Raw genomic sequence first — 57,671 nt, forward strand, 5'->3', positions numbered from 1 at the left:
GGAAGTGCGCACCACCGGGGACGAACTGCACAGCCAGGTCGGGTGCGTCCTCGGGTGGGACGTCGAGAGCGTCGCGCGGTAGGAGTCCGTCCTCGGCGCCGACCAGCACGTGCGTGCCTGCCTGGACTGACAGGTTCCACCGGAATGCGTTCTCCGGTCCGGACCCGGCGCTGCCGGTCAGGCCGGCCCGTCGTCGGCGACGAGGGGCGATGGCACCGATCCGGGAGTGGCGAATGCGGTGAGGAGCCGGAACCCCGACCTGTCGACGGATCCGTGACGCGCCGCGAGCACGACGACGCCGGTACCGGCGTCCCGGTCGAGTCCGATCCAGCTGCTGAACCCGCCGGTGCTGCCGTTGTGCCAGGTGATCCTGCGGCCGCGGTGCTCGAGCGTGATCCACCCGGCCCCGATACCTACCCTGGGCGCGAATTCTGCAACCGGCTCGAGGGCCATCAGACCCCTGGCGGTCCCGTCGAGCACCGAACGGAGGAAGCCCCGCATCGTACTGATGGTCGCCCGGACGCCTCCGGCGGGCGCGATGGCCTCGCCGACCCATGGGGCCATCGGGCGGCCCAGCCGGTTGGACCCTCGCAGGTCCGAGGGCCCGAGGTCCTCGGCGCGGGTGGGAGTCGGGAACCCCGGGCCCAGGAGGTCCTGCAGGAGGGACCCGTAGCTACTGCCGGCTGCTTCCGCCACGGCGTGCCCGAGCAACTGGAACCCCAGGTTCGAGTACCTGGACCGAAGAGGGCCGAGGCGCAGGTTGCGCGTCTGGTCCAGCAGGTCGGTCAGTGAATCACCGTAGGGGTTGCGACCGCCGATCCAGTATCCGAGGGTCCGGCGAAGCGGCTGCATCCCCGGCGGCAACCCCGGAAGACCGGACCGGTGGATGGCCAAGGAGGACAGGCTCACGGTGCCGACCTCGCCGTGGCCCTCGAGTGGGAGCAGCTCCCGCAGAACTGTCGACTGCGGAATGAGGCCGCGTTCTGTCACGTCCCGGTACAGCATGCCGGTGAGCACCTTCGAGATCGACCCGATCTCGAAGGTGGAGTGCTGGTCCGTACGGATCGTCGCGGTCATCTCACGCTGAGGGGTGACCACCGCCACTGCGCTCGCTCCTCCTGGTGACCCGAGAGTGCGGCCCAGAACGCGGACGAGATCGGAGTCACCGATCCATGCACTCTCCATGACGGACTTCCCTTCCTCGGGCACCGGGGACGACGACGGACAGGAAGCCCTCGGGCCTGTATCCCGCCCCTTGCCCGGCGTCATCGAGCCTCTCACACGTCATCGATCCGGCAGGTACGGGGGAAGGCCTTGCACGGAGCGGAGTCCATGGCCTTCCCCCATACCCTGGCCTGGTCTAGCGCTTCGAGTGATTGCCCTTGAACGCGAAGTCACCCGTGGATTTCCCGCCACTGCCTTTCGCCGTTCCCTTGACAGCGGACGTCGTCATGGCGAAGGTGAGGGTCGAATGAGCTATCGCGTCAGCCATCTGCTCGAGGACCACCGGGTCGATGTTCGTGATGGTGTCGCATGCCGCGTGATAGCAGGGATCGTAGGGACGACCGGCGGTTCCGCCGAAGACGTCCGCTTCTTCCTGCGACTTGATCCCTTCCGCGCCCGTGAACAGGCCGCCGGCAGGGATCCCGTTCTCGATGAACCCGAAATAGTCGCTGCGCCCATCGAACTCGGTGGGTGCCGTCGCCAGGCCCTGTGATGCGAAGTATGCGAGGAATACGTCCTCGACGGTGTCGGACCCGTTGGGGCCTTCAGCCCCGAACGCTCCGCCGTCGCCGTCATAGACGAACCGGACAGGGTTCGGTGAGGCGACCATGTCGAAGTTCAGGTTCACCGCATGATCCTTGATGTCCCTGGCCGACAGTTGGGAGACGTAGTAGTCGGACCCGATCAGCCCGTCCTCCTCACCGCTCCAGAAGGCGAAACGCGTGCGGTTGGTCGGCTCGATGCCCAGTTCCGCGATCTGGATGGCCGTCTCGAGGATGGCCGCGCTGCCACTGCCGTTGTCGTTGATGCCAGGGCCCTCGGCCACGCTGTCCAGGTGGGCGCCCACGACGACCGTCCGGTCGGCACGGCCGGCCGTGTCGGCTATGACGTTGAAGGTCTCGACCGTCTCCTCGTGGGTCTCCAGGGCCACCCGCATCTCGAGCCCCTCGGTAGCAGCCAGTTGCTCGCCGATCGCGAAGGAGGTGCCCACGACGGGTATCGTCGAGCCTGCTTCGCCCAACGTGCCGTTCACGACACCGAAGCGGTCATCGGCAGGATTCACATCTCCCTGGTTGAAGATGATGACCGCCGAGGCCCCTTCAGCTGCCGCGTTGGCCGCCTTCAGTGCGAAGTCACACGTTCCACGCTGGATCAGGGCGATATTCCCGTCAGGAAAACCTGTGAAGTCACTGGCCTCGCAGCCACTGGTCGAGGCGCGGTCGCCGCTGAGATTCACATCGACCGCGGTCACCGGAGCTGTGACATCGCCTTCAGCGCTGGAGGCCATGTCGACATACTCATCGGCGTAGGTGTAGGTCGTCGGCGTGGGAGCGGTCTGCGCCAGTACTGCAAGATCCACGACGAACTTCGGGTACGTGAAGTACTGTCGGTCCGTCTCGTATCCGGCGGCTTGCAGCTGTCCTTCGATGTACTCAGCCGAAGCAACGTGCCCGGAGGTGCCCGCGGCGCGGTTGCCGTCATTGGCGTCCGCTATCGCCTGCAGCTCCTGGAGATGACTGATGATGTTCTCGGCCGACACGGCGTCCCGAAGTAGCGCGGTGTCGGTGTCATTGGCGGCATGGACGGGCGGGGCCGATCCTATGATCAGCAAAACGGCTACCGACAGTGCGGATGACGAGGCGGTACGGGTTCTGCGCTTGGTTATCACGAGTTTCCCTTTCCTGAGAAGGGCCGGCGCCGTCGTCGGCCCGAGCATCACCGTACGCCCGTTCCGGAGGGCTCGATAGGGTCGGAGGCAGGCTTGTTGTCCCTGGTCCACGGGCGCCCTGTACGCCATGCCGAGCATTGACCGCCCGGACACCGTGTGCAAAACTCCCGGTCGTGACGGAGAAGGCAGCGATTGCGCACCCGAGGCTCGTACGTGGCGCCGCCGTCGCGATCGGCGCACTGACCACCATCGTGCTGGTCTTCACGGCGATCCGGGTGATGATCGACGGGCCCGACATCCTCGCGGGCACCGTACCCGGCGACGACTTCGCCGAACGATACGTCGCCCACCCGTGGTTGGCCTACCTCCATATAGCGCCGGGCGTCGTGTACCTCGTAGGAGCGCCACTGCAACTCTCGCGTCGGTTCCGCACCCGGCACTACGACGCGCACCGGCGCCTCGGGCGCGTCCTGCTCACCTGCGCGCTCGTCGCCGGGCTGTTCGCGCTGCTCTTCGGCGTGCCCCACGCCTGGGGAGGGGCACCCGAGGCCGCCGCGACGGTCGTGTTCGGCTGCTGGTTCCTGGCCTGCCTCGTGCTCGCGTTCCGGGCGATCCGGCGGGATGACGTACGGCACCACCGGCGCTGGATGATCCGCGCATTCGCCGTCGGCATCGGCGTCGGAACCATCAGGATCTGGGTGGGGGTCTTCGAGGCTGTGGAGCAGGTGATGTCCGGCGGGACGACGCCGGCCACCCCGGACACGACGCTGTTCGGTGTCGCGTTCTGGCTCGCATTCACGATGCACGTAGCCGTCGGCGAATGGTGGTTACGGCGCACGCCCGCCCTGACAGGGTGAGACGACCAACGAGCCGCCGTCACGGCGCCCTTGGACCGCAGCCGCGAGGCTGATCGAGGGCTGCTTTTCCGATGCTGGTCTTGATGTCACGGGCGGTGGCGAGCATCTCGCTGGTGGTGATGCCGTGATCCGCACCCCAAGAGGCCCGAAGGCCCTTGTCGAGCTCCAGCGCTATGGCCTTGGCGTCCAATGCGCCGGCAGCGGGCAGGACGTCGCGGACGGCGTACACCAGCGCTCCGGCCATGGTATGTCGTCGCTCGGCCCCGACTGTGCCGGCCCTACGGGACCGTCCTGCTCGAAGGACGGTGGTGCACGGCTGATCCGGTTCAGGGGCACGAGGATTCACGATGAACTCCACGATCGCCGCTTCATGGCCTTCTGCTGAGCCGCGGTCCAAGGAGCCTAGTTCGAACCACCACAGAATAAAACAAGCACGGTTGGTATCACCGGCGCGTGGTCACGGGGTCGAGGGTGACGACACGAGGATCGCATCCCAGCAGAGAGTCCGCCCGAAGCGACCTCACCTTCGGCGTACCCCCGGGGATGCCCGGAACGACTCGTGGAGACGTACAGGTGGCGGCACCCCCGCGGGTACCCCTGAGTTGCCCTCTGTTAAACAACCTAAGTAAATCCTACGCCCGATCGTCCCCTCGTGCGTGGCGTGCCGTCCACGGTCCTTGGCGGCCCTACTCGCCGGTAGAGGATCACATGTCCTCGGGATGCGGTGGGGCCTCCCGAGGGAGTCGGCGCACGGCATTGACAACCGCTACGCCCGGGAGCAGGCTGTTAGCCTCGCTCGCACGTGTTCGACCCAGCCCCGGCCCGGCCCCGCCGAACCCTCATACCGGAGCGCCTGGTCTCTCCTCCGGACACATGGTCAGAACCCACCCATCGAGGAGGACACGATGTCCGCAATCACTGTCAACGCCCTTGCATCCAGATCGTTCGACGATCCCGATGAGAAGCGCCGTCCACCCAGGACCAAGGTCGACGTGGTCAGCCTCGGCAACACCACGATCGGCCGGTTCACCTTCGAGCCCGGCTGGCGATGGTCCGAAACCGTCAAGACCGTGGTGCATACCGAGAGTTGCCAGAACGACCACGTGGGGATCTGTACCGCCGGCACGCTCGAGGTGGAGATGGAGGACGGCACCCGCGCCACCATCCACGCCGGCGACGCCTATTCGATCCCCGCCGGTCACGATGCCTGGGTCGGGAACGACGAGACGTTCGTGGGTTACGAGGTCATGAGCGCAGCCGTGTATGCCAAATCTGCCTGATCCAGCGGTGGACGCCTCCTGACGAACGGGATCCGATCAGGGCGACGCCGGGCTACCGCCCCGCGCCGAGAATCCTCGCTTCCACGAGGAACTGCTCGGCCACGTCCAGCCGTGAGAGCGCCTCGATGACGCCGCCCTCGCTCACCGCCTGGCGTCGCGCTCCTGCGATGAGGGTCAGGCTCACCGCCGCGGCGCGGCTCCGGAGGGCGGCGGGGTTCACATGCTGGTCGAACGCCTGCAGGAATCGCAGCAGGGCCTGGGGGACGTGCTCGTAGCCGGCATGCAGCCCGGGCAGGACCGCGATGTGGCCGAGGAAGCATGCGAGGTCGTCCACGAGGTGTCCGGGGCCGAGCGCATCCACGTCGAGGAGTCCCGATACGGCTCCGTCCGTCATCAGCAGATTGCCCTCGTAGAAGTCACCGTGCGTGGGCACCAGCGGTCCGGCGTCGGTCGAACGCACCGCATGGTCGATGCCTTTGGCGATGCGACGAATGCGATCCGCCTCCGAGGGCAATGCCGCGACCGCTCCCTCGGCGTAGTCCCGGACCCGCGCCGCCCATGGGGGTCGCTCCGGCAAGGAGAGGACGGCCGCGGGCAGAGCTGTGAGCACCCGCACCAGCGCGTGGGGATCGACGTCCGCCGCTCCGGTCCGCATGAGGAGCTCCGCGAGTGGTGTACCCGGCGCCGGGTGCATCGCGACGACATCCTGCAGGGGATCCCCTGCGAGGACCGGCGCGGGCACCCCTGCGGCCCGCAGCATGCGGTGCCGTTCGGCGAGCGGCCCTGCCGTCCGGGCGCGGAGCACCTTCAGGTAGCGGCGGTCGCTCCCATTGACCGCGAGGACCACGGCGCGCCGGAGCGGACGGTAGCTCCTGAGGTCGAGCACCGTCGCGTCGGCGGCGTGCCCGCGGCCGAAGGCGAACGGGGTGACGCGCACCGGGTCGAGGGCCAGAGGCAGTCCGGGCAGCTGCGGATCAGCTGGGTGCACCCAGACGGACAGTGCGCCGGCTCCCCTGCGGGAGAACGAGGAGACGCGGTTCCCGGGCTGCGGGATGGCTGACGAGGTGATGCAGGCGTGGGTCGGGACGGGTGTCCCCCGCCCGCGACCGGACGGGCCGGACATACGGACCTCGATGGAGAAGACGCCCGTCACCCCCGCTCCGGGGCGGTGGTGGACCGGGCCCGGTCGCCAGGAGAGGAGGTCCCACCCCGCGGCGGCGAGCGTGGTCTGCAGGAGCTCTCCGGGCGCATCGGATGCAAGGAGAGCGATGGTCTCCTGCTCGCTGATGATGCGTACGTCCCTCGCCCTCATCCGGGACCTAAATGCGTGCGACCGTCATCGAGCGCGGCCCGGCTGCCCCCATGACGGAGGCGTCAGGCGCGGCGACGCTGGAGGACGTCGTCGAGATTGATGCGTCCCGTCATGGGAGCCGAGACGGCCGCTGCCTCGGCGTCCTCCGCTGCTTCGGCAACCCGAGCCGCGGCTTCGGAGGCCTTGATGGGGGTCTTCGTGGAGGGCTTCGGGGCCTCCGGCAGATCCAGGGGGGCGGGAGCCTGGCGTTCCGCCTTCGCAGCGTCCACGTAGGTGGGACGAGGCACCTCGACAGGCGCCCACGCCGTCGTACCGGCCGGCGGGAGAGCAGCGTCCACGGTGGTGGACGACGCCGCTGCGCGGACATCCACGACGGACGAACCGTGCGCCACGGCGAGTGCCGCGGTCCGCAGCTCCATGGCGGACAAGGGTCGCGCGGCAGTCTCCTGGGCGTCGAACAGCGTGGTGGGGCGTCTGGGCGCGGCAGGTGCGGGCAGCACCACCGCGGAGCGTTCCGGGGCCATCTCGCGGACCGGCGCCATGGCGTGGGCGAACGCACGGTTGACGCGAGCCTGCCGGCCACGGACGGCGAGGAGACGCAGTGCGGCCACGGCGAGGGCCACCACTGCGATGCACGCGAGGGGAAGGAGCAGCGAGACGGCTCCGAACAGGGCGAGTGCGAAGGTGACCAGGGTGGCTACGAGTGCGACGAGGCCCACGGCCGCCACGGCCATGCGACCCCGGTACGGCGTCACCGTCATCGTGCGGGGGGCCACCGAGCGGGCGGGCGCACCATCGGCATCCGGCGTGGTCCGTGCCGGCGGCAGGGCGTCGTCCCCTGTGGCGGCTGCATCGTCGTGCGGCGCGTTACTTGTCATCATGTTCTCCACGGGGACGTCGGTCCTGGCTCTCGGCATTCGGGGTGTACTGCCGGCGGTGGCCGGCCTGGTCCTTCGCAGCACGATCGGCGCCACCCAGAGCAGCCACACGCCGACGACTGCGGCGAGCACCAACGAGCTGTCCAGGGAGAAGACCACACTTAGAACCGTAGAAGCAGTCGTACCACGACTCCGGCATTGCCGCCGGTGTGTCGGAGCCTAATATGCTCCTTCCGGAATTGGATCCGTCAGCCCGGACGGGGAGTCCCACCCTCGAGCCACGGTGACAGCAGCCCGCGCGGGACCTCCTCCGCCGTCAGGGCGAAGCTCCTGTGGTCCGCCCACTGCCCCGCGATGTGGAGGTAGCGCGGGCGGAGGCCCTCATCCCGGAAGTGCAGCTTCTCGACCACCCGCAGGCTGGCCCGGTTCTCCGGGCGGATGTTGATCTCCATCCGGTGCAGACCGAGATCACCGAAGCAGTAGTCGGTCGCGAGGGCCACGGCCGTCGGCGCGATCCCCCGTCCGGCCCGCTCGGAATCGACCCAGTACCCGAGCGTGGCCGACATCGCCGAGCCCCAGGTGATCCCCGAGACCGTCAGTTGCCCCACGAGCCGGGCGTCGCGTGAACCGGGGCCCTGCTCGGTGATCAGGAACGGCAGCGCCGAGCCGGCCCTGGCCTGGGACGTCAGCGACCGCACCATCTGGTGATAGGTGGGGAGGAAACCGTTCGGATCAGGATTCGAGGCCTCCCAGGGCGCCAGCCACGGGGCGTTGCGGCGGCGCAGGGCCGTCCACGCCGCCTTGTCGCGGTGGCGGATGGGCCTCAGGACCAGGGATCCGGTCCTGAGGGTCACGGGCCAGCTGGCTGCCGACCACACGGCGTGCTAGTCCGAGAGCTCTTTGCTGAAGTCCTTGATCCAGGCACGGAGGTCCGGACCGAGGTCTTCGCGCTCCGACGCCAGGGTCACGACGGCCTTCAGGTAGCTCAGCTTGTCGCCGGTGTCGTACCGGCGGCCGCGGAAGACGACGCCGTACACGCCGGAGCCTTCCCCGTCGGCTGCTGCGAGGGTCTGCAGTGCGTCGGTCAGCTGGATCTCGTCGCCCCGACCGGGCTTCGTGGTCTCCAGGACCTCGAAGACCCGCGGGTGGAGGACGTAGCGTCCGATCACGGCCAGGTTCGACGGCGCATCCTCGACGGACGGCTTCTCGACGAGCTGGTTCACGCGCACGTGGCTCTCGCCGTCGATCGCCGTGATGTCGGCGCAGCCGTAGGCGCTGATCTGCTCGGGGTCCACCTCGATGAGGGCGATCACGGAGCCGCCGGTCCGGGCCTGGACCTCGATCATGGTCTCGAGCAGGGAATCGCGTTCGTCGATCAGGTCGTCACCGAGCAGGACGGCGAACGGCTCGTTGTTGACGTGCAGCTTGGCGCGGAGGACGGCGTGCCCGAGGCCCTTCGGGTCGCCCTGGCGGAGGTAGTGGATGTCACCGAGCTCGGAGGGGCGGCGCACCGCTGCCAGCTTGTCGTGATCGCCCTTGGCCTCGAGCGTCTGCTCGATGAACGGCACGCGGTCGAAGTGGTCCTCGAGGGCCCTTTTGTTACGCCCGGTGATCATCAGGACGTCGGACAGTCCGGCGTCGACGGCCTCCTGGACGACGTACTGGATGGCCGGCTTGTCGACGACAGGAAGCATTTCCTTCGGCATGGCCTTGGTGGCTGGAAGGAAGCGGGTCCCCAGACCGGCCGCAGGAATAACGGCCTTCGTCACACGTGATTGCAGAGTCATGAGCACCACATTACATAAAAGGCACTGGATTCCTCGGGCGCTGCGCACAATGGTGGAATGACCGCTTCAGCTCGTGATACGGACAAGGCCGGCCTGCGCGCATCCCTCCGCGCCTCCCGGGCGACCCTGCAGGCCTCGGACCGGGAGGACCAGTCGGACGGCCTGCGCCGGGTCGTGGTGCAGTACCTCTCCGACCGATACCGGCCCGCCGGGCGCCTCGACTCTCCCCTGCCGACGGTCGCCGCGTACCTCGGCGTCGACCCGGAACCGGCCACGGAACGGCTCGTCGGAGAACTGCACCGCCTCGGTTTCGGCGTCGTCGTGCCCGTCTGCGAGCCCGCCTACCGCCTGTCCTGGGTCCGCTGGGTCCCCGGCGTCGCGCTGCAGCGGTCCGTCCGCGCTCCCGTCCAGGAGCCCGTCGGTCCGAGGCTCGCATTCGACGACCTGCCGGACGTGGGCCTCATCCTGGTACCCGCCCTCGGCGTGGACCGGACGGGCAACCGGATCGGTCAGGGCGGGGGCTACTACGACCGGTTCCTGGCCGACCGTCCCCTGGACGGACCGGGGGCGGTCCCGCGGCTGGGCATGGTGTACCGGACCGAGGTCCTTCCCGCCGGCGCCGTCCCCTCCGAGCCCTACGACCAGCCTCTGGGTGGCGCCTTCACGCCCGACGGGCTGCTGCGCTTCGGGACCCGAGACCGCGCAGTGTAGACTGGCACTCGACCCCGGAGAGTGCCAAAGCAGTGTCGGTGAGCCATCCGGGGACCACGTTGTTCGTCCAGGAGGATTTCCATGCCCATGTACGCCTATGCCTGCAAGGACTGCGGCCACGCCTTCGACATCCAGCAGTCGTTCTCCGACGACTCGCTCACGGTGTGCCCCGAGTGCGGCGGATCGCTGCGCAAGAAGTTCAACAGCGTGGGCGTCGTCTTCAAGGGCTCGGGCTTCTACCGCAACGACTCCCGGGACACGAAGACCAGCACGGACGCCGGCTCGAGCTCCGCGAGCTCCGCGAGCTCCGCTGCGAAGCCGACCTCCGACGCGTCGAGCTCGACGGCATCCAGCTCGTCCTCCACCGCGTCTCCGAGCACCGCGGGAGCAACCAGCAGCGGGGCTGCGGCAGCCGCGTCCTGAGCTGCCGCCCGCGGCGCTTCCCCGGCACCGAGCTGCCGCTCGGCACACCGCGGCCACCGATGATGTCCACATAGCGTCCGGCCGGGCCCGGTGACACGGCTTCCCGCCTAGGGTCCGTGCATGACGTCGACCCGCCCTGCAGGCGTTCCGCTCCGCTCCCGCCTCCGCAGGCTGGTGCACCGCCGTAAGCGGCTGCTCTGCTGCCTGCTCCTCAGTGCGGCAGCCGGCGTCGCGGTGGAGGCGGCCGTCGGCGACGACTATCGGACAAGGACTGTCGTCAGTGCCTCACGTGACCTGTCCATCGGGACGGTCCTGACCGAGGCGGACGTGGCCCTGACCACCCTCCCCGAGCAGGCGGTTCCGGGCGACACCTTCGATCGGCCCCTGCAGGTGATCGGCCAGCAGCTGGCCGCGCCCCTGTCCCAGGGCGCGCCGGTGCCCGCGACCGCCCTCGTGGGCGATGGGCTGCTGACCGGCACGACGGCCGGCACGGTCGCCGTCCCCCTCCGGCCCTCGGACCCCGCGACGGTCCAGCTGCTGGCTCCCGGGCAGCTCGTCGACGTCATCCTCAGTACCGGCAACGGCTATGACGTCGCAGCCGACTCGACGGTCCTGGCGCGCTCCGTCGCGGTCCTGTGGACCGCGCCGATAGGCGGCGGCAGCACGTGGCCCGGCGCCGACGACGACGGCGGCCTCGTGGTCGTGGCCGCGCAGGCGGACGACGCCGCGGCCCTCGCCGGGTCCTCCAGCTCGGGCGATGTCCACCTCGTACTGACCTCGGCTCCGTGACCGGTCACGATGGCCGGGCTGTCGTCCCCTCTCCTGCACCCGGCCTGCGCACGTGCAGGGAGCGCCGATACGACCCGTCAGCCCCAGTGCGGCGGACGCTGCTCCTTCAGCCATTCGTCGTGGTTGTCCTCGGTGTCGCCCCACGAACGCGGGTCGTCCTCGGCGGCTGTCGTCGGGACTGCCGGGGCCGCGTCGTCCCCCTCGCCGGGTTCCCGGCCCACGTTCGCCCCGCGGCCCGGGTGCTGCTCGTCCTTCCGCATCCTGGCGGCGTCCTTTCGCGTCCTCGGCTGGTCGGAGGTGTTCCGCGGGGGAAGCCCGATCAGGGCCGCGGCCCGTTCGGCGCATCCGTCCGGGTCGGTGAAGACCTCGATGGTCCACAACGGCATGTACCGCCACCCCATCCGCTCGAGGACCTGGGGGCGCAGCCTGCTCCGCTCCCGCACGGTCATCGCGCCGTACCGGCCGGTGCCGTCGGACTCGATGGCCAGCGGGGCGGGGCGCTCGTCCTGCACCGCGGCGGCGCTTCCGTCCGGGCGGAGATCCGCGGGCCGCACCGCGACGATGTCGAGGACACCGGCGTAGTGGTCCCGCACCTCGGCGCCCCGGTACCGCAACCGGTCCACGAGGTCCGCCACCAGGGGGTCCTCGTTGCCGCCCGAGGCAGCAGGGGCGTGCCCCGGACCACCACCGAGTTCACGCTGGAGCAGTTCGAAGAAATCCAGCGCTCCCGTGGTGAGCCGGTCCGGGTCCAGATCGGACGGTTCGAAGCAGGTCAGCACGTGCTGCAGGTGCCGCGCCCGGGTCATCGCCATGACGAAGTTCCGGCGACCGTCGGGCCCGGACAGCGGGCCGAACGAATGCAGGGTACGTCCGTGGGGGGTGCGGCCGTAGCCGAGGGAGAAGATGATGTCATCGCGCACGAGCCCACCGGCACGCTCGACGGGGACCACGCGGAAGGACTCCCGTCCGGGGACGAAGAAGTCCGCGGCCCACGGGAACTCCGCCATCTGCAGGCGGATCGCCTCCCCCACCCGGGCAGCGTGCCGAGCGCTGGCCGTCACGACGGCCAGCGAGAAGCTCGGGCGGCGGCGGATGTGCTCGAAGACGAGTTCCACGACCCGATTCACCTCGACGGCGACGCTCTCCACGCCGTCGTGCTCCGAACTCGGCATGCCCGTGCCGTTGGGCAGGTACTCGACCACGAGCCCGCGGCCCTCCCCCGTCACCTCCGAGGCCTGGGGCAGCCGCGACAGCTTGCCGCCGTAGAAGGATTCGCTGAGGTACGTATCGAGGCCGCGATCCACCCCGCGGTAGATCTCGGTGAGCCCGCGCACGGGCAGCACCTCGCGGAGCGAGTCGAACGCGCTCGGGAGCGGCTCGAGGGTGGACGCGCGATCGGCGGACTGCACCTCGATGCTGAAGCGTGTGGGCCCCGCGAGGCGGTCGTCGCCGAAGACCACGACCTGCGCCGACCGTGCGATGCAGGGCACCGCGCTCTGCAGGGACATCGACTCGCCATCGAGGATGACGGCGGCATCGAAGGAGTAGCCGTCGGGCACCGCACCCCTGATCGTCAGCGGGCTGACCGCCCAGACGGGCAGGAGCGCCGCGACCAGGTCCTGGTGGAGGCCCGCGAAGACCTCGAGGGTCAGGGTGCCGTCCTTGAGCTCCTGCCGCAGGCGTCCGGCATCCTCCGGGTGAGCCTCCACGGCGGTGCGCCAGCGTTCGGCGAGGGTCCAGCGGATCCGGGCGGGCCCGGAGGCGATGTGGGCGTTGTCCGCGAGACGGTACTCGGCCTCCAGCCTGCGCAGGCTGTCGCCGTCGGACATCGCGAGGTAGTCGTCCCCGCTGATCATCGCTTCCAGGGCGGACTGCCACCAGGCGAGTTCCAGTTCCGAACCCACGCGTTCGGCGGGGATCTCCCGTGCGGCGAGGTCAGCGAGGAGATCGGCCAGTCCCTGCTCGCGCATCTCGTCGAGCAGCAGGGTGCGCTCCGGCAGGGTCTCCAGGGTGTCACTGTCACCGGCGAGGTCGCGGAGGAGCGCTTCGAGGCTGTCGAGGTCGAGCGCCGCGAGGTCGGGGCGACCCGAGGTCGTCCGCAGGATCGCGGTCAGCTCCGCCAGCCGCTCGTCGACCGCCCGGTAGGAGGAATGGATCTCCGCGAGTCCCGTCGGGACCTGCGGATGCCGTTCGGTCAGCGCGTATCGGGTCCAGAGCGTGCGCTGCTGCTGCACCTCGAGAAGGGAGGTGTGGAGGTCCGAGATGTGGACGCCGGGCCGGATGTACTCCTTGGCCACGCGCCGTAGGCGGGACCGCGTCATCGAGCTCATCTCGATGTCGCGCTCCTTGCGCCACGACGACGGCGCCGTCGCGGAGATGAGGTCGGTCACCGGACGGTCGAAGATATCGGGTGTGAACTTGTCGAGGCTCCCCCGGACGGCGACGAGGAGTTCGAGCTGCTCGCCCCATTCCCTGAAGGTTGCACCGAGCGTGATGTGCGAGTGTTCGGCGACGCGCTGCACCTTGCCGCGGAGGTCGGGGATCCCCGTGGCGAGCTGCTCGGCCAGGGCGTGGGCGTGCTCGGTCTCCTTGCGGTTCAGCAGCTGCGCCCCGTACCAGGGGCTCTCGGTCGACGCCTTGCTGAAACTGCCCAGCTCGGCGGCCCGCTGGAGGCGCTCCGTCAATTCCTTGCGGTCGGCGATCGAGTCCAGCACACTCCGCTTGAGCCGCACGGTGGTCGACGGCGCGGGATCGAGCGCCGTGAGTCCCGCCAGGGACTGCATGGCCTGGTAGGGCGAGCACCCCCACCGGCTGCGGATGTTGTGGAGACTCCGGACATGTTCCATCAGCTGGTGACGGTGCCCGGTCAGGGTGGCGTGGAGGGTCCCGAGCTCCGGCTCGACGGCTTTCTCGTTGCGGACCAGCGCGCGGACGACGGCTTCGCGCAGCTGTGCAGGTCCGGTCTGGCTGCCCACCTGGAGCACGAGGGACCCGAGATCGAGGCCGTCGAGGTCCTGCACGAACTCGTTGAGGGTGCCTCGGCGTTCCGCTGCGACGATCACCCGCCTGCCGGCGGCCGCCGACCGCGCCGCGACGTTCAGCGCGGTCTGGGTCTGGCCTGTTCCGGGAGGAGTGGCGACGGCGATGCTGACACCCGCCGTGACGAGGTCGAGCACATCCTGCTGGGCGCGGTCGGCGTCGAGGACCAGGAGTTCGTCGGCCGGCTCCCGCTCGTCGGCAGGAGGGAAGGAGAGTCCGTCCGCCGCGGCGGCGAGCGTCGGAGCAGTCTCCCCCTCGCCGGTGGCGGCGGCCAGCAGCGCGGCGAGGATCGGGTGGTCGCTGCGGAGGGCCGGGTCACCGGTGACACCGGCGAGGTCGGCGAACGTCGCGACCAGGATCCGGTGCTCGACGGACATCCCGCGGACGCCCTCGCTCAGCGCTCGCATGCGCTCGAGGACGGGGTGGGGGTCGAAGCGGGCCGTGCCGTAGGCCAGCCGGGCGATACCGGCCGGATCCACCTGCAGGCCCTGGTGATGGCGCAGGTGGCGCACGAGCGCCGGGTTCATCCGGGCCTGCTCCGTGATCTGCAGCTCGTAGTCGTCCTGCGAGGGGTGGACCGTGAGGGACACCGCTGTGAGGAGCACGGGCGCGTTCAGGGTCTCGGAGCGACCCGAGTCGTCCACCGCACGCCACGATGCGGTTCCCGCGGCGAGGTAGCCCACATCGATCCCCCGCTCGGTCCCGAGCTCGAAGATCTTCGCACGCAGGGCGCGGGCGGCGGCCTTGGCCGCGCTGTACTGCACGGGGTCGCGCAGCAGGGTCGACAGCCGCGTGCGCCGCCCGGCGAGGAGCTGGGCCAGTCCGGACGGGTGGGCGTGCGTCAGATCGATGCTCGTGCCGGCCGAGGGCCGGAAGTGGAGCAGGGTGTCTCCGCTGGCCTGCGGGCCGAGCCCCTCGAGCCAGGGCACGAGGGACTCTTCGGCGGACCTGTCGGCGGACGGCGTGCCGGCTGACGGCTCGTCGGCGGACGGCGTCTCGGCGGACGGGGTGCCAGCGGACGGCGTGTCAGCGGACGGCTCGTCAGCGGACGGGGTGCCAGCGGACGGCGCCGGCTGCTGATCCGACTGGACCTCCGGCTGGACCTCCTGCCGACGGTCCTGCGGATCCTCCTGCGGCCTGCCGACCGACATCTCCGGCGCATCCTGCTGGTCCTGCTCCGGCACGACAGCCTTCTTCCCTGCATTATCACGTGCTGATCTCGACCAGATGGGCATGTCTTCCAAACTATCCGAAAAGCGCACGGACCCCGCGGATAGCAACGCGGCCCGGGCGGACCGGAGGTGGGTTGCCCCGCCTCCGGGATCCGCCTACTCCCATTCGATGGTTCCCGGCGGCTTGCTGGTCACATCGAGCACCACGCGGTTGACACCGTCCACCTCGTTGGTGATCCGGTTCGAGATCCGAGCCAGCAGATCGTACGGCAGCCGCGACCAGTCCGCCGTCATGGCGTCCTCGCTGGAGACCGGACGCAGGACGATCGGATGCCCGTACGTGCGCCCGTCGCCCTGGACGCCCACGCTGCGCACGTCCGCGAGCAGGACCACGGGCATCTGCCACACCTCGTTGTCGAGCCCGGCCGCCGTGAGCTCGGCGCGGGCGATCGCATCGGCCTTGCGCAGGAGCTCGAGGCGCTCCTCCGTGACCTCTCCGACGATCCGGATACCGAGCCCGGGGCCGGGGAACGGCTGGCGTCCGACGATCTCCGCGGGCAGCCCGAGCTGGGCGCCCACCGCGCGCACCTCGTCCTTGAAGAGCGTCCGGAGCGGTTCGACGAGCTCGAACTGAAGGTCCTCGGGCAGGCCCCCGACGTTGTGGTGACTCTTGATGTTGGCGGCACCCTCGCCTCCGCCGGATTCGACGACGTCGGGATAGAGCGTCCCCTGGACGAGGAACCGGATGGGCTCGCCCTCGGCCTCGGCCTCGCGCATGATGGCACGCTCGGCCTCCTCGAACGCCCGGATGAACTCGCGGCCGATGATCTTGCGCTTGGTCTCGGGGTCGGAGACGCCGGCCAGCGCGTCGAGGAATCGCTTCTGCTCGTTCGCGACGTACAGCTTGACGCCGGTCGCGGCCACGAAGTCGCGCTCGACCTGCTCGGCCTCACCCTCGCGGAGAAGGCCGTGATCCACGAAGACGCAGGTGAGCTGATCGCCCACGGCCCGCTGAACGAGCGCAGCGGCGACTGCCGAGTCGACACCGCCGGAGAGCCCGCAGATGACGCGTGCGTCGCCGATCTGTTCGCGGATGCGCTCCACCTGCTCCTCGAGGATGTTGCGGGTGGTCCAGTTCGGGTCGAGCCGCGCGCCCCGGAAGAGGAAGTTCTCGATCACGGCCTGGCCGTGCTGCGAATGCTTCACCTCGGGGTGCCACTGCACGCCGTAGAGGCCCTTCTCCTCGTTCGCGAAGGCGGCGACCGGGGCACCGGCCGTGCTGGCGAGGACGTCGAACCCCTCGGGGGCGGCCTGGACGCTGTCGCCGTGGCTCATCCAGGCGTTCTGCTGATCCGGTGTCCCGCTGAGGATGGAGCGCGACTCGCCGTCCGACCGCACATCCGTGGCCCCGTACTCCCGCAGGCCGGTCTTCGCGACGGTACCACCGAGCGCGGAGGCCATGGCCTGGAAGCCGTAGCAGATCCCCAGGACGGGCACGCCGGCCTCGAACAGGTCGCGCTCGACACGCGGGGCGCCCTCCGCGTAGACGCTGGAGGGGCCGCCCGAGAGGATGATCGCCACGGGGTTCTTCGCGAGGATCTGCTCGGTGCTGAGCGTGTGCGGGACGATCTCGGAGTAGACATCGGCCTCGCGGACGCGGCGTGCGATCAGCTGGGCGTACTGTGCGCCGTAGTCCACGACGAGGACAGGGCGGTGTTCAGAGCCGTTCTCGGGGGTAGTCACCCATCAACAATAGTCCGCGGGCACGGGCCTCGCACATCTTCGGGACGACGTCGGGAAGGAACCGATGGCGACCGTCGGACGGGCGACGGCAGTGCGGACGGAACGGCTCAGTAGCGGGAGGCGGCCTCGGGGTGCTCCCTGAGGTCCTGCTCCGCCTGGCGGTGGATCCGCTTCTCCACGAAGAACGAGAGCAGGGGCACCACGCCGCCGAGCGCGATCAGGACGAAACGGCTGAATGGCCACCGCAGGAACTGCCACAGCCGGAAGTCCGCGATGAGGTAGACCACGTAGAGCCAGCCGTGCACGATCAGCACCGCGGTGGACAGGTTGAATCCGCCGGCGGTCTCGGCGACGGTCTCGGGCAGGAACTGGATTGCGGCGCCACCGCCGGCCACGATCTCGGACCCGTATCCGTACTTCGCGACCATCTCGACGACGACGAGCAGCAGCATGACGCCCGTGGCGTAGGCCAGCACCCTGTAGAACGCCAACGCCGAGCGGATCTGCGCGTGGGTTCCACCGAACCGCCTCTTCGGCGTGCCCTTGGAGCGTGGGCCTCCGGATCCGGCAGTCGGGTCGAGGGCAGGTTCAGTCACGGTGTGCACCGCTTTCGGGATCGGTTACGGGACGGGTGGAGGGGACGACGACGGGGCCGTCAGCATGGACGGCGTGCGCTTCGGCTGCCGCCTCCGCTGCGTCGGCTTCGTCCTCGAGGGTGCGGCGGTGATCGTCGGCCACGAGCCGCCACCAGAGGAAGAACGCGAATCCGGCGAAGACGACCCATTCGATGGCATAGAAGATGTTGAGCCAGTTGATGGGTGTCTCCTGCGGCTGCGGACCGACCAGGACGCGCTCCATGTCGGCCGCGAAGGGGATCCCGGCGCCGCCGACGGTGATGTCCGAGGCCACGACGAAGGCTGCGTAGGAGGACCGGTCCCAGAGGTTGGAGAGCTCCGCCGTGGCCAGCGAGGGGACCTGCCCCTCCACCGGCCGCTGCACCTCGGGCGCCTCGGGCGGCAGCAGGCGACCGACCACCCGGGCCGCGCCCTGCTGCTCCGCCACGGCCGCTCCGTCGTCCGCCGTGGGTACCCAGCCGAGGACGACGGGGATGACGGGGATCTCGCCGGGAGCCTGGTCCTCCGCCCCGTCGACGGCGAAGCCCTGGACGACCCACAGCCCTTCCTCGCCCTCGAGCAACCGGTCCTGGACGAGGATTCTGGTGCCGGGCAGGAACTCGCCGTCGAGCGAGACCATCTGGTCGGCGACGGTCGCGTAGAGGGGGCTCATGGGCTCAAGGACGTCGGTCAGGGGACGGATGTTCTCGGTGGTACTCGGCGCGGGCGGGGCGGTCTCTCGCGACGAGTTGAACTGCCACTGGCTGAGGAGCACGAAGACCGCGGCGATCGCCATCGCAAGGATCAGCATGAGGATCCAACGAGGCTTCAGGGCGGTCTTCAACACTCCTTAAAGGTACTTCGTGACTCTGTAGAACAACGAATGCCGCCGGTGCCGGATGCGCCCGTGGCACGGCCCGGGAAAGTGATTGGTGAATCCCTATCGCTTCGGTCCGATGCGGTCTAGGCTTGGTCCTCGTGCGTGCCTTTCCCTATCCCCTGACCGGCTCTCCGGACCTGCGCTCGCCCACGCGCTACCTGCTCTGGCTGGGCGGCTTCCAGAAGGCGACGCTCGCCGCAGGGATCCTGCTCGGTGCGGTCTGGATGGCGTCGCAGGCGGTCATGCCCTTCGTCCTCGGCCGGGCCATCGACGACGGCGTGATCGGCGGTGACTCCCGGGCGCTCCTCGGCTGGGCCGGGGCCCTGCTGGGCCTCACGGTCGTCCAGGCCGTCTCCGACACGGCGACGCACCGGGCCGGGGTCAGCAATTGGATGCAGGCCGCCTTCCGCTCCGTACGCCTCGTGGGGCACAAGATCAGCCGCACGGGCGATGCCCTGCCGACGGCCCTCTCGACGGGCGAGGTCGTGTCGACGGCGGCGTCGGACGCCTTCCGGCTCGGTGAGGTGTACGAGGTGCTGACGCGCCTCGCCGGTGCTGCGGCGGCATGGCTCGTGGTGACGGTGCTCATCTGGCAGACCTCCCCCCTGCTCGGCCTCGTGGTGCTCCTCGGCGTGCCCGTGTGCTGCGGGCTGCTCCTCTTCGTCGTGCGTCCCATGCAGGCGCGGCAGCGCGAGCAGCGCGAGGCCTCGGGCAGGATGACAGCGGTGGGCGCCGACACGGTGGCAGGCCTGCGCGTCCTGCGCGGCATCGGCGGGGAACACATCTTCGTGGACCGGTACCGCGTGAAGTCAGCGGCCACCCGTGACTCCGGTATCCGCGTGGCCCGCTCCCTCGCCGATCTGGAAGCTTCTCAGGTGTTCATCGCGGGGACCTTCAGTGTCGTGTTCACCTGGGTCGGCGCCTCACTCGTCCTCGCGGGCGAGATCACGCCCGGCGAGCTCGTGGCGCTGTACGGCTTCTCCATCTTCCTCATGACGCCCATCCGCGCCGCCGCAGACTCGGTGGCCCGCTTCATCCGCGCGCACGTCGGTGCCCGGAAGATCATCGCCGTACTGTCCGTGGACGCGGATGTCGCCGAGAGCAGCACGCCGGTCCCGGCACCGCCGTCGGGCTCGGCCCTGGTGGACGAGCGGTCGGGAGTCGTCGTCGAACCCGGGCTCCTCACCGCCGTCGTGTCCCGGGAACCGGCGGAGTCGACCGCGGCCGTCACACGCCTCGGCCGGTTCGAGGACGCCGTGCTCGCCGAAGCGACCGTCCGGTGGGGTGCCGCCGACCTCCGGCACGTGCCGCTCGCCGACATCCGTGCCCGCATCGTGGTGAGCGAGGCGAGCCCCCAACTGTTCAGCGGGTCCCTGCGCCGGCAACTGGACCCGCACGGCAGGCACGACGACGGCGCGATCCTCGCGGCCCTCGAGGCCGCGAGCGCGCTGGACATCCTGGACGGGATCGACGGCGGCCTGGGGCACGAGGTCACCGAACGTGGGAGGGGCTTCTCCGGGGGCCAGCGGCAGCGCCTCGTCCTGGCGCGCGCCTACCTCACCGGAGCGGAGAACCTCGTGCTCGTGGAGCCGACGAGCGCCGTCGACGCCCATACCGAACAGCGCATCGCCGCGCGCCTGCCGGGAGCGCGGCGCCACGCCGGCCTGACCACCGTCATCGTCACCGCGAGCCCTCTCATGCTCCGGGCCGTGGACCGGGTGCTGTTCCTCGAGGACGGCCGGGTCGCGGCCCGCGGCAGCCACCGCGACCTCATGGCCACCAGTCCCGCCTATCGAAATGTGGTGATCCGCAGTGAGTAGTACCGCGAAGCTTCCCGTCGCGGAGCCCAGGACCGTCCGGGACGAGGCCTCCCGGCTCATCCGGCACCACCGGCGGGGGCTCGGCGCGGTGATCGCCCTGTACGTCGGATCGGCCGTCGCCGGACTCGCCGGGCCGCTGCTGCTCGGCATCCTCATCGACGCCGTGTCGGCGGGCACGACGGCGGGCTTCGTCGCGTCGGTCTCGCTGGGGATGCTCGGTTTCCTCGCCGTGCAGTCGGTGCTGCGACGGTACGCCGTCCGGTCCGGCATGGTGTTCGGGGAGCGCGTCTTCGCGGAGCTGCGCGAGGACTTCCTGGAGGACGTCACCGCGCTTCCGCTCTCCACCGTGGAGAAGGCGGGCACCGGGGACCTCGTGGCCCGCACGACCAACGACATCGAGGCCGTGTCCCACACCGTCCGCTTCGGCGTGCCGCAGGTCGTGGTGTCGGTGGTGACGATCATCCTGACCCTCGGCGCCGCCGTCGTCACCTCGCCCGTCCTGTCCGTCGCCCTGCTGGTCGGCCTGCCGCTGCTGTGGCCCGTGACGCGCTGGTACCTCAGGCGCAGCGCCGCAGGCTACATGCGCGAACGCGAGACGTACGCCGTCGTCAACGGGACGATCACCGAGACCATCGAGGGCGCGCGCACCGTCGATGCCCTGAGCCTCGGCGGGCTGCGACGGGAGGACCTCGACGGCGCCCTGGGCACGAGCTACCGGGCGGAGCGCTACACGCTGTGGCTCCGCTCGGTCCTGTTCCCGGCGGCCGATATCGCCTTCTGGCTGCCCGCTGCCGCCGTCCTTCTCTGGGGAGGGTGGCTGGCGGGCCAGGGCGTCGTCACGCCGGGCGCCGTCGCGGCCGTGGCACTCTTCGCGGTGCGCCTGATCGACCCGGTGGACCTGCTCATCATGTGGACCGACGAGATCCAGGTCGGTGCGGCCTCCCTCGCGCGGATCGTCGGCATCAAGGACGTGGAACCGGACCGCCGGGCGACGACGGCGGAGCCGGCGAACGAGGACATCGTGCTGTCCGCGGCGAGCTACGCGTATCGGCCGGGGCACGATGTGCTGCACGGCGTGGACCTCACCCTGGTGCGCGGCGAGCGCCTGGCCGTCGTCGGCCCGTCCGGAGCGGGGAAGTCGACGCTCGGGCGCCTGATCGCCGGCATCCATCCGCCGTCGTCGGGATCGGTCACGGTGGGCGGTGTGCCCCTCGTCGACCGCCCGCTCGACGATCTCCGCCGCGAGGTGGCTCTGGTGACGCAGGAGCACCACGTCTTCGTGGGGTCGGTCTCCGACAACGTCCGCCTGGGCCGCGCGGATGCCGGCGACGGGGAGATCGAGGATGCGCTGCGCAGCGTGGGTGCGCTCGACTGGGTGCGGCAGTTGCCGGAGGGCATGCACACGGAGGTCGGTTCGGGCGCCCACGAGCTGACGCCCGCCCAGGCGCAGGAGCTGGCCCTGGCGCGGCTGATCCTCGCGGACCCGCACACCCTGGTCCTGGACGAGGCCACGTCGCTGATCGACCCGCAGGCGGCTCGCGACCTGGAGCGGTCCCTCAACGCGGTGCTCGAGGGGCGCACCGTCATCGCGATCGCGCACCGGCTCCACACGGCGCACGACGCCGACCGCGTCGCCGTCGTGGAGGAGGGCCGCATCGCCGAACTGGGCTCGCACGACGAGCTGCTGGCGCTCGACGGCGCCTACGCCTCGCTCTGGAACTCCTGGCGGAGCGAGTAGGGGCGCGCAGGTCCTAGTGGTCGAAGAAGACCAGGGACGAGTTGATCAGCTCGGCGATGACCTCGGCGTCGTGCGCGCGGCGCAGCGACTCCCGGAAGTTCTCCTTGAACAGGCTGCGCGCGATCGTGGCGAGGACTTCGAGGTGCTCCGAGAACGACTGTGCGGGCGTCGCCATGAGGAGCACGAGAGTGGCAGGGCCGTCCACGGCACCGAAGTCGAGGCTGTACCCGAAGCGCGTGACCCCGACGGCGATCGACGTCTGGTTCACGTACTCGCTGCGGGCGTGCGGGAGGCCCACGCCACCGGGGAGACCGGTGGCCATCTGGTGCTCGCGGGAGTTGACCTGGTCGAGGAACGCCCGGAGGTCGGAGATCCGGCCGGCCGCATGCAGGCGTGCGGCCAGCTGTGCCGTTGCATCCTCCTTGGATGCAGCCTCCATCTCCAGGATCACGAGATCCGGGGTGGTGAGCTCGGCGTCGTGCAGCTCGAGGGAGTTCTGGCTCACGGTGTGCCTTTCGAGGTTCAGTCGGTGGAGACATACGGGGAAAGCACGACTTCCACCCGCTGGAACTCCTTGAGGTCCGAGTAACCGGTGGTGGCCATGGCCCGGCGCAGCGCACCGATCAGGTTCGAGGTGCCGTCCGTGTGGTGCGACGGCCCCCACAGCACCTCCTTGAGCGGTCCGACGGTGCCGATGTTGACCCGGTCGCCGCGCGGAAGCTCATGGTGGTGCGCTTCCTGGCCCCAGTGCCAGCCCTGGCCCGGAGCCTCCTCGGCGCGGGCGAGCGCGGAACCGAGCATGACGGCGTCGGCGCCCATGGCGATGGCCTTCACGATGTCGCCGCTCGCACCCATACCGCCGTCGGCGATCACGTGGACGTACCGGCCGCCGGACTCGTCCATGTAGTCGCGGCGGGCGCCGGCGACGTCGGCGATCGCCGAGGCGAGCGGCGAGTGGATGCCGAGTGCGCGGCGGGTCGTCGTCGTCGCTCCCCCGCCGAAGCCGACGAGGACGCCTGCCGCACCGGTCCGCATGAGGTGGAGCGCGGGGGTGTAACCCGCGGCGCCGCCGACGATCACGGGCACGTCGAGTTCGTAGATGAACTTCTTGAGGTCGAGCGGCTGCTCGTTCTTGGACACGTGCTCGGCGGACACCGTGGTGCCGCGGATGACGAAGATGTCGACGCCGGCAGCGAGGACGGTCTTGTAGAACTGCTGGGTGCGTTGTGGGGTCAGTGCGCCCGCGACCGTCACGCCCGCTTCGCGGATCTCGGCCAGCCGGCTGGTGATCAGGTCGGCCTGGATCGGCGCGTCGTAGAGCTCCTGCATGCGTCGGGTCGCCGCGGGGCTGAAGTTCCCCGCGCCCAGACCGGCGATCTCCTCGAGCACCGGCAGCGGGTCCTCGTAGCGGGTCCAGAGCCCTTCGAGGTTGAGGACACCGAGGCCGCCGAGCCGCCCCATCGCGATGGCCGTGGCGGGCGACATGGCGGAGTCCATGGGCGCTGCGACGACGGGCATCTCGAACTGGTACGCGTCGATCTGCCAGTTCACCGAGACGTCGAGGGGATCCCGGGTGCGCCGGGAGGGCACCACCGCCACGTCGTCCAGCGAATATGCCCTGCGTCCGCGCTTGCCTCGGCCAATCTCGATCTCGTAAGTCACTGCTCTAGGTTAGCCCAGCGCGGCCGCCGTCCCCGGTGGACGTCCTGCTCCGCGGAGGGGGACATGCCCGCCCGCGGGTGTGCAGGCGGGCATGCCGTTCATCGAGGTGCGGGCTAGCGCTGCCGCACCCGGCTGAGGAACCGTTCGGACCGCTCCCGGAGCTCGTCGACCTGGCGACGCACGACGACGGCGGGGTCGGGATGGATCTCGCCGGCAGGAGGCTCCCTGCGGACGTTCGAGGAGCAGATGAAGTCCGCGCAGATGAGGGTGCCGACGGTGTTGCCGTCGCGACCGGACCGGCCGGAACGTCGGGCGACCCAGAGGAGGACGTCCTCCTTCGAGAACACGTCCCGGCAGAGCTCGCAGAGCACGGACCGGTTCTTCCGGGCGCCGCTGTCGGGTGCCCGGAGGAGCATGCCGGACAGGCCCTGGGCGGTGGGGACCACGAGGTACCCGCGGAGCGGCATCTTCTCGTCCCGCCAGCCGAGGAAGTCGAGGTGGTCCCAGTCCAGGGTCTCGAGATTCCTGGGCGGTGTGAGCTTCGCGGTCTCGGATCGCGTGGCATTGATGAAGGAGGAGCGGATGTCCTTGATGGAAAGGGGTTGCATGGGAGAGTGCCTTAGCAGTCGGAGGATCGGAGTGATCGAGCTCTGCCGGCTGGAGGCATGCGAAGGAACCGTGCCGTGGGTGGGACGGCACCGTCGACCCGCTCTGGGCGGTGGATGCGGGAGTTCAGCTGGAGGGGCTGTCCGCTGCATGCTGGAAGGCCGGCTGCGGCGCGGGCGCACAGCAGGCCGGAGCGGCCACCCCGCTTACCGCGATCCGGGCCCTGGCGGTCCGTAGCATGCTCATTCGTCCTTGCTCCCTGTACTTCGTGCGGGGCTATCCTCGCAGGAGGACGGCCGGACTGCAAAGCGGCGCCATCACGCACCGGTCATCGGTGGAGGGATGGGTTGCCCCATCCCTCCACCGCCGTGCGGCCGCCTCCGCGGGAGGTGCGACCTACTGCTGCACCACGAGGTCGTCGAACGCCACCTTCACCGGTGCCACGGTCGCCGAACTGGAGAGGTAGGCGTCCACGGCCACCGATCCTGCCTTCTGCAGGACGGGCTCGGAGTCGGTCGACGTGAGCTGCCAGGCAGCAGGCTCCGCCGTCCCGACCTTCCACACCTTGGCCTGCACCGTCGCCGGGGCGGTACCCGACACCCGCACCCGCATGGAGTACGTGTCGGTCACGCTGAAGGTGAGGGGCACCGAAGCGCTCCCGAGGCGGGTCGTCGTACCGTTGACGGCCTTCTCCGTGATGAGCGACAGCCCACCGGTGCCGGACACCAGGAGCTTGCCCCGGTAGTCACCTGCTCCTGCGACGTTGCGGCCGATCACGGTCAGGTGGAGGCCACCGCCGTTGGGCGCCTTGTCGAGCTTCGCGGTGAAGCGGGTGTCGGTGGTCAGCGACGAGACGCCGTCCAGTCGCGCGGTAGCACTCGAGGCTGCGGCCGCCAGGTTCAGCAGGCCCCTGCTGCCGTCGACCGAGTACTTGCCGGTGGATCCGCCGACCGCCCAGGTCCCACCCGCCTCGGCGGTGCCCCAGCCTCCGGTGACGGTCCGGCTGAAGGTGTCCCGGGCGAGCTCACCCGCCGGTTGCCCCGCCGCTGTCACCGTCACGGCACGGGAAGCGGAGTTCGTCGCTCCGGCGTTGTCGGTCACCGTCAGCCTCACCGTGTACGTTCCCGCCGCGGCGTAGGTCTTCGAAGCCTTCACCCCCGCTCCCGTCGTCCCGTCACCGAAGTCCCAGGCGTAAGAGGCGATGGTGCCGTCGGCGTCGGTCGAGGTCGAACCGTCGAAGGACGCTGCCAGGCCGGTCGCGGTCTGCGTGAACGCTGCCGTGGGCGGGGTGTTCGCGGGCGGAGCCGCCGTGACCGTGACGGCCCTGGACGCCGTGTGGACGGCACCTGAGTTGTCGGTCACCGTCAGCCTCACCGTGTACGTTCCCGCCGCGGCGTAGGTCTTCGAAGCCTTCGCCCCTGCACCCGTGGTCCCGTCACCGAAGTCCCAGGCGTAGGAGGCGATGGTGCCGTCGGCGTCGGTCGAGGTCGAACCGTCGAAGGACGCCGCCAGGCCGCTGACCGTCTCCGTGAACCGTGCCGTGGGAGGGGTGTTCTCCGCCGTGCCCGCCATGACGGTGACGCTCACGCTCTCCGAGCGGACCTCGTTGCCGAAGGGGTCGGTGGCGAAGATCCGATAGGTGTGCGTCGAGGACGGGGCGAGACCCGAGTCCTCGAACGTCAGCACGGGCCGCTGCCAGAATTTCGACAGCTGCGAGACCGTGTGCACCGGGGTGGCAATCTGGCCGTCGCGGATCACCCGATAGGTGAGCTTCTCGTTGTCGAAGTCCCAGTTGGAGGTCCACTGCACGGTGACCTTGCCGGCTGCCGTGGAGGTGAGCGTGGGGTTGGTCCCGGCACCGGTGACGGTGGGTCCCACCTTGTTCGGCGCGATGTTGCGGACCGCGAAGCGCACAAGGCCCTGCTGCCCCACGCCGTTCACCCGGGGGAACTCCCCGCCCAGCACCACGTAGTCGGAGGTGCCCGTGACCGTCCAGGCCGCCTGGCCCTGACCCGTGAACGTGCCGGCGGTCAGCCGCGGGAACCAGGTGAGGAGCGACGGGGCGGGATTGCCTTCGAAGTTGAAGTATCTCCCGACGCTGTTCCGCTTGACGGTTCCGGTCGTGCTCCTGCTGAACGCGATGGCGCGTTGCCAGTCCCGGGGGTTGGACTCCGGGAACCCGCCGATGTTCCCGCAGTAGTGGGCATGCCCCACGGTGTAGATGGTTTCACCGATGGGAGAGACGCCGTAGGAGTCGCCGTGGCAGTCCTCGACCCACTTCACGGACCCGTCCGACCAGTTCGCGGAGAACGTCCCCTCGAGGTTGCCACCTGCACCGAAGACGTAGCCGGTCCCGTAGACATTCGTGCCGTCGGTGGACAGCGAGGTGATGGCGGCATCCGCTCCCCCATTACGGACCAGATCGTTCACCGCCCAGGGCCTCAGCGCGCCCGACGTCGCATCGATGGCGGCGAGTCCGTACCCGGGGTTCGCGGACCCATTGAGGGTCGTGAAGCTGCCGCCCACGACGAGTTTCGTGCGGTCAGGGGACAGGACCATCGCCCAGACGTCCCCTCCTGCGGCCTGCGGATTCCAGCTGCGCAGCGCCCCGGTGCCGGCATCGACGGCAGCGAGCCTCGGCCGCGAGGTGGACCCCACAGCGGAGAACCAGCCGCCCAGGTAGACGGCGTCCGCCGTCGCCACGATCGCATCGACGCGCGAGTTGGGCGCCGGCTTGAAGGAGTTGATCACCGCACCGGTGGTCGGATCGAGTGCGGCGATCCGGGAGGCAGGTGCTCCGTTCACTGCCGTGAAGGCGCCTCCGACGTAGATCCGTGAACCGTCCGGTGACGCCGCGATGGAACGGGCCTGCGCGTTGAGGCTCGGGGCGAAGGACTGGATGAGCGCCCCCGTCCTGATGTCGTAGGCGAGGATGTGGTTGCGCGACACGGTGTTCGTTCCGGCTGCGGCCCCGGCCGGCCGGGCCGTGGTGAAGTTGCCGGCCGCATAGACGGTGTTGCCGATGATCACCTGCTGCCAGACGACGCCGTTGACCTGCACGGTGGGCAGCGGATCGGCCGACACCGTGGGCGGGTTCGCGGCAGTGATCGGATCGGGTGCCGTGTCCGCAGCGGCCATCGGGCCGGCGGCGACGGTCGCCACGACGGCGAGGGCACAGGCGGCTGCCATCGCAAGGGTCTTCCGGAGTACGCCGCGGTACCCCTGGCGCCCGGTGGCTTCGTCCTGCGATGCCACCGGCGGGATGCTGTGATTCATCATGGTGCCTCTCCTTGCAGTGGCACGGGGCCTTCGAAGGCCGCGACGGGTGAAACTGCCTGGTAGTGGAACAGGACGCGGACGGCTGTGCGCTGTTCCGGTGGGATCTGGAAGACGAAGACCCCCGAGACGGTCTGTCCGGGGGCGACATCGGCAGGGAAGGCAGTGGCTCCAGGGCCGCTCAGCTGACCGGCCGGGGATCGGTCGGTCCCTGCCTCGACATTCACGACTGCTTCCGCCAGGGAGACGGACTCCGTGGTGCTGTTGGTGATCTCGAGGGTGAACTGCACCGCGGGACCGTCCACCTCGCCGATGCCCCGGGCCTCGCCGTCGACGGCCTTCATCGCTGCCACCCTGGCAGCAACGCCCTCGGCGACATCGGCTGGTTCATCGAAGGTCTGCGGGGTGGCGACGGGCGGCGGCTCGTCGATGATCTTCCCGGTGGCGGTGGGCGGGGCGAAGGCGTCCGATCCCGGGTCGGGAGCAGCCGGCACCTCGGTGGCGGGAACCTCCGGGTCGGAGGACGTCGGGCCGGAGGACGTCGGCGTGGATGCGGGTCCGGTCGGTGCGGGTGGGTCCGCTTCGGATCCTGGTTCGGCGGGAGCGGATCCGGAAGCGCCGGACGGGGCGCTGGAGGGGCCTTCGATCTGCGCCGACCGGGTCGTCGGCTCGGGAGCCAGCGAACCAGCGGCGACGCCCCACCCGGTCAGACCGAGCACAGTGATCAGGGCCGCAGCACCTGCGGCCCGTTGTCCCCTGGACATCCTCCCCGGCTTCCCGGGCTGGGAGGTCACGGCGTCGGCCCTTTCGCGGAGGAGGCGCTACAGGAGCCGGTGGCCGAGGGCTGCCGCCCGGCCTTCCCTGCACGGGTGACGGGCCCACGGTGGCGCGCCGGCCTGCTGCGTGTTCCGACGGGGGCGATCCGCAGTGACCGGCCCCGGAACGGCAGAGCATCCATCGCTTCCTCCTCAGGCAGGTTCAGGAAACGCAGCGCGAGGGTCCCAACCTGTACTGACATCGACCTTACGAACCGCCGGCCCGTCCTACACGAGTAGGGCTTACGCGTCTTCACCGTCCGGAGTACGCAGGGCCACCGGGTCGCCCCGATCAAATACTGGCTCCGCTACCTAGGTCGGCGCCCGGGTACTGGTACGGCATCGATGCGTGGAGCGGGGGCATCGAGGAACGGGCATCGGCCGGGCGGCGATGCCCGTTCGCCCGGGAGTGCGCGCGACCGCTAGGACTCGAACTCGAACGAGCCGACGACCACGTCCGCCTCGCGGAGGTAGTCCGTCAGGCTGTGCTGCTCGAGCACTGCCGTGACCTCGATCGCGACATTCCCTCCACCCTGATCGAGGAGGTACAGACGCATCTCCACCGGGGCGCCGATGACGTGGTGCAGGGTGGAGACCCCGCCGCCGATGAGCACGGGGATCACGTGGGCGACGCGCATGAGGGGGCACGGGCTCCTCCAGTCGGCGCCCACCCTGAGATCGAGCGCCACACCGGACAGCCCGCCGACCGTCACGGGCACGTCGCGCGTGATCTGCAGCCCCGGAACGCTGCGATACCACGCTGCGAGCTCGGCGGCGCTCGTACCGATGCCGGGCTGCACCTCCTCCCCGCAGAGCGCTGGAGCGCGGATGTCCTGGTAGACGCCGATGTAGCTCCCGCCCCAGATGCCTCCCGCTGGATCCACGCTCCTGCTCAGCAGCAGATTGCCCGGCAGATCCTGACCGTTGGTCCACCCCGCGGGGACCGTGTACGAGAGTGCCGGCTCGAAGGACGTCGTCGAGTAGGTCCCTGCCATGAGGGTGCCCAGGCAGACCCCGCCGTGCGGGTCCGGGCAGACGAAGGCTGCCGACTCCTCCGGTGGGTGGAGGGTGGCGCCTGCCGGTGTATCGGCACGGGCGGCGGCGGCGACCTCGCCGGGGCTGAGTGCCCGCGGCCAGGTCCGCACGTCGGCCACGGTGCCCGTGAAGAAGTCGGACGCCCGCCGATCGGCCTGGGCGCGACCGAACAGGAGCGGGCCTTCCGCTGCATAGACCGCGTCCGTGGCGATCCCCTGCTCGCTCACGGGGTATCCGTTGAGGAAGAACCGGGCGCGCCCGGCATCGGAATCGTAGACTCCCGCCAGATGCACCCACACGTCCGGTTCGACGTCCACCCGTGTTGCCCGGTCGCGATTGGTCACGAAACCACTCCCGTTGCCGTCCTCGGGCTTGACGGAGAAGGACCAGAACCCCTCGGCGATGCCCAGGAAGAATGATCCGGCGACGTCTCCTGCTTCGCTGAGGACGGCGGCGTACTCCCCGGGCCGCCCCGTCGGACGGGCCCAGGCACTCACCGAGAAGCTCGCGTCGGTGACGATCGGGCTGACCGTCCAGGTGCTGGCGTAGTCGTCCCCGCTCAGCTGCAATCCGGCGTCGGTCCATCGGGCGCCGCCTTCGGCGGACACGTCCACACCACCGACCGAGGCGTCCGGCCCCGTCATCGGCCAGACATTCTCCGCGCCGGTCTCCTCGGGCGCGGTGCAGGCGCCGACTGCGCCCGACAGAACGACGACGACCGTGGCCGCGACGACGCGGGTCCGGCGACGCAGGGGTGGCTGCGATCCCGGAAGGGCGGTGGCTCGTTTGGTACCCACCATGGATCCTCGTCCCGCTGTCATGAGATCCGGAGAAGCCGGTTGTCGACGCGCACGACGAGTCGGGCGCTGATGGGAGACCGATCCCTGCGCCATCCTCCGTGGATGGTTGCAGGCCTCGAGGATACGCCCGGCGTGGTCGCGGACAAAGGGTCGGCGGCTCAGTCCTCGGGCAGCTGGCTCTCGAACATCCGGTAGTACCGTCCGCGCAGCGCGACGAGCTCCCGATGCGTGCCGGACTCCACCACGCGGCCGTCCTCGAGCATGTACACGACGTCGGCCTTCTCGATGGTGGCGAGCCGGTGGCTGATCGCGATGATCGTCCTCGAGCGATCGGCGAAGAGCCGCGTGAAGATGCGGTGCTCGGCGAGCGCGTCGATGGCGGAGGTCGGCTCGTCCATCACGATGAACGGGGCGTCCCGGTAGAAGTTGCGGGCCATGGCGAGGCGCTGCCACTGCCCGCCCGACAGCCCGCTGCCCTTCCGCCCGCGGGGGTCCTCCATCCAGTTGCTGACGTAGCTGTCGAAGCCGCTCGGCATCTTCTCGATGAACTCGGCGGCCTCCGCGTCCCGTGCCGCCCGGAGTACCCGCTCGTCGTCGCGGGGGTGGTGCACGTCGCCGAAGTAGATGTTGTTGGCGGCCGTGGCGAACTCGTAGCGCAGGAAGTCCTGGGACATGACCGCCAGGTGCTGGTGCCAGTCGTCGATGCCGATCCCGCGCAGGTCCCGTCCGTCGAGCAGCACCTCTCCCCTGCTGGGCCGGTACAGCCCGGCGAGCACCCGGATGAGCGTGGACTTCCCCGCACCGTTCTCCCCCACGATGGCCACGTGGGTGCCGCGGTCGAAGGACATGGAGATGCCCTTGAGCACCTCCACCTCACCGCCCGCATAGGTGAAGTGGATGTCGCGGAGTTCGACGGCGGACGGCGCACCCTCCAGCCGGCCGGGAGCCCCGGTGGACAGCGGGAAGTCCATGAACTGCTCGTAGTCCTTGAGGTTCGCGAGGTCCTCGTCGATGGAGCTGAGCGAGGACACGAGGTTGTTGGCCGTGCTCAGCGCCCGGCTGACGATCTGCTGGACGTAGAGGAACTGCCCCACGGGCTGTGCGCGGGCGATGATCTGACCCACGATCCAGACGAGGGCCAGCAGTTCGGCCCCGTACTGGAGGGCGTCCGCGAGCAGCTGCTTCGGGATGTACCGCTTCTGGAAGTCCAGCCGCCGCTTCTCGTCGGCGTCGCGCAGCGTCGAGCGCAGGTCCATGAGATACCGGACGATGCCGTAGAGCCGCATCTCGGCGATGTGCTGCGGCTTCATCAGGTTCGTCTCGATCATGCGGCGCTGCCGCCGGGAGTCCACCTGGGTGTTCCAGTGCGCCATCTGCTCCCGGGAGAGCCGGAACTGGAGATAGACGCTCGGGATGATCGCGATGAGCACGATCAGGGCGATCCACCAGCTGACCAGCAGCAGCGCCCCGATCGCGAGGACCACGGACACCAGTTGCGTGAAGATCGCCGCGATGCGGTCCAGCACCCGCGCGTAGGAGTCGGAGAAGCGGCGCGCCCGGTCGTAGAGGTCCACCGTCTCCTTGTCGTCGTACCGCCAGAATTCGAGCGCGAGGAAGCGCTCGTACATGCGGTCGCCCACGATCGCGCCGACCCGGAAGCTCAGGACCTGCTGGATGTAGCGGTCGATGCTCGTGAAGGCTCCCCAGAGCAGCCCGAGGACGGCCGTCACGACCACGTACACGACGGCGGACCGCCCGGCGCCGGGGTCGCCCGCGTAGGCGGCGGCGAGCGCCGTCGTCGTCAGGGCCGCGAAGTACGTGGTGACCAGCGGCAGGACCGCGGAGATGAGCGAGCCCGCGACCTTCATCGCGACGGCGCCCGGTGACGCCTTCGCGCTGACCACCAGGACCTGCCCGACGGCACGGGCATACGGCCCGAGCCGGAGCTTGCGGCGGGCGGCGACCTCAGGCTGCGGGAGTCCGCTCATACGGCATCGGCCTCCCGTCCGAGGTGCTCGGGATCGGGCGGCCGATACGACGCGAGGTGCTACTTGGAGCCGTAGTTGGGTGCCTCCACCGTCATCTGGATGTCGTGCGGGTGGGATTCCTTGAGACCGGCAGCCGTGATGCGGACGAACTTGCCCTTGGCCTTCAGCTCGGGGATGGTGCGAGCACCGGTGTAGAACATGGTCTGGCGGAGTCCGCCGACGAGCTGGTACGCCACGGACGCGAGCGGCCCGCGATACGCGACGCGGCCCTCGATGCCCTCGGGGATCAGCTTGTCGTCGCCGGTCACGTCGGCCTGGAAGTAACGGTCCTTGGAGTAGGACGTGTTCTTGCCGCGCGTCTGCATGGCACCGAGCGATCCCATGCCGCGGTAGGTCTTGAACTGCTTGCCGTTGACGAAGATCAGTTCGCCGGGCGCCTCGGCGGATCCTGCCAGGAGGGATCCGAGCATCACGGTGTCGGCGCCGGCCACGAGTGCCTTGCCGATGTCGCCGGAGTACTGGAGGCCGCCGTCGGCGATCACGGGCACGCCTGCGGGGATCGCCGCCTTCGCGGATTCGTAGATGGCCGTGACCTGCGGGACGCCGACGCCCGCGACGACGCGCGTGGTGCAAATGGATCCGGGTCCCACGCCCACCTTGATGCCGTCGGCGCCGGCGTCGATCAGTGCCTGCGCACCCTCGCGGGTTGCCGCCTGGCCGCCGATGATGTCCACGTGCGCCGCGGACTTCTCCGCCTTCAGGCGCGAGATCATCTCGAGCACGCCCGCACTGTGCCCGTTGGCGGTGTCGACGAAGAGGGCGTCCACGCCCGCCTCGACGAGGGTCATGGCGCGCTCCCAGCCGTCGCCGAAGAAGCCGATGGCAGCGCCGACGCGGAGGCGGCCGTCGTCGTCCTTCGTGGACAGCGGGTACTGCTCGGCCTTCGTGAAGTCCTTGACCGTGATGAGGCCGCGGAGGATGCCCTCGTCGTCGACGAGGGGGAGCTTCTCGATCTTGTTGCCGGCGAGGAGGTTGATGGCGTCGTCGCCGCTGATGCCCACGTGCCCCGTGACGAGCGGCATCTTCGTCATGACGTCGCGGACCAGGATGCGCGGGAAGTCACGCTCCAGCACGAAGCGCGTGTCGCGGTTGGTGACGATGCCGAGCAAGTGGCCGGTGCCGTCGACCACGGGCAGACCCGAGACCCGGTAGTGACCGCAGAGCTCGTCGAGTTCCTGCAGGGTGGCGTCGGGGCCGATGGTGAGCGGGTTGGTGATCATGCCCGACTCGCTGCGCTTCACCCGGTCCACCTGGTCCGCCTGGTCGGAGATGGACAGGTTGCGGTGGATCACGCCGAGGCCGCCCTGCCGCGCCATGGCGACGGCCATGCGCGACTCCGTGACGGTGTCCATCGCGGAGGAGAGCAGTGGCGTCTTCACGGTGATGCGCTTGGAGATGCGCGACGACGTATCGGCCTCGGAGGGGATGACGTCGGTGTGGCCGGGCAGCAGGAGGACGTCGTCGTATGTGAGGCCGATGAATCCGAAGGGGTCGTGGGTCTCGTTCTGGCCGGACTGCTCGCTCACTGCTGCGCCTCTTTCGGTGTCGCCCGATGGGAGTGGGTTGGGGGCCTTCGGCGGGCTGCGCCGGCGGGCTCTGCCAGTCTAGAACGGATCGCAGGGGCGCCCTATTCCGGTGACACCACTCACGTCACCAGCCGAGCACGGCCCTCAGCCGCTGCTCGAACGCCGGCGCGGTGGTGGAGACGTAGGTCTTGGACAGGTGGTCCCGGTCCATGAACACACGCACGTTGCCGACGACGCCGGAACACGTCGCCGAGGCGCAGACGAGGTCGGTGAGATCCAGGTGCTCGAGTCCCGGCACGCGGTCGGCCACGGCGGCCAGCGGCGACGACGGCGCCAGCACCTCGGCCAGGGGGACGTCGCAGGCCGAGGGGTCGGTGGCGTTGAGCGCCGTGCACTCGGCCATGTCGTCCTCGAAGCGGGGCGTGTCCCGCAGGCCGACGACGGGGATGCCGGCCGCGAGCAGGGGCGCGATCCCCTTCTCGAACCCGGCCGGGACCTCCTCCGCCGGCGAACTCCAGTCCGTCCGCGTGCCGACCGTCAGGACGGCGTCCGGCGCGAGCTCGAGCGCGTAGTCGCGGACCGCGTCGTTGAACGCCCGGCACTCGGGATCGACGGTGCTCGGAGCATCGACGAACCGGCAGCTGGGCCTGTGCACCGAGACGGCGAGCCAGTTGTTCTTCGTCGCCATGGCACCGAGCGCCGTCATCCACATCTGGGAATGGGAGTCGCCGAGCACCAGGATGGTCCGCTCCGCCGTCGACTCGTCCCCCGTGCGGACGCACGAGGACAACCGGGGATCAGCGGGCATCAGGGCGTCCGGGCAGGGCCCGTCGACCTCCGCCCACTCGGCGCCGAGGCTGCTGGCCAGCGGCTTCACCAACGCGTCCTCCGCGCCCCGGAACCGGAAGCCGGGCGCCAGGGCTGCGGCGCCCGGGTTGTCGTCGTCCGTCTGCTGCTGCACCGCCGCTTCCTGTGCCTGGACCCGGTACTCCCAACCCGAGAGGGGCACGGCCACGAGCGCGAGGGCCAGCGCCGCGACGAGGCCGGTCCGCCTGCGCTGCACGGTCGGCCACTGCCAGGCGCGCATCGGTTCCTCGACGAAGCGCATAGTGAGCACGGCCAGGACGAGCGAGGCCGCGATGACGATCCCGCCGTCGAGCATCCCGGCTCTCGGCTTGTCGGCGACGACGAGCCAGAGGACGAGGACGGGCCAGTGCCACAGGTACAGGGCGTAGGACACGTTGCCGAGCCGCAGGAGCGGCGCCGAGGACAACCAGCGGTCCACGCCCGCGGGACTGTCCGTGCGGCCCGCGACGAGCACGGCGGCGGCGGCGAGCGTGGGCCAGAGGGCGATGTAGCCCGGGAACTGCTGCTGCACCTGCAGGAGGACGCCGCACGCGAGCATCATGACCACGCCGGCCCAGCCCAGCACCACCCGGACCCGCGCCGGCACCACCAGATAGGGCAGGGCCAGCGCCACGAGCGAGCCGAGGGCGAATTCCCAGAGCCTGGCGCGGGTGTCGAAGTAGGCAGCCGCCTGGTCCGCGCCGGTCTGCCAGACGGAGAACGCGAGCGACAGCGCGAAGACGGCGCCGAACAGGACCAGGAGGACGGGCCGGGGCCGCAGCCGGGTGACCGCGACGAGGACGGCGGCGGACGCGAAGACGACCGGCCAGAGCAGGAACACCTGACCCTGGATGGACAGGGACCAGAAGTGCTGGAGCGGGCTGGCCGCGCTGGAGTCGAGCGCGTAGTAGTCGACGGCGTCGGCCGCGAGCTGCCAGTTCTGCCGGTAGGTCAGGGATGCCCAGGTCTGATCGAACACGGATCGCCAGCGCGAACCGGGCACGAGGACTGCGGTTGCCGCGAGGACGGACAGCAGGACCACGACGGCGGCCGGCAGGAGCCGCTTCAGCAGCCCCAGCCAGTAGGCGGCCAGGTCGAGGGGCTGCGCGGCCTCGAGGCGCCGGGTGAACGTGACGGTGAGGAGGAAGGCGGAGACGAGCAGGAAGACGTCCACACCCCCCGACACCCGCCCGAGCCACACGTGGTAGACGACCACCATGCCGACGGCCAGCGCCCGGAGTCCCTGGACCTCCGGCCGGAACCGGCGCTCATCCGGGCGGGCCGGCTGCTCCCCGAGGGCCACGGACGGCGGGGACTGCGAGGCGGTAACCATGCTGTTCCTCCTCGGAGGCCTGGGGATCGGGCGGACGCAAAATCCCAGTTTACCGTTTCGTGATCTTCGGCGATGCCGGTGCCCGGGGAGCCCGATCCGTCCGGTCGCCCGCGTAGCACGTACCCTAGAAGGAGTATCTCCCCGGGAACGCCGGGGACCACCCGAACGGAATCGCCGGGTCTGCCGGCCCCGACATACGTCCGAGGGCCGCCGCCCCGCCCCCGCATGAACGAGAGATAACTGATCTGTGAATAAGAGACCTGCCGCACTGAAAGCACCACGGGAACTGGCCAAGGGAGCCATGCGCATCGTCGCTCTCGGTGGCATCGGTGAGATCGGCAGAAACATGACCGTCTTCGAGTTCGAGGGCAAGCTGCTGATCGTGGACTGCGGTGTCCTGTTCCCCGAGGAGCACCAGCCCGGCGTCAACGTCATCCTGCCCGATTTCTCCTACATCCGGGACCGGCTCGACGACGTCGTCGCCGTCGTGCTCACGCACGGGCACGAGGACCACATCGGCGCCGTCCCGTACCTGCTCAAGGAACGCGCGGACATCCCCCTGGTCGGCTCGCGGCTCACACTCGCCTTCATCGAGGCGAAGCTCAAGGAGCACCGCATCACCCCGAAGACCGTGCAGGTCAAGGAGGGTGACCGTCGGACCATGGGCGGCTTCGACCTCGAGTTCGTCGCCGTGAACCACTCCATCCCGGACAGCCTCGCCGTCGCCATCCGCACCGCGGCCGGCATGGTGCTGCACACAGGCGACTTCAAGATGGACCAGTTCCCCCTGGACCGCCGCATCACCGACCTCGGCGCCTTCGCACGCCTGGGCGCCGAGGGCGTGGACCTGTTCCTCACGGACTCCACCAACGCCGACGTCCCCGGGTTCACGACCTCGGAGAAGGATCTCGCGCCGGCGATCGACGCGGTCTTCCGCACCGCCCCCCGCCGCATCATCGTCTCGAGCTTCGCGAGCCACATCCACCGCATCCAGCAGATCATCGACACCGCACACCAGCACCGCCGCAAGGTGGCGTTCGTGGGCCGCTCGATGGTGCGCAACATGACCATCGCGGCGGACCTCGGCTACCTCAACATCCCGCAGGGCCTGCTCGTCGACTTCAAGAAGCTCGAGCGCAGCGACGACCACAAGGTGGTCCTCATCTGCACCGGCTCGCAGGGGGAGCCGATGGCGGCCCTCTCGCGCATGGCCAACAAGGACCACGCCATCCGCATCAGCGAGGGTGACACGGTGCTGCTGGCCAGCTCCCTCATCCCGGGCAACGAGAACGCCATCTACGGCATCATCAACGCGCTGACCGAGATCGGCGCCAACGTGGTGCACAAGGGCAACGCCAAGGTACACGTCTCCGGGCACGCCAGCGCCGGTGAGCTCGCGTACTGCTACAACATCGTCAAGCCGCGCAACGTCATGCCGGTGCACGGCGAATGGCGCCACCTGCGGGCGAACTCGGAGATCGCCGTCGCCACCGGCGTCGACCCCCGCAACGTGGTCATCGCCCAGGACGGCGTGACGGTCGACCTCGTGCGCGGTCGCGCCACGCTCTCGGGCAAGGTGGAGGCCGGTCTCGTCTTCGTCGACGGCGACAGCGTCGGCGGGATCACCGAGGAGGACCTCCGTGAGCGCCGCCGCCTGGCCGAGGAGGGTGTCGTCACGGTCCTCGCGATCATCGATCCCGACAACGGGGACATCGTCGAGGCGCCGGAGTTCTTCACCAAGGGCTTCTCCTGCTCCGACGAGGACCTCGAAAAGGCGGGCGCCGCCGTCGAGAAGGCGCTGCGGGATTCCGCCTCCAACCGCCAGGGCGGCCGCCGCCAGGACCCGGAGGACATCATCGAGCGGGCCACGGCGAACTGGATGCGCCGGTACTACAACCGCCAGCCCGTGGTCTCGGCGATCGTCGTCGACGCCTGATCCCCGGCAGCACCCCGAAGGCCCCGGTACTCCCAGGAGTACCGGGGCCTTCGTCGTCCGGCCGCCCGACAGCGCCCGACAGTGCCCGACCTGGCCCGACAGCGACCGCCGACCGTGCTGGTGTGTGGACCGACCCACTGATCACGGCCCTCCGGTGGGCATGTCCGAGCATTCCCACCGGCGCGGGCCGATCAGTGGGCGCTCCCGTCGACACCGAAACGCCACGGGCCCGCTGACACACAGCAGCACCCCGGCTCGGAGGAGCCGGGGTGCTGCTGTCGAACGGGACGGGCTCGGAGCCCAGGGGTCCTAGTGCGAGTGGCCGTGGCCCTCTTCGCCGTCGGACTCCTCGGGCTTCTCGACCACGAGGGTCTCGGTGGTGAGCACCAGCGCCGCGATGGAGGCGGCGTTGCGCAGTGCGGAGCGCGTCACCTTCACCGGGTCGATGATGCCCGCCTCCACGAGGTCCTCGTACTCGCCGGTCGCGGCGTTGAAGCCGTTCCCGACCTCGAGGTCGGAGACCTTCGCGACGACGACATAGCCCTCGTGTCCGGCGTTCTCGGCGATCCAGCGCAGCGGCTGGGCGAGGGCGCGGCGGACGAGTCCGACGGCGGTCGCCGCGTCGCCCTCGAGTGCGAGGACGTCGGGATCGGTGTCGAGTGCCTTGCCGGCGTGCACCAGCGCGGACCCGCCGCCGGCGACGATGCCCTCTTCGAGGGCTGCACGCGTCGAGGACACGGCGTCCTCGATGCGGTGCTTCTTCTCCTTGAGCTCGACCTCGGTGGCAGCGCCGACCTTGATGACGCCGATGCCGCCGGCGAGCTTCGCGAGGCGCTCCTGGAGCTTCTCACGGTCCCAGTCGGAGTCGGTCCGCTCCACCTCGGCGCGGATCTGCGCCACGCGGTCGGCGACGTCGGACTCGCTGCCGGTGCCGTCGACGATGGTGGTGGCGTCCTTGGTCACGGTGATGCGGCGTGCGGAGCCGAGCACCTCGAGGCCCACCTGGTCCAGCTTGAGGCCGAGGTCCGGCGAGACGACCTGCGCACCGGTGAGGGTGGCGATGTCCTGCATCATGGCCTTGCGGCGGTCACCGAACCCCGGGGCCTTGACGGCGACGACGTTCAGGGTGCCGCGGATCTTGTTGACCACGAGGGTGGAGAGGGCCTCGCCCTCGATGTCCTCGGCGATGATGAAGAGCGGCTTGCCGGCCTGCAGGGCCTTCTCGAGCAGCGGGAGGAACTCCTGCAGCGAGGAGATCTTGCCGGAGTTGATCAGGATGAGCGCGTCCTCGAGGACGGCTTCCTGGCGCTCGGCATCGGTCACGAAGTAGGGCGAGAGGTAGCCCTTGTCGAACTGCATGCCCTCGGTGAGGACGAGCTCGGTCTGCGTGGTGGAGGACTCCTCGATGGTGATCACACCATCCTTGCCGACCTTGTCGAACGCCTCGGCGAGGAGGTCTCCGACCTCGGTGCTCTGGGCGGAGATGGACGCGACGCTGGCGGTCTGCTGGCCCACGACCTCGCGGGCGTTCTCCAGGAGGCGCTTGGCGACGGCCTCGACCGAGACCTCGATGCCGTGCTTGAGCTGGCCGGGTGCGGCTCCGGCGGCCACGTTGCGGAGGCCTTCCTTGACCAGTGCCTGCGCGAGGACGGTGGCGGTGGTGGTTCCGTCACCGGCGACGTCGTTCGTCTTGGTGGCGACTTCCTTGGCCAGCTGCGCGCCGAGGTTCTCGTAGGGGTCGTCGAGCTCGACCTCACGGGCGATCGTGACGCCGTCGTTCGTGATCGTGGGGGCGCCCCACTTCTTGTCGAGTACGACGTTGCGTCCGCGGGGGCCCAGCGTCACCTTGACGGTGTTCGCGAGCTTGTCCACGCCGGCCTCGAGGGCACGGCGGGCGGCGTCGTTGAATTCCAACTGCTTTGCCATTGTTGATTCCTTTCAGGCTTGTGCAGCGAGAAAAACCCCGGCCACTGCGGGCCGGGGCTTTCCAATCGGGGTACTACTTGACGACGACGGCGAGGACGTCGCGGGCGGACAGCACCAGGTATTCCTGGCCTCCGTGCTTGACTTCGGTTCCGCCGTACTTCGAGTAGATGACGATGTCGCCCTCGGCGACGTCGACGGGGACGCGGTTGCCGTTGTCGTCGACGCGACCCGGTCCGACTGCTACGACCTCGCCCTCCTGGGGCTTCTCCTTGGCCGTGTCCGGGATGACGAGGCCGGAAGCAGTGGTCTGCTCCGCTTCGAGGGGGCGGACAACAATGCGATCCTCAAGAGGCTTAATAGAGACCGACACTCGGGCTCTCCTTTGCGTTCGTTACCAATGGAATGTAGGCCGTCGGGTTGGCGTGAACCGTCGTCGCGGTGCCGGCGAACGCTTCCCTCTGGATTAGCACCCGCAGGGAGCGAGTGCCAACTCCGACTGTATGCAAGGGCTGGCACTCGGTCAAGGCGAGTGCCAGCGTTGACAGGCCGGAGGCAAAATGGTGACAGACGTCACTCCGAATAGGGCATGCTTCGGTTGCGTAATTCCCGAGCTTCCCTCTAGATTCGTAGAGGTAAGGCACCCCTTACTTCCACGACATCGGGCCGGGCCGGCCCCTTCCACTCGGAGTTCATCCCATGGCACACGTGCGCCTCGCCGTCCTTTCCGCAGCCGCTGCGGCCACCCTCGCCCTGACGGCCTGCGGTGGTTCCTCCGAAGCTGCCGACGAGCCGGCAGCGGCCTCGACCGTCTCGATCGAGCACGCACAGGGAACCACCGAGGTGCCCGTGGACCCCGAGACCGTCTTCACGTTCGACCTCGGCGCACTGGACACGCTGGACGCACTCGGCGTCGACGTCGCAGGCGTCCCGCAGGGAACGCTGCCCGAGCAGCTCTCGGCCTACGAGGGCGGCGACACCACGAACATCGGGTCCATGAAGGAGCCCGACTTCGAGGCCATCGCCGCCGCCGCACCGGACCTGATCATCATCTCGGGGCGCGTCGCGGACTCCTACGGCGAACTCTCGGAGATCGCGCCGACCATCGACCTCAGCGTGGACGCCACCGATCCCATCGCGAGCTTCACCGGGCACACCGAATCCCTCGGCCGCATCTTCGGCGCCGAGGACGAGGTCGCCGAGCGCCTGGACGCGCTCGACACCCGGATCGCCGAGACGAAGGAAGCGGCAGCATCCGCCGGCGACGGCCTGATCCTGCTGACCAGCGCGGGCGAGGTCACCGCCTACGGCACCGGGTCCCGCTTCGGCCTCATCCACGACGTGCTCGGCGTCGAGCCCGCAGCCGCGGTGAAGAACGAAGGCACGCACGGCGAAGCCGTCTCCTTCGAATACATCGCCGAGGTCAACCCGGCCCACCTGTTCGTCATCGACCGGGACGCCGCCGTCGGCGAGGCAGGCGCGGCCGGATCCGCCGTCCTGGACAACGAACTCGTCAACGGGACCGACGCAGCGAAGAACGACGCCATCACCTACCTCGACTCCGCGAGCTGGTACCTGATCGGCTACGGCCTGAACAACCTCGACGCCATGGTCTCCGCCGTCGACGAGGCCGTCGCGGCCTGATCCGCTCCGCCGTACCCACGGCCGGCGCCCCCATGGCAGCACTCTCCCTCCGGCCCCAGCGGGCCGCACAGCAGCACGGCTCCACCCGATCGCCGGCCCTCTGGCCGGCCGGCGGAGCCGTGCTGCTGCTTGCCGTCCTCAGCCTCTTCGTCGGAGTCTCGGAGGTCTCCCCCGCCGACCTGCTGGGCGGCGACCCCGATGTCTGGCAGACCTTCCTGGTGAGCCGGGTCCCCCGCACGCTGGCGATCATCCTGGCAGGCGTCGCCCTCAGCGTGGCCGGCTTCATCCTGCAGCTCATGGCCCGCAACCGGTTCGTGGAGCCCTCCACCGTCGGCACGGTGGAATCGGCCACAGCCGGGATCCTCGTCGCCACGCTGCTCCTGCCCGGTGCGCCGATCGTGGCGAAGATGGGAATCGCGGCCGTCTTCGCTGTGGCCGGGACCGCACTCTTCCTGGCCGTCCTGCGGCGTATCCCGCTGCGGAACACCCTGATCGTCCCGCTCGTCGGGATCATGCTCGGCGGCGTCATCGCGGCGGTGACCACCTTCTTCGCCTACCGCTTCGACCTGCTGCAGACGCTCAACACCTGGATGATCGGGGACTTCTCCGGCCTCGTCCGCGGCCGCTACGAGCTGCTGTGGATCGTCGCCGTCCTCGCCGTCGTCGGCTATGTGTGCGCGGACCGCTTCACCGTGGCCGGCATGGGCGAGGAGTTCACCACCAACCTCGGGCTGGACTACCGGCGCACCATGAACCTCGGACTCGTGCTGGTCAGCCTGATCAGCGCCGTCGTGGTCGTGGTCGTGGGAGCCATCCCGTTCCTCGGGCTGATCGTCCCCAACCTCGTGTCACTGCTCATCGGGGACAACGTGCGCCGGTCCGTGCCCTGGATCGCCGTCTTCGGCGCAGGCTTCGTCCTCGCTTGCGACATCCTCGGGAGGATCATCCGCTTCCCCTACGAGGTGCCGGTCGGCGTGATCGTCTCCGTGGTCGGCAGCGCCCTGTTCATCGCCCTGCTCGTCCGGAGGACCGCCCGTGCGCGCTAGGACCACCGCCCTGCCCACCGCCGTCGTGCAGACCGGGCGGAAGCCCGCGAAGACCCTCCCGCCCGCCGCCTGGCTGGTGGTGCTCGGCATCGCCGCCGCCGCACTCGTCGCGGCCTTCCTCCTCGTCGACCTCCAGGGGAACCTCGCCTACGTGCTGCCGCGGCGCCTGAACCGCGTCGGAGCCATGGTGCTGGTCGCCGCCGCCGTGGGCGTCTCCACCGTGCTGTTCCAGACCGTCACCGGCAACCGGATCCTGACGCCGTCCATCATGGGGCTGGATGCGCTCTACATCCTCATCCAGACCGTCCTCGCCTTCGCCCTCGGTGCCTCGACCCTCCTCACACTGGGCGCGCCCCTCCGCTTCGCCGTCGAGGTCACGCTCCTGGTCGCCTTCTCCTGGCTGCTGTACCGGTGGCTCTTCACCGGTGGCGGGCACAGCCTCCACCTGCTGCTCCTGGTGGGGATCGTGTTCGGTGTCTTCTTCCGGGGTACTTCGTCCCTGCTCCAGCGGCTGATGGATCCGAGTGAGTTCATCATCCTGCAGGACCTGTTCTTCGCGAGTTTCAACCGCGTGGACCCGATGCTCCTGCTGATCTCCGCCGTGGTCGTCGCCGGGCTCTGCGTACCCGCCTGGCGCCTGCGCCACCGCCTCGACGTCCTGGCCCTGGGCCGGGACACCGCGGTCGGCCTCGGGGTGGACCACCGGCGGACGGTGACGCTGGTCCTCGTGATCTGCTCTGTGCTCGTCGCCGTCTCGACGGCCCTCGTAGGACCGGCGACGTTCTTCGGCCTGCTCGTCTCCGCGCTCGCGTACCAGCTGTGCAGCTCCTTCCGGCACGCGGTCGTGCTTCCCATCGCCGTGCTGCTCGGCGTGATCGCCCTCGTGGGCGGGCAGCTCGTCCTCGAGCAGGTCTTCGAGTTCGACACCGCGCTCAGCATCGTGATCGAGTTCACCGGCGGCATCGTCTTCCTCGCACTCCTCCTGAAAGGCCGTATCCGGTGATCACCATCGACCACGCCACCAAGCGCTACGGCAGCTCCACCGTGGTGGACGACGTCACCTGCACCATCCCGAGCGGGGGTGTCACCTCGATCATCGGACCCAACGGCGCCGGGAAGTCCACCCTCCTGTCGATGATGAGCCGGCTCCTCCCGCTCGACGCCGGCTCGGTCCGGGTGAACGGGCTGGACGTCAGCACCACGCCCGGACCCGCCCTCGCGCGGACCCTGTCCATCCTGCGCCAGGAGAACCAGCTGACGGTCCGGCTCTCCGTGCGCGACCTCGTGGGGTTCGGCCGGTTCCCGCACAACAACGGGCGGCCCACCATGGTCGACCGCGAGCACATCGACCGGGCGCTCGACTACCTCGACCTCACCGACCTGGCCGACCGGTTCGTGGACGAGCTCTCGGGCGGGCAGCGCCAGCGGGCGTTCATCGCCATGGTGCTGGCGCAGGACACCGACTACATCCTGCTCGACGAACCGCTCAACAACCTCGACATGAGGCATTCGGTGGACATGATGCGTCTGCTCCGCCGGCTCGTGGACGACCTCGGGAAGACCGTGGTGCTGGTGATCCACGACATCAATTTCGCCTCCTGCTACTCGGACACGATCGTGGCGATGCGCGACGGCGCGCTGATCCATTCGGGCACGCCGGAGGAGATCATGACACCGGAGGTGCTGCGGGACGTGTACGACGTGAACATCCAGGTGGAGCGGATCCGGGGCAACAGGATCGGCGTCTACTTCGCCTAGGCTGGCAGCATGGCTTCGGACAACATCGCGGACATCCTGACGCCCGAGGGCTGGGAGCTGCTGAACTCGCTCGGGCCCTACACCGAGGCCGACAGCCTGCGCCTCTCGGAGCAGCTGCGGAAGGCCGGCCACTCCCCCGAGGTGGTCGCCGCCGCCCTCACGCAGTCACGCCTGCGCGCGAAGGCGTCCGCGAAGTTCGGGCCGTTCGCGGAGCACATGGTGTTCACCTCGACCGGACTGGAGCAGGCCACGCGCCTGATGGTCGCGGCACGCCATGCGCAGCGCTTCGTCGACGCCGGGCTCGTGAGGGTCGCGGACCTCGGCTGCGGACTCGGCGCGGACAGCATGGCCCTGGCCACCCTCGATCGCGAGGTCACCGCCGTCGAACTCGACGAGACGACCGCCGCGGCGGCGACCATGAACCTGCTGCCCTTCCCCAACGCGCGCGTCGTGAACGCCGACGCAGCATCCGTGGACACCGCGGACTACGACGGCGTGTGGCTCGATCCGGCACGCCGGACCACGACGACGTCGGGTACGTCGCGACTCTTCGACCCCGAGGCGTTCTCGCCTCCCCTGTCCTTCGTGCAGCGCCTGGCGGACGGCGGGACGCCCGTCGGCGTGAAGATGGGCCCCGGAATGCCGCACGGGGCGATCCCGTCGACGTGCGAGGCGCAGTGGATCTCCGTGGACGGGGACGTCACCGAGGTGGGCCTCTGGTTCAACGCGCTCCGCCGCGACGGCGTCCGGCGGGCTGCGCTGGTCATCGGTCCCCGCGGCGCCGCGGAGATGGTGTCGGGGGCGGAGTTCGGCGAGGGCCCCACCGCCGCGGTCGGCGAGCCCGGTGGCTACCTCTACGAGCCCGACGGCGCCGTGATCCGCGCCGAACTCGTGGCGGACCTCGCAGCGCAGCTCGGCGGGCACCTGCTGGACCCGATGATCGCCTACATCTGCGCGCCGTCGTTCACCGACACTCCTTTCGCGCGCGCCTACCGCGTGCTGCAGGTACGGCCCTACAACGTGAAGGCGCTCAGGGCATGGGTGCGCTCGGAAGGCATCGGCGTCCTCGACATCAAGAAGCGCGGCACGTCCGTGACGCCGGAGGAGGTGCGGAAGCAGCTGCTGACGGGATCGGGCAAGGGACGCAAGAAGGCCACTCTCGTGCTGACCCGCATCGGCGACGAACGGGTGGCGGTCGTCGTCGAGCCCGCCGGCCCGGCGTGACGGCAGGCCACACATCGCCCTTGCCCGCAACCGACCGTGCCGCGCACCGTCCGGGTGTCCGCGTTCCTAGACTCGGTGGGAGGACAGACGGATCGAGCGGGAGGCAGCAGATGGCGGACGGCACGGCGGAGACATCGGGAAGACGGCACGGCGTGCTCTTCGACGTCGACGGGACCCTCGTCGACTCGAACTACCAGCACACCCTCGCCTGGTGGCAGGCGTTCCGCCGGTTCGGCCACGACGTCCCCATGGCGGAGATCCACCGGGCCATCGGGATGGGCGGCGACAAACTCGTGGCGCACCTCCTCGGCGAGGACCGCGACGCCGACCAGGACGCCGAACTCGACGCGACGCACGGCGCGGTCTTCTCGACCTACTGGCCCGGCCTCCGCTCCTTCGAGGGAGCCGCGGACCTCGTGCGCCGCTGCGCCGACGACGGCCTCACGGTGGTCCTCGCGTCGTCCGCTTCCCAGCAGGAACTGGGCGTGCTGCGGAGGATCATCGGCGCCGACGAGGCGATCAGCGCCGCGACCAGCTCCTCCGACGCCGAGAACAGCAAGCCCTCCCCGGACATCCTCCGGGCGGCGCTCGACGCCGGCGGCCTGGATGCGGCAGACGCCGTGTTCGTGGGGGACTCGGTGTGGGACGTCCGCGCCGCCTCCGACCTGAAGATCCCCACGATCGGACTCGCCTCGGGCGGGACGAGCGAGGCCGAGCTGCGCGACGCCGGGGCGGTCGAGGTGTACAAGGACATCCGGGCGCTGCTCGACGCGTTCGACGACGGCGCGCTGCACAGGCTCGCGACCTCCTGAGGGCAGCGCGCGGGCGGGCAGCCGGTGGGGCGGACCGGTGTCCGCACCCGCCCGCCTGCCGGCGCTAGTCCTCGCTGCTCAGGAGCCGCCGCCGGGCGCTCAGGAGCTCCACCTCCGGCCTCGCGGCGACGTATCGCTCCACGCGATCCAGCACGTCCACCAGGTGCTGCCGGTCGCCCCCGACCATGCCGACCCCGACGACGGCCCGGCGATGCAGGTCCTGGTTCCCGACCTCGGCGACGGACACCTCGAACGTGCGGCGCAGGTCCGACACCAGCGGACGCACCACGGAGCGCTTGCCCTTCAGCGAATGCACGTCGCCGAGCAGGACGTCGAACTCGATGAACCCGATCCACATGGCGGTCCTCCTTGGGCTGGGCGCTACCCGGACTAGGCCGAATCACGCCAGACGACGGTGGTCTCCAGGACCTGCACCGGACTCGGCAGTCCCCTGATCTGGGCCAGGACGAGCTCTGCGGCGGTGCTGCCGAGCAGGTCCGCGGGCTGCCTGACCGTGGACAGCTGCGGGCGGGTACGCAGCGCCCAGCTGCTGTCGTCGAAGCCCACGATCCCGACGTCGTCGGGCACTTTCCGTCCTGATTCCTGCAGGGCGGTCATGGCCCCCGCGGCGACGGCGTCGGACGCCGCGAAGACGCCGTCGATCTCGGGGCAGCGACGCAGCAGCTCCTGCATCCCCTCGAGGCCCGCCGCGTAGGTGTAGAGCGGGTACTCGACCACGAGCGAGGCGTCGAAGCGCCCGCCCAGGGCGTTCCGGAAACCGGTGAACCGGTCATGTCCCGAGTCCCGGTCCATCGCGCTGGCGATCATGCCGATCCGCTTGCGGCCCGTCTCCACGAGCCGCCGCGTGATCGCCTGGGCCGCCGCCGCGTTGTCGATGGCGACGTACGGGAGGTCGGGCGTGCCGGGGGGATGCCCCACGAAGGCCGCCGGCACACCGATGTCCCGCACCGCCGACGCGATGGGGTCCGACGCCCGGGCGGAGACGATCACCGCACCGTCCACCAGCCCGCCCCGGAGATAGTCGGCGACCCTGCGGCTGTCCCGGTCCGAGTCGATGATGAGCGAGACGAGCTGGTAGTCGGCCTTCGAGAGCACGGCGTTGGCGCCGAGGAGGATGGAGCCGATGTTCGGGTCCTCGAACAGGAGCGAGTGCGGCTCGTGGATGATCAGGGCGATCGCCCGGGATTCCTGGGTCACGAGGTTCCTCGCGGCCGAATTGCGCACGTATCCCACCTGGGCGATGGCTTCCTCGACGGCTGTCCGCGCCTCGTCCGACACATAGCGTTCGCCGTTGACGACCCGGGAGACGGTGCCCCGGGAGAGCCCCGCGGCGCTCGCGACGTCGTTGATCGTCGCCCGGCGGTTACGGGTGCGAGGGGGCATATCTGTACTGTAGCCGAGCCTCTCCGGGCCATCGGCGCGGAAAGGGCGTAGGGTGAAGGCAGTTGTCTAGAAGAAGGCGGCTGCCCCCGGTTCTTCTCTTCGTTCCCCCGGTGCTACCGCCGGGCACGCAACAGCAGAGCACCATCCCCGATAGGGGGAGTGCATCATGAGCAACCACGAAGCCCTTCTTCCACAGCCGCTCGCAGGCGGTGCAGCATCCCGACCTGCGCCCACGTCAAGTCCACGCCCCGGCACGCGCCGCGCTGTCCTGACGACGTAACCCCTTCCCGCGGGCTCTTCAGCGCCCTGACGCGGTGACTGCGCACCTCGCACTCCCGCACCCGATCGCTCCCGAGCACATCACGCTCGGGCGGTCCCCTCCGCCGGCCCATCCTGCACCGGCACTGCTCTCCAGACACTGCAAAGGATCACCACCATGACGCAGCACATCGAAGAATTCCTCCAGGAATGCACCACCGTCACCGCCGACGGCACCCTCGCATCCCTCGACGAGGTCGAGGGCCTCTACCTCTACTGGTCCTCCCTGCGAGCCGTGCCCGCCTCGGATGGGACGGACGGGACGGACGGAGCGGACCCGACGGACACCAGCGCCCTCCTCGACGCCCTCCGGTCCCGTGGAGTGGAACCGGCCCGGCGCGACGGCGTAGATTACCTCGAAGGGCTCGTCCTCACCGGGCCGGTGATGACCGACTTCATCCTGTCCTGCGACTTCACCGGCGCCTGGGGCCACCCGGACGTCCGGGAGCTGGCGCCGGCGGGAGACGTCGCCGCAGCGTCGTAACACCCGAGGAGGTGCCGTGGGCAGGAAGGTCGCAGGGTCCCGCAGCACCCCCGCACTGGCCGCCCTCACCGCGGCCGGCATCCCCTTCACCGCCCGGCCCTACCAGCACGACGAGGGCGTCTCCTCCTACGGGCTGGAAGCCGCCGCCGCCCTGGGAGTCCCACCCGAGCGGGTGTTCAAGACGCTCATGACGAGCGTCGACGGCACCCTCGTCGCCGCGGTCGTGCCCGTCAGCGGATCCCTGGACCTCAAGGCGCTGGCCGTCGCGCTCGGCAAGCGGAAGGCCGCGATGGCCGATCCCGCACTGGCCCAGCGGCGGACGGGCTACGTGCTGGGCGGGATCTCCCCCATCGGGCAGCGGCAGCCCTCCCCCGTCGTGATCGACCGGTCGGCCCACGACCATCCGACGGTGTTCGTGTCCGGGGGCCAGCGCGGCTTGGACATCGAGCTGGCGCCCGCCGATCTCATGTCCGCCACGAACGCCCTGTCGGCACCCATCGCAGGACCCTAGCGCGCAGATGTCCGTGACGGCGCGCTCCTATGCGCCGATCGGCACGGCTCCGCCCGAGACCGTCACGCCGCCCGTGCGGGGTATGCCGACGGTGATGACGGAGGGACGGCCGACGTCGGCTCCCTGGTGCACAGTGAGGGTCGCCGGCGGCGTGACCCCGCCCCGTGCCCGCAGGTAGGCGCCCAGGGATGCCGCCGCGGACCCGGTCGCAGGGTCCTCGCGGATCCCGCCGGGAGGGAACGGATTGCGGGCCTCGAAAACCGCGGGACCGAGCCGGTGCACGACGGCGACGGTCGCATTCCATCCCTGCGTGGCCATGAGCCGCTTGAGCCCGTCGTAGTCGTAGTCGAGGCTCCTCAGGACGGCGGCATTGCGCACGGGCACGATCGGATGGATGTTCCCCGCGAAGGACAGCATCACGGGCAGGTCAGGGGCCAGGTCGTCCTCGCCCAGGCGCAGGTGGCGCAGCAGGTCCGTGCGGACGGCGGGCGCGATGACCTCGACCCGCGGCTCGACCGTCACGAGGGACGCGACGAACCGGCCGGACACGTTCCTGCTGTCGACGCCGAGCGGGCCGACCGGCGTCGACAGGAGCAGGGTCCCTGCCCCCTCGCGGTCCGCGAGCGCGACTCCCGTGGCGATCGTCGCGTGGCCGCAGAACGGGATCTCGGCCTCGGGTGCGAAGTAGCGGATCGTGGCCGCGCCGCCGGACCGCTCCGAGATGAAGGCGCTTTCCGCATAGCCCAGGCCGGTGGCGATGGCCTGCATCTCCCCGGTCGTCAGGCCGTCGGCGTCGAGGACCACCCCGGCGGGGTTCCCGCCGTCGGCGCGGTCGGTGAAGGCTGCGTAGCGGAGGATCTCCATGCTGCGATGCTACTGGCAGCCGAGCGCTTGTTCAGCCGTCGACCGCCGTCGGGTCGCCCGCCTCGGTATTGGTCCTGCGGTTGATCAGCCAGGTCACGAGCCAGAGCACGACGCCGATCGCCATGAGGCTGCCGGCGATCTGGTACTGGACGACGTCGCGCCCCACCCACGGACCGGCGAGGAAGGCGCACAGGAGTGCCGCCACGACGGGAAGCGGGCCCGGGGACGTGAAGAACACCTTCCGGTTGACGTCCCGCTTGCGGCGCAGGACCACGCAGGCCACGTTCACGATGGTGAACACGCACAGGAGCAGGAACGCCGTGGTGCCCGAGAGGTTCGCGACGATGTTGCTGTCGGGATCGCTGGTCACGTAGAGGATCAGACCGAGGGCCAGGACGGTCGAGAAGGCGATACCGGCCCAGGGCGTGCAGCGCACGGGCAGGACCTTGGCGAGCGGACGGGGCAGGACGTCCTGCCGTGCCATCCCGTAGATCAGGCGGCTCGCCATGAGCATGTTGATCAGGGCCGTATTGGCGACCGCGAAGACCGCGAGGAAGGGGAAGATCCTGTCGATCGGGAAATCGGGCGAACCCTTGTGCACCACCTCGAGCAGGGCCGCTCCCTCGGCCTCCCGGATGCCCTCCAGTTCGGTGGGGCTGAGCACCGTGACCACGGAGATCGCCACCAGCATGTAGAAGATGACGGCGATGCCGAGGCCGGTCAGCATGGTCCGGGGGAAGATGCGCTCGGGGTTCTGGGTCTCCTCGACCATGTTCACGGAGTCCTCGAAGCCCACCATGGCGAAGAACGCGATGGACGTCGCGGCCGTCACCGCGAGGAACATGCCCTTGTCCTGGTAGTCGGTGAAGACGAAGATCTCACCGACGTTGCCGTTGCCCTGCGCCATCGCGAGGAACCCGACACCGATCACGATGCACAGTGCCGCCACCTCCACGAGGGTCAGCACGACGTTGAACTTGACGCTCTCGCCGACCCCGCGGAGGTTGATCACGGCCAGGAGGACCATGAAGCCGAGCGCGACGGCGGTGATCACACCCTGGCCCGGCATGTCCAGCCAGCCGTTGATCTCGAGTCCGCCGAAGAAGTTCTGGGCGAGCACGTTCGCGGACGTGGCGGCGCTGGTGATGCCCGAGCAGACGACGGCGAACGCCACCAGGAAGGTCACGAAGTGGATGCCGAACGCCTTGTGGGTGTAGAGCGCGGCTCCCGCGGCCTGGGGGTACTGCGTCACGAGTTCGAGATAGGAGAACGCGGTCAGCGTCGCCACGATGAAGGCGAGCAGGAACGGCAGCCAGACCAGGCCGCCGACCGTGCCGGCCATGGTGCCCGTCACGGCGTAGACGCCGGCCCCGAGGATGTCCCCGACGATGAACAGGAGGAGCAGTTTGGGCCCGAGGACCCGCTTCAGTTCCGGTTCGCCGGTGGTGGCGGGTGCGTCGGACACGTGCTCGGCAGAAGTACTCATGGTCGGCCTCCCCTGTGGTTTTCCACCTCACTGTGGCCCTGATCAGCCTGCTTAGCAAGGGGTGCGCACGAGAAATCCGCGGGTGCGGGTGGGACCGCCGTCGCACCCCTGCCGTGGCACCCCTTGCCGGATCGCCGTCCGGCACAGATGATTTCCCGAGCTACCGTCCGTCTCATAGGTACCAACGGCCCAGCAGGGGTCACCACAGGAACAGGAGAGCGGCCATGGCCACCAACGTCTTCATCAACCTCCCCGTCAGCGATCTCGCGAAGTCCAAGGATTTCTACACCAGCTTCGGCTGGACGCTCGACCCCAACTTCTCCAACGACGACGCCGGGGCCGTCACCATCAGCGACACCATCTACCTGATGATCCTCGGGCACCATCACTGGGCGCAGTTCACGGACAAGCCGGTCGCCGACACCCGCACCACCTCGGCCGTCATCAACGCCCTCAGTGTCGAGGACCCGGCCGAGATCGACACCGTCGTGGACAGGGCCCTCGCGGCCGGCGCCACCGAGGGCAAGGCCCAGGATCTCGGGTTCATGCGCTCGCGCTCCTTCGCGGACCCGGACGGCCACAACTGGGAGATCATGTGGATGGACCCCATCGCCCGGACCGGCGACTGGGAAGCCGTCCAGGCCACGTACGGGGAGCAGCAGCCGGCATGACGCCGGGCCTCGGGCCGGCACGACGACGCGCGGCCTCCGGCACCGGCGGCCGCGCGGTCGTGACTGCCGGTGACGCGCTGTGGGACCTGGCCCATGCGGAGCGTGCGTCCCTTGCTGACGACCTCGCCGCGCTCTCCCCGGAGCAGTGGGACCTGCCTACCCTCTGCGGCGAGTGGAGCGTCGAGGAGGTGACGGCGCATCTCTCGGCGGCAGCCTCCGTCGGTGGCCGGATGTGGATCAGGAGCATGCTCCTCGCGGGCTTCCGCCCTGCCGTTCACAACCGGCGCAGGCTGTCCGAGCACCGCGGCCCCACCGCCGCGGCGACGCTGGACCGGTTCCGCGCCGTGGTCAACCTGTCCATCGCACCGTCGCCGCACCTGCCGGCATACCTCGGGGAGATCGTGGTGCACGCCCAGGACATCCGGCGGCCGCTGGGCATCGCCACGCAGCCCGGCGTCGACGCCCTGCTGCCGGTGGCGGAGTTCTTCGTCGCGAGGAACTTCACCGTCCCGAGTCGCCGTGTCGCATCCGGCCTGCGACTGGAGGCGACCGACGCCCCCTTCGCGTCCGGCGAGGGGCCCGAGGTCCGTGGAAGCCTGCTCGCCCTCGTGATGTGCCTCGCCGGACGCCCGGCGTATCTCGCCGACCTGTCGGGGCCAGGGGTGCCGGTCCTGCGGTCGAGGATCACCGGCGGGGCCTGACCCCGGCAGGACGGTGTCAGAGCTCGTCGGCGAGCCAGTCCTGCACCACGGGGATGTCCACGCGCTGGTAGCCGCCGAGGTAGCGGCAGTTCGCGGTGTAGGTGTAGCTCGTGACGGCCACGATGTAGTCACCGTGGAAGACGGGTCCGCCTGAGTCACCGAAGCAGGTGCCGCCTCCGCCGCGGTTGTCGTTCGGGTTGCCCTGCAACTGCAGGATCTGCGGCGTCAGCTTCTGGCCCGGCGATGTGGTGTTCCGGCGGATCAGCGGGTAGGACATGGGCTGTGGCTTCTGCGGGCCGGCCTCCGGCTTGCGCACCTCCGTGCCGTAGCCGACGACCTCGAAGAGGGTCCGGTTGAGCGCGGGCGACGCGAACTGGTCGAGGTACCCGACCGGCGCGATCGTCGCCGGTTCGATATCGGTGACCGGCTCGTCGAGGACGATGAGACCGACGTCGTTCCAGTTGTCGACATCCGTGAAGTCCGAGTACCCGGGATGGGTGGCAGCGGTGCCCGACAGGTAGCCGGCGCTGGTGATCTCCGCGTCCGTGTACCCCACCGACGCATCCGCTGCGTCAGGGAACGGTGCGGGCGGCGCCACAGCCACCACGGAGTCGAAGGTGACCAGGGTGCTTCCCACTGTCCCGTCGGTGCAGTGCGCCGCGGTCAGGAGGACGGTCGGCTCGATCAGGGTCGCCGAGCAACGGTACCGGCCGCCATCGTCACCGTAGGCGAGGATCAGCCCCACATTCGGGTGCTCCTCGCCGTCCGGCTGCCCTCCGGTGATGGCCGACGCGGGGGAGGCGCCGGCGACGGACAGGGCGACCGCCGTGGCGGCGAGCAGGGCGGAGCTACGGAGAAAACGTCTCATCATCGAAACCTTCCCAGGAAGAAGAGTGGTTCGAGAACGGTACAACTCCACGGTGGCCGAGAGTCATACTCCCGCTGCTGCGGAGGTCCAGGGCGGACGTCGCCGCGCAGGCAGGGATGTACTGGCTGAAGGGACGGAGCATGGTCGCCGTTGACAGCCGATGTGACCGCAGTTACTCTGGGAACGTTCACAGATTCTCGATGGAGAGCTTGGCCGCCCAATTCTGGGAGCGTTCACAGAACGCCGCTCGTCTTCTCCCTCACGCAGTCGCAGGGATTCGGCACACCCCCACCGAGGAGCAGGCTTGGCACGCACAACCACCGTCGCAGGACTGTCCGGCACAGGACAGCTCGTGTATGGGTGCGACTACAACCCCGAGCAGTGGGACCCGTCCGTGTGGCACGAGGACGTCCGGCTGATGAAGGAGGCCGGTGTCAACCTGGTCGCCGTCAACATCTTCGGCTGGGCGGAGCTCGAGCCCGAGGAGGGCACGTTCCGCTTCGAGAACCTCGACGCGGTGATGGACCTCCTCGCGGAGAACGGGATCGGCGTCAACCTCGGCACCGGGACGTCGTCGACCCCCGCGTGGCTGACCACGGCGCATCCCGAGATCCTCCCCCGCGCGGCCGACGGCACCGTCCGCTGGCCCGGCGGCCGCCAGGCCTTCTGTCCCAGCTCCCCCGTCTACCGGGACTCGGCCCTCGCCCTCGTGCAGAAGGTGTCCGCGCGCTACGGCAGCCACCCCGCCCTGCGCATCTGGCACGTCTCCAACGAGATCGGGTGCCACAACTCCCTGTGCTACTGCGATGTCTCCGCCGAGGCGTTCCGGGGCTGGCTCCGCGCTCGCTACGGGGATCTCGATGCGCTCAATGCGGCGTGGGGCACCGCCTTCTGGAGCCAGCGCTACTCCGCCTGGGAGCAGATTCTGCCCCCCAGGCTCACCCTCTCGGCCACCAACCCGACGCAGACGCTCGACTTCAACCGCTTCAGCTCGGACGAACTGCTCGCGCACTACTCGGCCGAGGAGGCCGTCCTCCGCCGGAACAGCGATGCCCCGGTGACCACCAACTTCATGGTCGCCGCGCACATCCGCAACCAGGACTACTGGACGTGGGCACCGGAGATGGACGTCATCGCGAACGACCACTACCTTGACCACCGCCTCGACGCGCCGCTGGCCGAGCTGGCCTTCGCCGCCGATACCACGCGCGGGCTCGCGCAGGGCCGGCCCTGGCTGCTCATGGAGCACTCCACCGGAGCCGTGAACTGGCAGCCGCGGAACATCGCCAAGGGCCCCGGCGAGATGATCCGCAACTCACTCACCCACCTCGCCCGTGGCGCCGACGGCCTGTGCTTCTTCCAGTGGCGGGCCTCCCTGCAGGGCAGCGAGAAGTTCCACTCCGCGATGGTGCCGCATGCCGGCACCGATTCGCAGATCTGGCGCGACGTCGTCGAACTCGGCTCCTCGCTCGGAAAGCTGCGCGAGCTCGCGGGCACCACCGTGCATGCCGAGGTGGCGCTCGTCTTCAGCTGGGAGGCCTGGTGGGCCCACGACCAGGACTCGCATCCGTCCGGCGACGTGCGGTACATCGAGCAGATCCATGCCGCCTACAGGGCGCTCTGGGATGCCGGGATCACCGTCGACGTCGTGCCGCCCGGCGCCGACCTCTCCGCCTACCGGCTCGTGGTGGTCCCGAACCTCTATCTGGTCCGCGACGAGCACGCCACCGTCATCACCGATTTCGTGGAGAGCGGAGGCTCTGCCTTCGTCACCTTCTTCAGCGGGATCGTCGACGAGAACGAGCGGGTGCGGCCCGGAGGCTATCCCGGGGCTTTCCGGGATCTGCTCGGTGTCCGCTCCGAGGAGTTCTTCCCTCTCGATCCGGCGCATCCGCTTCCACTCGACAACGGTTCGCCCGCGTCCCTGTGGTCGGAGGCGCTGCGCCTGACCACCGCCGAGCCGGTGCTCAGCTATGCGACCGGCCATCACGCCGGCGCACCCGCCGTCACCCGCAACCGCTTCGGCACGGGCGAGGCCTGGTACGTCGGCACCGTGCTCGACGGCAGCGTCCTGAAGGACCTGCTGCTGCGCGCCGCCGTCACCGCCGGGGTCCGGCTGACCGAGGCGCAGTCCGGCCTCGAGGCCGTGACCCGCCGTGGCAACGCGCACGACTACCTCTTCCTGATCAACCACTCCGCCGAGGACCGCAAGCACCGGGTCCACGGCCTGGAACTGCTGACCTCCGAGGCCGTGGCCGACGTCGTCGTCGTTCCCGCCGGCGCCGTCCGCGTCGTTCGCACCACCCCAGCACGTCCCGACACCGACGGCTCGTCGCAGAGCCGAAAGGATGCAGGCAATGACAGTCATTAGTACGCCGGCGGAGGCCCCGAAGGCGCCCCCGGCCACGAGGAAGAACCGCTCGTCGGGGGCACAGCGCCGCGCGGTGGCCCTGTTCATCGCACCCTTCGCGATCCTGTTCCTCGCCTTCTACGCGATCCCGATCGTCTACGCCGTCGTCCAGTCGCTGCTCACCGTGGAGCGCGAGGGCACATTCGGCAAGCCACGGCAGGTCTTCGGCGGCTTCGTCCAGTACGAGCAGGTGTTCCAGAACACCGCGTTCTGGGAATCCGTGGGACGCGTGCTGCTCTTCGGCGCGATCCAGGTGCCGGTGATGCTCGGCCTCGCCCTGCTGTTCGCGCTGCTCCTCGACTCGCCCCTGCTCAAGGGCAAGAAGTTCTTCCGGCTCGCGTTCTTCGCGCCCTACGCCGTGCCCGGAGTGATCGCCGCCATCATGTGGGGATTCCTGTACTCGCCGTCGCTCTCCCCCTTCGGCGCGGTCACCTCGAACATCGACTTCCTGTCCGGCAACCTCGTGCTCTGGGCCATCGCGAATATCGTGACCTGGGTCTACGTGGGCTACAACATGCTCATCATCTACTCGTCGCTGCTCGCCATCCCCACCGAGATCTACGAGGCGGCCCGGCTCGACGGTGCGAGCAACATCCAGATCGCCTGGCGCATCAAGATCCCCCTGGTGATCCCCGCGATCATCCTCACCGCCGTGTTCTCCATCATCGGGACGCTCCAGCTCCTGGCCGAGCCGCAGACGCTGCGCAGCTTCAGCTCGGCGATCAACAGCACCTTCACACCGAACCTCGCGGTCTACACCACGGCGTCCGTGCCGAACTACAACCTCGCCGCGGCGTTCTCCGTGGTCCTGGCCCTCGCCACATTCATCCTCTCCTTCATCTTCCTGAAGTCGACCCAGCGGAAGGTCACCCAGTGACGGCAGCCCCAGCCACCGCCCCCAAGCGCCAGCGCGGGGGACGTTCGACGGCGAACAGCGCCGACACCCGCACCCGCGGACCACGGCAGAGCGTCATGTCCCGCAGTGCCGCGATGCTCATCATGGGGGTCTTCACCCTCTACTTCCTGACACCTATCTGGTGGCTGCTGACCACGTCCACCAAGACGGGCGGCGAGGTCACCTCGACCGCACCCCTGTGGTTCACCGCGGACTCCCTCGGGACGTTCTTCGGCAACCTGGGACGGCTCTTCTCCTACGGCGACGGACTGTTCGGCCGCTGGCTGCTCAACTCCGCCCTCTACGCCGGCGTGGGCGCCCTGATCGGCACGATCATCGCCGCGATGTGCGGCTATGCGCTCGCCAAGTACGAGTTCAGGGGACGCGAGGCGATCTTCAACATCGTCCTCAGCGGCGTCCTGGTCCCCGCGACCGCCCTGGCCCTGCCCCTGTTCCTGATCTTCAGCCAGGTGAACCTCACCAACACCATGTGGGCGGTGTTCCTGCCGAGCCTCGTGAGTCCCTTCGGCGTCTACCTGGCACGGATCTACGCCGCCGCCAGCGTGCCGGGGGAACTGCTCGAGGCGGCCCGGCTCGACGGCTCCGGAGAGATCCGCACCTTTTTCACGGTGTCCACACGCCTCATGGCACCGGCGCTGGTGACGATCTTCCTGTTCCAGTTCGTCGCGATCTGGAACAACTTCTTCCTGCCCCTGATCATGCTCCGCGACCAGGACCTCTTCCCCGTGACGCTGGGCCTGTACGCCTGGAACAGCCAGATCAGCCAGATCCCCGAACTGCGGTCCCTCGTGATCGTCGGGGCGCTCGTCTCG

General features: G+C 69.6%; 49 protein-coding genes (2 of these 49 running past the window's edge). 21 read left to right on the forward strand and 28 right to left on the reverse strand.

The features are described 5' to 3' along the window. The 3 genes from ACX80U_RS00730 to ACX80U_RS00740 form a co-directional block, all read right to left on the reverse strand. Window positions 1-109, reverse strand: partial view of a hypothetical protein gene (locus ACX80U_RS00730; protein ID WP_459267094.1) — the 5' portion only. It extends 77 nt beyond the left edge of the window; the window shows 109 of its 186 coding nt (coding positions 1-109); it begins with the start codon at window positions 107-109; its stop codon lies beyond the left edge, outside the window. Between the two features lie 68 nt (window positions 110-177). After that, window positions 178-1,185: a serine hydrolase domain-containing protein gene (locus tag ACX80U_RS00735; protein WP_459267095.1), complete on the reverse strand. Its 1,008-nt coding sequence runs from the start codon at window positions 1,183-1,185 to the stop codon at window positions 178-180. Between the two features lie 175 nt (window positions 1,186-1,360). Continuing rightward, complete coding sequence (locus ACX80U_RS00740) at window positions 1,361-2,836, reverse strand: M28 family peptidase (protein ID WP_459267096.1); 1,476 nt, start codon at window positions 2,834-2,836, stop codon at window positions 1,361-1,363. Between the two features lie 230 nt (window positions 2,837-3,066). On the opposite strand from ACX80U_RS00740, the gene ACX80U_RS00745 reads away from it, so the two are divergent. Further along, the gene (locus ACX80U_RS00745) at window positions 3,067-3,750 is read left to right on the forward strand and encodes a DUF2306 domain-containing protein (protein ID WP_459267097.1); all 684 of its coding nucleotides are present in this window, start codon (window positions 3,067-3,069) and stop codon (window positions 3,748-3,750) included. 19 nt (window positions 3,751-3,769) lie between these two features. Here ACX80U_RS00745 and ACX80U_RS00750 read toward each other — a convergent pair whose 3' ends face one another. Then, on the reverse strand, window positions 3,770-3,994 hold the full coding sequence (locus ACX80U_RS00750; protein ID WP_459267098.1) for a hypothetical protein: 225 nt from the start codon (window positions 3,992-3,994) through the stop codon (window positions 3,770-3,772). A gap of 661 nt (window positions 3,995-4,655) precedes the next feature. On the opposite strand from ACX80U_RS00750, the gene ACX80U_RS00755 reads away from it, so the two are divergent. Continuing rightward, the gene (locus ACX80U_RS00755; RefSeq protein WP_459267099.1) at window positions 4,656-5,030 is read left to right on the forward strand and encodes a cupin domain-containing protein; all 375 of its coding nucleotides are present in this window, start codon (window positions 4,656-4,658) and stop codon (window positions 5,028-5,030) included. A gap of 52 nt (window positions 5,031-5,082) precedes the next feature. On the opposite strand, the gene ACX80U_RS00760 is transcribed toward ACX80U_RS00755, so the two are convergent. The 4 genes from ACX80U_RS00760 to galU all read right to left on the reverse strand — a co-directional run bounded on the left by ACX80U_RS00760 (window position 5,083) and on the right by galU (window position 9,007). Beyond that, window positions 5,083-6,342, reverse strand: a complete 1,260-nt coding sequence (locus ACX80U_RS00760; protein WP_459267100.1) for a phosphotransferase family protein — start codon at window positions 6,340-6,342, stop codon at window positions 5,083-5,085. 62 nt (window positions 6,343-6,404) lie between these two features. Next, window positions 6,405-7,379: a hypothetical protein gene (locus tag ACX80U_RS00765; RefSeq protein WP_459267101.1), complete on the reverse strand. Its 975-nt coding sequence runs from the start codon at window positions 7,377-7,379 to the stop codon at window positions 6,405-6,407. Between the two features lie 89 nt (window positions 7,380-7,468). Beyond that, window positions 7,469-8,074, reverse strand: coding sequence for a GNAT family N-acetyltransferase (locus ACX80U_RS00770; RefSeq protein ID WP_432206088.1), 606 nt, complete (start codon window positions 8,072-8,074; stop codon window positions 7,469-7,471). 30 nt (window positions 8,075-8,104) lie between these two features. Further along, window positions 8,105-9,007: a UTP--glucose-1-phosphate uridylyltransferase GalU gene (galU, locus tag ACX80U_RS00775; protein WP_133082533.1), complete on the reverse strand. Its 903-nt coding sequence runs from the start codon at window positions 9,005-9,007 to the stop codon at window positions 8,105-8,107. 57 nt (window positions 9,008-9,064) lie between these two features. On the opposite strand from galU, the gene ACX80U_RS00780 reads away from it, so the two are divergent. From ACX80U_RS00780 to ACX80U_RS00790, 3 genes are all read left to right on the forward strand, one after another. Then, window positions 9,065-9,718, forward strand: coding sequence for a 5-formyltetrahydrofolate cyclo-ligase (locus ACX80U_RS00780; RefSeq protein ID WP_459267102.1), 654 nt, complete (start codon window positions 9,065-9,067; stop codon window positions 9,716-9,718). Between the two features lie 81 nt (window positions 9,719-9,799). After that, window positions 9,800-10,141, forward strand: a complete 342-nt coding sequence (locus tag ACX80U_RS00785) for an FmdB family zinc ribbon protein (RefSeq protein ID WP_459267103.1) — start codon at window positions 9,800-9,802, stop codon at window positions 10,139-10,141. A gap of 120 nt (window positions 10,142-10,261) precedes the next feature. Further along, on the forward strand, window positions 10,262-10,930 hold the full coding sequence (locus tag ACX80U_RS00790) for an RcpC/CpaB family pilus assembly protein (protein WP_459267104.1): 669 nt from the start codon (window positions 10,262-10,264) through the stop codon (window positions 10,928-10,930). A gap of 77 nt (window positions 10,931-11,007) precedes the next feature. Here the strand turns inward: ACX80U_RS00790 and ACX80U_RS00795 are convergent, their stop codons facing one another. From ACX80U_RS00795 to ACX80U_RS00810, 4 genes are all read right to left on the reverse strand, one after another. Continuing rightward, entirely contained in the window at window positions 11,008-15,204 is a 4,197-nt protein-coding gene (locus tag ACX80U_RS00795) for a DUF4011 domain-containing protein (RefSeq protein WP_459267105.1), read from the reverse strand. A 93-nt stretch (window positions 15,205-15,297) separates the two neighbouring features. Next, on the reverse strand, window positions 15,298-16,884 hold the full coding sequence (gene guaA / locus ACX80U_RS00800; protein WP_459267106.1) for a glutamine-hydrolyzing GMP synthase: 1,587 nt from the start codon (window positions 16,882-16,884) through the stop codon (window positions 15,298-15,300). A 107-nt stretch (window positions 16,885-16,991) separates the two neighbouring features. Further along, a complete protein-coding gene (locus ACX80U_RS00805) occupies window positions 16,992-17,480 on the reverse strand; it encodes a DUF3817 domain-containing protein (RefSeq protein ID WP_459267107.1) in 489 nt (162 codons plus the stop codon). Further along, the gene (locus tag ACX80U_RS00810) at window positions 17,473-18,309 is read right to left on the reverse strand and encodes an SURF1 family protein (protein WP_459267108.1); all 837 of its coding nucleotides are present in this window, start codon (window positions 18,307-18,309) and stop codon (window positions 17,473-17,475) included. The genes ACX80U_RS00805 and ACX80U_RS00810 overlap by 8 nt, the downstream gene beginning before the upstream one ends. A gap of 167 nt (window positions 18,310-18,476) precedes the next feature. Between ACX80U_RS00810 and ACX80U_RS00815 the strand changes: the two genes are divergently transcribed. Next, on the forward strand, window positions 18,477-20,198 hold the full coding sequence (locus ACX80U_RS00815; RefSeq protein ID WP_459267109.1) for an ABC transporter transmembrane domain-containing protein: 1,722 nt from the start codon (window positions 18,477-18,479) through the stop codon (window positions 20,196-20,198). Continuing rightward, window positions 20,191-21,936, forward strand: coding sequence for an ABC transporter ATP-binding protein (locus ACX80U_RS00820; RefSeq protein ID WP_459267110.1), 1,746 nt, complete (start codon window positions 20,191-20,193; stop codon window positions 21,934-21,936). The genes ACX80U_RS00815 and ACX80U_RS00820 overlap by 8 nt, the downstream gene beginning before the upstream one ends. A 13-nt stretch (window positions 21,937-21,949) precedes the next feature. On the opposite strand, the gene ACX80U_RS00825 is transcribed toward ACX80U_RS00820, so the two are convergent. From ACX80U_RS00825 to ACX80U_RS00865, 9 genes are all read right to left on the reverse strand, one after another. Further along, entirely contained in the window at window positions 21,950-22,441 is a 492-nt protein-coding gene (locus ACX80U_RS00825) for a PTS sugar transporter subunit IIA (RefSeq protein ID WP_133082524.1), read from the reverse strand. Between the two features lie 17 nt (window positions 22,442-22,458). After that, a complete protein-coding gene (locus tag ACX80U_RS00830; protein WP_133082523.1) occupies window positions 22,459-23,598 on the reverse strand; it encodes a GuaB3 family IMP dehydrogenase-related protein in 1,140 nt (379 codons plus the stop codon). A gap of 113 nt (window positions 23,599-23,711) precedes the next feature. Beyond that, window positions 23,712-24,206: an FBP domain-containing protein gene (locus tag ACX80U_RS00835; protein WP_208738955.1), complete on the reverse strand. Its 495-nt coding sequence runs from the start codon at window positions 24,204-24,206 to the stop codon at window positions 23,712-23,714. Between the two features lie 394 nt (window positions 24,207-24,600). Next, window positions 24,601-27,483, reverse strand: coding sequence for a PKD domain-containing protein (locus tag ACX80U_RS00840; protein ID WP_459267111.1), 2,883 nt, complete (start codon window positions 27,481-27,483; stop codon window positions 24,601-24,603). Then, window positions 27,480-28,274: a DUF4352 domain-containing protein gene (locus ACX80U_RS00845; RefSeq protein ID WP_459267112.1), complete on the reverse strand. Its 795-nt coding sequence runs from the start codon at window positions 28,272-28,274 to the stop codon at window positions 27,480-27,482. Before ACX80U_RS00845 ends, ACX80U_RS00840 begins: the two co-directional genes overlap by 4 nt. A gap of 443 nt (window positions 28,275-28,717) precedes the next feature. Next, a complete protein-coding gene (locus ACX80U_RS00850; RefSeq protein ID WP_459267113.1) occupies window positions 28,718-30,127 on the reverse strand; it encodes a LamG domain-containing protein in 1,410 nt (469 codons plus the stop codon). Between the two features lie 161 nt (window positions 30,128-30,288). Then, window positions 30,289-32,118: an ATP-binding cassette domain-containing protein gene (locus tag ACX80U_RS00855; protein WP_133082519.1), complete on the reverse strand. Its 1,830-nt coding sequence runs from the start codon at window positions 32,116-32,118 to the stop codon at window positions 30,289-30,291. 59 nt (window positions 32,119-32,177) lie between these two features. Continuing rightward, window positions 32,178-33,704 (reverse strand): IMP dehydrogenase, encoded by a 1,527-nt coding sequence (guaB, locus tag ACX80U_RS00860; RefSeq protein ID WP_208738960.1) that lies wholly within the window; start codon window positions 33,702-33,704, stop codon window positions 32,178-32,180. A gap of 124 nt (window positions 33,705-33,828) precedes the next feature. Continuing rightward, window positions 33,829-35,883 (reverse strand): acyltransferase family protein, encoded by a 2,055-nt coding sequence (locus tag ACX80U_RS00865; protein WP_208738961.1) that lies wholly within the window; start codon window positions 35,881-35,883, stop codon window positions 33,829-33,831. A 301-nt stretch (window positions 35,884-36,184) separates the two neighbouring features. Here ACX80U_RS00865 and ACX80U_RS00870 point away from each other — a divergent pair, with 301 nt between their 5' ends. Beyond that, a complete protein-coding gene (locus tag ACX80U_RS00870; RefSeq protein ID WP_459267340.1) occupies window positions 36,185-37,819 on the forward strand; it encodes a ribonuclease J in 1,635 nt (544 codons plus the stop codon). Window positions 37,820-38,128: 309 nt separating this feature from the next. Here ACX80U_RS00870 and groL read toward each other — a convergent pair whose 3' ends face one another. Together groL and groES are read right to left on the reverse strand one after the other, a co-directional pair. Beyond that, window positions 38,129-39,745 carry a chaperonin GroEL gene (groL, locus tag ACX80U_RS00875; RefSeq protein WP_208738963.1) on the reverse strand — a complete coding sequence of 539 codons (1,617 nt, stop codon included), beginning with the start codon at window positions 39,743-39,745 and terminating at the stop codon, window positions 38,129-38,131. A 73-nt stretch (window positions 39,746-39,818) separates the two neighbouring features. After that, window positions 39,819-40,115, reverse strand: coding sequence for a co-chaperone GroES (gene groES / locus ACX80U_RS00880; protein WP_055768411.1), 297 nt, complete (start codon window positions 40,113-40,115; stop codon window positions 39,819-39,821). 326 nt (window positions 40,116-40,441) lie between these two features. Here groES and ACX80U_RS00885 point away from each other — a divergent pair, with 326 nt between their 5' ends. The 6 genes from ACX80U_RS00885 to ACX80U_RS00910 all read left to right on the forward strand — a co-directional run bounded on the left by ACX80U_RS00885 (window position 40,442) and on the right by ACX80U_RS00910 (window position 46,226). After that, window positions 40,442-41,386 carry a siderophore ABC transporter substrate-binding protein gene (locus ACX80U_RS00885; RefSeq protein WP_133082515.1) on the forward strand — a complete coding sequence of 315 codons (945 nt, stop codon included), beginning with the start codon at window positions 40,442-40,444 and terminating at the stop codon, window positions 41,384-41,386. Window positions 41,387-41,418: 32 nt separating this feature from the next. Beyond that, entirely contained in the window at window positions 41,419-42,432 is a 1,014-nt protein-coding gene (locus tag ACX80U_RS00890) for an ABC transporter permease (RefSeq protein ID WP_133082514.1), read from the forward strand. Beyond that, window positions 42,422-43,435 carry an iron chelate uptake ABC transporter family permease subunit gene (locus tag ACX80U_RS00895; protein ID WP_208738964.1) on the forward strand — a complete coding sequence of 338 codons (1,014 nt, stop codon included), beginning with the start codon at window positions 42,422-42,424 and terminating at the stop codon, window positions 43,433-43,435. Before ACX80U_RS00890 ends, ACX80U_RS00895 begins: the two co-directional genes overlap by 11 nt. After that, a complete protein-coding gene (locus tag ACX80U_RS00900; protein WP_459267114.1) occupies window positions 43,432-44,190 on the forward strand; it encodes an iron ABC transporter ATP-binding protein in 759 nt (252 codons plus the stop codon). Before ACX80U_RS00895 ends, ACX80U_RS00900 begins: the two co-directional genes overlap by 4 nt. A gap of 9 nt (window positions 44,191-44,199) precedes the next feature. Further along, window positions 44,200-45,414 carry a class I SAM-dependent methyltransferase gene (locus ACX80U_RS00905; protein WP_208738966.1) on the forward strand — a complete coding sequence of 405 codons (1,215 nt, stop codon included), beginning with the start codon at window positions 44,200-44,202 and terminating at the stop codon, window positions 45,412-45,414. 110 nt (window positions 45,415-45,524) lie between these two features. Then, entirely contained in the window at window positions 45,525-46,226 is a 702-nt protein-coding gene (locus ACX80U_RS00910; RefSeq protein WP_208738967.1) for an HAD family hydrolase, read from the forward strand. Window positions 46,227-46,290: 64 nt separating this feature from the next. On the opposite strand, the gene ACX80U_RS00915 is transcribed toward ACX80U_RS00910, so the two are convergent. Together ACX80U_RS00915 and ACX80U_RS00920 are read right to left on the reverse strand one after the other, a co-directional pair. Beyond that, window positions 46,291-46,584, reverse strand: coding sequence for a DUF503 domain-containing protein (locus ACX80U_RS00915; protein ID WP_208738968.1), 294 nt, complete (start codon window positions 46,582-46,584; stop codon window positions 46,291-46,293). 32 nt (window positions 46,585-46,616) lie between these two features. Further along, window positions 46,617-47,630, reverse strand: coding sequence for a LacI family DNA-binding transcriptional regulator (locus ACX80U_RS00920; RefSeq protein WP_133082509.1), 1,014 nt, complete (start codon window positions 47,628-47,630; stop codon window positions 46,617-46,619). Between the two features lie 436 nt (window positions 47,631-48,066). Between ACX80U_RS00920 and ACX80U_RS00925 the strand changes: the two genes are divergently transcribed. Together ACX80U_RS00925 and ybaK are read left to right on the forward strand one after the other, a co-directional pair. Then, window positions 48,067-48,432, forward strand: a complete 366-nt coding sequence (locus ACX80U_RS00925; RefSeq protein ID WP_459267115.1) for a hypothetical protein — start codon at window positions 48,067-48,069, stop codon at window positions 48,430-48,432. A 16-nt stretch (window positions 48,433-48,448) separates the two neighbouring features. After that, window positions 48,449-48,943 (forward strand): Cys-tRNA(Pro) deacylase, encoded by a 495-nt coding sequence (ybaK, locus tag ACX80U_RS00930; protein ID WP_208738970.1) that lies wholly within the window; start codon window positions 48,449-48,451, stop codon window positions 48,941-48,943. Window positions 48,944-48,970: 27 nt separating this feature from the next. Here ybaK and ACX80U_RS00935 read toward each other — a convergent pair whose 3' ends face one another. Next, entirely contained in the window at window positions 48,971-49,807 is an 837-nt protein-coding gene (locus ACX80U_RS00935; protein ID WP_459267116.1) for a PhzF family phenazine biosynthesis protein, read from the reverse strand. Between the two features lie 31 nt (window positions 49,808-49,838). Then, on the reverse strand, window positions 49,839-51,293 hold the full coding sequence (locus ACX80U_RS00940) for an APC family permease (protein ID WP_133082505.1): 1,455 nt from the start codon (window positions 51,291-51,293) through the stop codon (window positions 49,839-49,841). A 224-nt stretch (window positions 51,294-51,517) separates the two neighbouring features. Between ACX80U_RS00940 and ACX80U_RS00945 the strand changes: the two genes are divergently transcribed. After that, a complete protein-coding gene (locus ACX80U_RS00945; protein ID WP_459267117.1) occupies window positions 51,518-51,964 on the forward strand; it encodes a VOC family protein in 447 nt (148 codons plus the stop codon). Then, window positions 51,961-52,665 (forward strand): maleylpyruvate isomerase family mycothiol-dependent enzyme, encoded by a 705-nt coding sequence (locus tag ACX80U_RS00950; RefSeq protein ID WP_208738973.1) that lies wholly within the window; start codon window positions 51,961-51,963, stop codon window positions 52,663-52,665. The genes ACX80U_RS00945 and ACX80U_RS00950 overlap by 4 nt, the downstream gene beginning before the upstream one ends. Window positions 52,666-52,681: 16 nt before the next feature. Here the strand turns inward: ACX80U_RS00950 and ACX80U_RS00955 are convergent, their stop codons facing one another. Continuing rightward, a complete protein-coding gene (locus tag ACX80U_RS00955; RefSeq protein WP_459267118.1) occupies window positions 52,682-53,533 on the reverse strand; it encodes a trypsin-like serine protease in 852 nt (283 codons plus the stop codon). Between the two features lie 304 nt (window positions 53,534-53,837). On the opposite strand from ACX80U_RS00955, the gene ACX80U_RS00960 reads away from it, so the two are divergent. From ACX80U_RS00960 to ACX80U_RS00970, 3 genes are all read left to right on the forward strand, one after another. Next, window positions 53,838-55,904, forward strand: coding sequence for a beta-galactosidase (locus tag ACX80U_RS00960; RefSeq protein ID WP_459267119.1), 2,067 nt, complete (start codon window positions 53,838-53,840; stop codon window positions 55,902-55,904). After that, window positions 55,882-56,820, forward strand: coding sequence for an ABC transporter permease subunit (locus ACX80U_RS00965; RefSeq protein WP_133082500.1), 939 nt, complete (start codon window positions 55,882-55,884; stop codon window positions 56,818-56,820). The genes ACX80U_RS00960 and ACX80U_RS00965 overlap by 23 nt, the downstream gene beginning before the upstream one ends. Window positions 56,821-56,915: 95 nt before the next feature. After that, on the forward strand, window positions 56,916-57,671 hold the 5' portion of the coding sequence (locus ACX80U_RS00970) for a carbohydrate ABC transporter permease (protein ID WP_133082590.1). Its footprint extends 78 nt past the window's final position; only the first 756 of its 834 coding nucleotides appear in the window; the start codon lies at window positions 56,916-56,918; its stop codon lies beyond the right edge, outside the window.

The sequence above is a fragment of the Arthrobacter sp. TmT3-37 genome, from assembly GCF_054510835.1.

Excerpts from the sequence above, each read along its gene's own strand:
- ACX80U_RS00735 (WP_459267095.1), bottom strand. The coding sequence starts at position 1,185 with ATGGAGAGTGCATGGATCGGTGACTCCGATCTCGTCCGCGTTCTGGGC.
- ACX80U_RS00750 (WP_459267098.1), bottom strand. The coding sequence starts at position 3,994 with ATGGCCGGAGCGCTGGTGTACGCCGTCCGCGACGTCCTGCCCGCTGCC.
- ACX80U_RS00755 (WP_459267099.1), top strand. The coding sequence starts at position 4,656 with ATGTCCGCAATCACTGTCAACGCCCTTGCATCCAGATCGTTCGACGAT.
- ACX80U_RS00760 (WP_459267100.1), bottom strand. The coding sequence starts at position 6,342 with ATGAGGGCGAGGGACGTACGCATCATCAGCGAGCAGGAGACCATCGCT.
- galU (WP_133082533.1), bottom strand. The coding sequence starts at position 9,007 with ATGACTCTGCAATCACGTGTGACGAAGGCCGTTATTCCTGCGGCCGGT.
- ACX80U_RS00780 (WP_459267102.1), top strand. The coding sequence starts at position 9,065 with ATGACCGCTTCAGCTCGTGATACGGACAAGGCCGGCCTGCGCGCATCC.
- ACX80U_RS00785 (WP_459267103.1), top strand. The coding sequence starts at position 9,800 with ATGCCCATGTACGCCTATGCCTGCAAGGACTGCGGCCACGCCTTCGAC.
- ACX80U_RS00790 (WP_459267104.1), top strand. The coding sequence starts at position 10,262 with ATGACGTCGACCCGCCCTGCAGGCGTTCCGCTCCGCTCCCGCCTCCGC.
- ACX80U_RS00795 (WP_459267105.1), bottom strand. The coding sequence starts at position 15,204 with ATGCCCATCTGGTCGAGATCAGCACGTGATAATGCAGGGAAGAAGGCT.
- ACX80U_RS00810 (WP_459267108.1), bottom strand. The coding sequence starts at position 18,309 with ATGCTGATCCTTGCGATGGCGATCGCCGCGGTCTTCGTGCTCCTCAGC.
- ACX80U_RS00835 (WP_208738955.1), bottom strand. The coding sequence starts at position 24,206 with ATGCAACCCCTTTCCATCAAGGACATCCGCTCCTCCTTCATCAATGCC.
- ACX80U_RS00840 (WP_459267111.1), bottom strand. The coding sequence starts at position 27,483 with ATGATGAATCACAGCATCCCGCCGGTGGCATCGCAGGACGAAGCCACC.
- ACX80U_RS00855 (WP_133082519.1), bottom strand. The coding sequence starts at position 32,118 with ATGAGCGGACTCCCGCAGCCTGAGGTCGCCGCCCGCCGCAAGCTCCGG.
- ACX80U_RS00865 (WP_208738961.1), bottom strand. The coding sequence starts at position 35,883 with ATGGTTACCGCCTCGCAGTCCCCGCCGTCCGTGGCCCTCGGGGAGCAG.
- ACX80U_RS00870 (WP_459267340.1), top strand. The coding sequence starts at position 36,185 with ATGCGCATCGTCGCTCTCGGTGGCATCGGTGAGATCGGCAGAAACATG.
- groL (WP_208738963.1), bottom strand. The coding sequence starts at position 39,745 with ATGGCAAAGCAGTTGGAATTCAACGACGCCGCCCGCCGTGCCCTCGAG.
- ACX80U_RS00885 (WP_133082515.1), top strand. The coding sequence starts at position 40,442 with ATGGCACACGTGCGCCTCGCCGTCCTTTCCGCAGCCGCTGCGGCCACC.
- ACX80U_RS00890 (WP_133082514.1), top strand. The coding sequence starts at position 41,419 with ATGGCAGCACTCTCCCTCCGGCCCCAGCGGGCCGCACAGCAGCACGGC.
- ACX80U_RS00905 (WP_208738966.1), top strand. The coding sequence starts at position 44,200 with ATGGCTTCGGACAACATCGCGGACATCCTGACGCCCGAGGGCTGGGAG.
- ACX80U_RS00910 (WP_208738967.1), top strand. The coding sequence starts at position 45,525 with ATGGCGGACGGCACGGCGGAGACATCGGGAAGACGGCACGGCGTGCTC.
- ACX80U_RS00915 (WP_208738968.1), bottom strand. The coding sequence starts at position 46,584 with ATGTGGATCGGGTTCATCGAGTTCGACGTCCTGCTCGGCGACGTGCAT.
- ACX80U_RS00920 (WP_133082509.1), bottom strand. The coding sequence starts at position 47,630 with ATGCCCCCTCGCACCCGTAACCGCCGGGCGACGATCAACGACGTCGCG.
- ACX80U_RS00925 (WP_459267115.1), top strand. The coding sequence starts at position 48,067 with ATGACGCAGCACATCGAAGAATTCCTCCAGGAATGCACCACCGTCACC.
- ACX80U_RS00935 (WP_459267116.1), bottom strand. The coding sequence starts at position 49,807 with ATGGAGATCCTCCGCTACGCAGCCTTCACCGACCGCGCCGACGGCGGG.
- ACX80U_RS00940 (WP_133082505.1), bottom strand. The coding sequence starts at position 51,293 with ATGAGTACTTCTGCCGAGCACGTGTCCGACGCACCCGCCACCACCGGC.
- ACX80U_RS00945 (WP_459267117.1), top strand. The coding sequence starts at position 51,518 with ATGGCCACCAACGTCTTCATCAACCTCCCCGTCAGCGATCTCGCGAAG.
- ACX80U_RS00950 (WP_208738973.1), top strand. The coding sequence starts at position 51,961 with ATGACGCCGGGCCTCGGGCCGGCACGACGACGCGCGGCCTCCGGCACC.
- ACX80U_RS00955 (WP_459267118.1), bottom strand. The coding sequence starts at position 53,533 with ATGAGACGTTTTCTCCGTAGCTCCGCCCTGCTCGCCGCCACGGCGGTC.
- ACX80U_RS00965 (WP_133082500.1), top strand. The coding sequence starts at position 55,882 with ATGCAGGCAATGACAGTCATTAGTACGCCGGCGGAGGCCCCGAAGGCG.